Annotated in this window: 64 protein-coding genes and 2 tRNA genes (2 of these 66 running past the window's edge); 12 read left to right on the top strand and 54 right to left on the bottom strand. The window is 38.8% G+C overall.

Translation table 11 applies throughout. The features are described from left to right. Positions 1-415, top strand: the 3' portion of a protein-coding gene (locus DQ356_RS01090; RefSeq protein ID WP_166413030.1) for a copper homeostasis protein CutC. 254 nt of this gene lie to the left of the window's left edge; only the last 415 of its 669 coding nucleotides appear in the window; its start codon lies beyond the left edge, outside the window; the stop codon is at positions 413-415. On the opposite strand, the gene DQ356_RS01095 is transcribed toward DQ356_RS01090, so the two are convergent. The 3 genes from DQ356_RS01095 to eno form a co-directional block, all read right to left on the bottom strand. Next, complete coding sequence (locus DQ356_RS01095; RefSeq protein WP_114302614.1) at positions 416-1330, bottom strand: dimethylarginine dimethylaminohydrolase family protein; 915 nt, start codon at positions 1328-1330, stop codon at positions 416-418. 118 nt (positions 1331-1448) lie between these two features. Next, positions 1449-2735, bottom strand: coding sequence for a citrate synthase (locus DQ356_RS01100; protein WP_114302615.1), 1287 nt, complete (start codon positions 2733-2735; stop codon positions 1449-1451). A gap of 218 nt (positions 2736-2953) precedes the next feature. Then, positions 2954-4246, bottom strand: coding sequence for a phosphopyruvate hydratase (gene eno / locus DQ356_RS01105; protein ID WP_114302616.1), 1293 nt, complete (start codon positions 4244-4246; stop codon positions 2954-2956). A gap of 161 nt (positions 4247-4407) precedes the next feature. Here eno and DQ356_RS01110 point away from each other — a divergent pair, with 161 nt between their 5' ends. Then, positions 4408-4797 carry a metallophosphoesterase family protein gene (locus DQ356_RS01110; RefSeq protein ID WP_114302617.1) on the top strand — a complete coding sequence of 130 codons (390 nt, stop codon included), beginning with the start codon at positions 4408-4410 and terminating at the stop codon, positions 4795-4797. Positions 4798-4851: 54 nt separating this feature from the next. On the opposite strand, the gene DQ356_RS01115 is transcribed toward DQ356_RS01110, so the two are convergent. From DQ356_RS01115 to DQ356_RS01300, 38 genes are all read right to left on the bottom strand, one after another. Continuing rightward, on the bottom strand, positions 4852-5640 hold the full coding sequence (locus DQ356_RS01115; protein ID WP_114302618.1) for a DUF3575 domain-containing protein: 789 nt from the start codon (positions 5638-5640) through the stop codon (positions 4852-4854). Between the two features lie 160 nt (positions 5641-5800). After that, complete coding sequence (gene rplQ, locus DQ356_RS01120) at positions 5801-6370, bottom strand: 50S ribosomal protein L17 (protein WP_114302619.1); 570 nt, start codon at positions 6368-6370, stop codon at positions 5801-5803. 6 nt (positions 6371-6376) lie between these two features. After that, the gene (locus DQ356_RS01125) at positions 6377-7372 is read right to left on the bottom strand and encodes a DNA-directed RNA polymerase subunit alpha (protein WP_114302620.1); all 996 of its coding nucleotides are present in this window, start codon (positions 7370-7372) and stop codon (positions 6377-6379) included. Positions 7373-7404: 32 nt separating this feature from the next. Next, positions 7405-8013 carry a 30S ribosomal protein S4 gene (gene rpsD / locus DQ356_RS01130; RefSeq protein ID WP_114302621.1) on the bottom strand — a complete coding sequence of 203 codons (609 nt, stop codon included), beginning with the start codon at positions 8011-8013 and terminating at the stop codon, positions 7405-7407. A 25-nt stretch (positions 8014-8038) separates the two neighbouring features. Beyond that, entirely contained in the window at positions 8039-8428 is a 390-nt protein-coding gene (gene rpsK / locus DQ356_RS01135) for a 30S ribosomal protein S11 (RefSeq protein ID WP_114302622.1), read from the bottom strand. Positions 8429-8439: 11 nt separating this feature from the next. After that, the gene (gene rpsM, locus DQ356_RS01140) at positions 8440-8817 is read right to left on the bottom strand and encodes a 30S ribosomal protein S13 (RefSeq protein ID WP_114302623.1); all 378 of its coding nucleotides are present in this window, start codon (positions 8815-8817) and stop codon (positions 8440-8442) included. Positions 8818-8826: 9 nt separating this feature from the next. After that, a complete protein-coding gene (rpmJ, locus tag DQ356_RS01145) occupies positions 8827-8943 on the bottom strand; it encodes a 50S ribosomal protein L36 (RefSeq protein ID WP_007839480.1) in 117 nt (38 codons plus the stop codon). A 130-nt stretch (positions 8944-9073) separates the two neighbouring features. Then, complete coding sequence (gene infA, locus DQ356_RS01150) at positions 9074-9289, bottom strand: translation initiation factor IF-1 (protein ID WP_114302624.1); 216 nt, start codon at positions 9287-9289, stop codon at positions 9074-9076. Further along, complete coding sequence (secY, locus tag DQ356_RS01155) at positions 9289-10671, bottom strand: preprotein translocase subunit SecY (protein ID WP_114302625.1); 1383 nt, start codon at positions 10669-10671, stop codon at positions 9289-9291. The genes infA and secY overlap by 1 nt, the downstream gene beginning before the upstream one ends. An 8-nt stretch (positions 10672-10679) precedes the next feature. Then, on the bottom strand, positions 10680-11129 hold the full coding sequence (gene rplO / locus DQ356_RS01160; protein ID WP_114302626.1) for a 50S ribosomal protein L15: 450 nt from the start codon (positions 11127-11129) through the stop codon (positions 10680-10682). 14 nt (positions 11130-11143) lie between these two features. After that, positions 11144-11323, bottom strand: a complete 180-nt coding sequence (gene rpmD, locus DQ356_RS01165) for a 50S ribosomal protein L30 (RefSeq protein WP_114302627.1) — start codon at positions 11321-11323, stop codon at positions 11144-11146. Between the two features lie 14 nt (positions 11324-11337). Next, a complete protein-coding gene (rpsE, locus tag DQ356_RS01170) occupies positions 11338-11862 on the bottom strand; it encodes a 30S ribosomal protein S5 (RefSeq protein ID WP_114302628.1) in 525 nt (174 codons plus the stop codon). Between the two features lie 20 nt (positions 11863-11882). Further along, the gene (gene rplR / locus DQ356_RS01175) at positions 11883-12230 is read right to left on the bottom strand and encodes a 50S ribosomal protein L18 (protein ID WP_114302629.1); all 348 of its coding nucleotides are present in this window, start codon (positions 12228-12230) and stop codon (positions 11883-11885) included. A 14-nt stretch (positions 12231-12244) separates the two neighbouring features. Then, positions 12245-12790 carry a 50S ribosomal protein L6 gene (gene rplF / locus DQ356_RS01180; protein ID WP_114302630.1) on the bottom strand — a complete coding sequence of 182 codons (546 nt, stop codon included), beginning with the start codon at positions 12788-12790 and terminating at the stop codon, positions 12245-12247. Between the two features lie 18 nt (positions 12791-12808). Beyond that, positions 12809-13207 (bottom strand): 30S ribosomal protein S8, encoded by a 399-nt coding sequence (gene rpsH, locus DQ356_RS01185; protein ID WP_114302631.1) that lies wholly within the window; start codon positions 13205-13207, stop codon positions 12809-12811. A 137-nt stretch (positions 13208-13344) separates the two neighbouring features. Beyond that, positions 13345-13614: a 30S ribosomal protein S14 gene (rpsN, locus tag DQ356_RS01190; protein ID WP_114302632.1), complete on the bottom strand. Its 270-nt coding sequence runs from the start codon at positions 13612-13614 to the stop codon at positions 13345-13347. 2 nt (positions 13615-13616) lie between these two features. Continuing rightward, a complete protein-coding gene (rplE, locus tag DQ356_RS01195; protein WP_114302633.1) occupies positions 13617-14168 on the bottom strand; it encodes a 50S ribosomal protein L5 in 552 nt (183 codons plus the stop codon). A gap of 12 nt (positions 14169-14180) precedes the next feature. Next, positions 14181-14501: a 50S ribosomal protein L24 gene (rplX, locus tag DQ356_RS01200; protein ID WP_114302634.1), complete on the bottom strand. Its 321-nt coding sequence runs from the start codon at positions 14499-14501 to the stop codon at positions 14181-14183. A 20-nt stretch (positions 14502-14521) separates the two neighbouring features. After that, entirely contained in the window at positions 14522-14890 is a 369-nt protein-coding gene (rplN, locus tag DQ356_RS01205) for a 50S ribosomal protein L14 (RefSeq protein ID WP_114302635.1), read from the bottom strand. Then, complete coding sequence (gene rpsQ, locus DQ356_RS01210; protein ID WP_002661338.1) at positions 14890-15144, bottom strand: 30S ribosomal protein S17; 255 nt, start codon at positions 15142-15144, stop codon at positions 14890-14892. Before rpsQ ends, rplN begins: the two co-directional genes overlap by 1 nt. 12 nt (positions 15145-15156) lie before the next feature. Then, positions 15157-15345, bottom strand: a complete 189-nt coding sequence (gene rpmC, locus DQ356_RS01215; RefSeq protein WP_114302636.1) for a 50S ribosomal protein L29 — start codon at positions 15343-15345, stop codon at positions 15157-15159. Between the two features lie 11 nt (positions 15346-15356). Further along, positions 15357-15782 (bottom strand): 50S ribosomal protein L16, encoded by a 426-nt coding sequence (gene rplP / locus DQ356_RS01220; RefSeq protein WP_114302637.1) that lies wholly within the window; start codon positions 15780-15782, stop codon positions 15357-15359. A gap of 93 nt (positions 15783-15875) precedes the next feature. Further along, positions 15876-16613, bottom strand: coding sequence for a 30S ribosomal protein S3 (gene rpsC / locus DQ356_RS01225; RefSeq protein WP_114302638.1), 738 nt, complete (start codon positions 16611-16613; stop codon positions 15876-15878). A gap of 7 nt (positions 16614-16620) precedes the next feature. Beyond that, the gene (gene rplV / locus DQ356_RS01230) at positions 16621-17022 is read right to left on the bottom strand and encodes a 50S ribosomal protein L22 (protein ID WP_114302639.1); all 402 of its coding nucleotides are present in this window, start codon (positions 17020-17022) and stop codon (positions 16621-16623) included. 2 nt (positions 17023-17024) lie between these two features. Continuing rightward, positions 17025-17303, bottom strand: coding sequence for a 30S ribosomal protein S19 (rpsS, locus tag DQ356_RS01235; RefSeq protein WP_047442261.1), 279 nt, complete (start codon positions 17301-17303; stop codon positions 17025-17027). A gap of 2 nt (positions 17304-17305) precedes the next feature. Next, a complete protein-coding gene (rplB, locus tag DQ356_RS01240; RefSeq protein ID WP_114302640.1) occupies positions 17306-18127 on the bottom strand; it encodes a 50S ribosomal protein L2 in 822 nt (273 codons plus the stop codon). 32 nt (positions 18128-18159) lie between these two features. Next, positions 18160-18447, bottom strand: coding sequence for a 50S ribosomal protein L23 (gene rplW, locus DQ356_RS01245; protein WP_114302641.1), 288 nt, complete (start codon positions 18445-18447; stop codon positions 18160-18162). 3 nt (positions 18448-18450) lie between these two features. Further along, entirely contained in the window at positions 18451-19080 is a 630-nt protein-coding gene (gene rplD / locus DQ356_RS01250) for a 50S ribosomal protein L4 (protein WP_114302642.1), read from the bottom strand. Next, positions 19071-19694, bottom strand: coding sequence for a 50S ribosomal protein L3 (gene rplC, locus DQ356_RS01255; protein ID WP_114302643.1), 624 nt, complete (start codon positions 19692-19694; stop codon positions 19071-19073). The genes rplD and rplC overlap by 10 nt, the downstream gene beginning before the upstream one ends. A gap of 213 nt (positions 19695-19907) precedes the next feature. Further along, positions 19908-20537, bottom strand: coding sequence for a T9SS type A sorting domain-containing protein (locus DQ356_RS01260; RefSeq protein ID WP_114302644.1), 630 nt, complete (start codon positions 20535-20537; stop codon positions 19908-19910). Positions 20538-20975: 438 nt separating this feature from the next. After that, a complete protein-coding gene (locus tag DQ356_RS01265; protein ID WP_114302645.1) occupies positions 20976-22172 on the bottom strand; it encodes a PepSY-associated TM helix domain-containing protein in 1197 nt (398 codons plus the stop codon). 77 nt (positions 22173-22249) lie between these two features. After that, positions 22250-22861, bottom strand: a complete 612-nt coding sequence (locus DQ356_RS01270) for a hypothetical protein (RefSeq protein ID WP_114302646.1) — start codon at positions 22859-22861, stop codon at positions 22250-22252. Positions 22862-22873: 12 nt separating this feature from the next. Then, entirely contained in the window at positions 22874-25051 is a 2178-nt protein-coding gene (locus tag DQ356_RS01275; protein ID WP_114302647.1) for a TonB-dependent siderophore receptor, read from the bottom strand. A gap of 225 nt (positions 25052-25276) precedes the next feature. Continuing rightward, positions 25277-25582, bottom strand: coding sequence for a 30S ribosomal protein S10 (gene rpsJ / locus DQ356_RS01280; RefSeq protein ID WP_002661363.1), 306 nt, complete (start codon positions 25580-25582; stop codon positions 25277-25279). 19 nt (positions 25583-25601) lie between these two features. Continuing rightward, on the bottom strand, positions 25602-27719 hold the full coding sequence (gene fusA / locus DQ356_RS01285; RefSeq protein WP_114302648.1) for an elongation factor G: 2118 nt from the start codon (positions 27717-27719) through the stop codon (positions 25602-25604). Positions 27720-27725: 6 nt separating this feature from the next. After that, positions 27726-28202, bottom strand: a complete 477-nt coding sequence (gene rpsG / locus DQ356_RS01290; protein WP_114302649.1) for a 30S ribosomal protein S7 — start codon at positions 28200-28202, stop codon at positions 27726-27728. 25 nt (positions 28203-28227) lie between these two features. Further along, a complete protein-coding gene (gene rpsL / locus DQ356_RS01295; protein ID WP_095072689.1) occupies positions 28228-28632 on the bottom strand; it encodes a 30S ribosomal protein S12 in 405 nt (134 codons plus the stop codon). Positions 28633-28736: 104 nt separating this feature from the next. Next, positions 28737-30326, bottom strand: coding sequence for a hypothetical protein (locus DQ356_RS01300; RefSeq protein WP_114302650.1), 1590 nt, complete (start codon positions 30324-30326; stop codon positions 28737-28739). A 119-nt stretch (positions 30327-30445) separates the two neighbouring features. Here DQ356_RS01300 and DQ356_RS01305 point away from each other — a divergent pair, with 119 nt between their 5' ends. The 3 genes from DQ356_RS01305 to DQ356_RS01315 all read left to right on the top strand — a co-directional run bounded on the left by DQ356_RS01305 (position 30446) and on the right by DQ356_RS01315 (position 33320). Beyond that, entirely contained in the window at positions 30446-30922 is a 477-nt protein-coding gene (locus tag DQ356_RS01305) for a Dps family protein (protein ID WP_114302651.1), read from the top strand. 129 nt (positions 30923-31051) lie between these two features. Further along, entirely contained in the window at positions 31052-32563 is a 1512-nt protein-coding gene (rmuC, locus tag DQ356_RS01310; protein WP_114302652.1) for a DNA recombination protein RmuC, read from the top strand. Then, a complete protein-coding gene (locus tag DQ356_RS01315; protein WP_228420587.1) occupies positions 32535-33320 on the top strand; it encodes a TrmH family RNA methyltransferase in 786 nt (261 codons plus the stop codon). The genes rmuC and DQ356_RS01315 overlap by 29 nt, the downstream gene beginning before the upstream one ends. 81 nt (positions 33321-33401) lie before the next feature. On the opposite strand, the gene DQ356_RS01320 is transcribed toward DQ356_RS01315, so the two are convergent. Both DQ356_RS01320 and DQ356_RS01325 read right to left on the bottom strand, forming a co-directional pair. Next, positions 33402-33605 (bottom strand): hypothetical protein, encoded by a 204-nt coding sequence (locus DQ356_RS01320; protein ID WP_126723216.1) that lies wholly within the window; start codon positions 33603-33605, stop codon positions 33402-33404. Between the two features lie 93 nt (positions 33606-33698). Then, positions 33699-34025, bottom strand: a complete 327-nt coding sequence (locus DQ356_RS01325; protein WP_114302811.1) for a hypothetical protein — start codon at positions 34023-34025, stop codon at positions 33699-33701. 163 nt (positions 34026-34188) lie between these two features. Here DQ356_RS01325 and DQ356_RS01330 point away from each other — a divergent pair, with 163 nt between their 5' ends. Next, positions 34189-35349: a hypothetical protein gene (locus DQ356_RS01330; protein WP_114302654.1), complete on the top strand. Its 1161-nt coding sequence runs from the start codon at positions 34189-34191 to the stop codon at positions 35347-35349. Continuing rightward, a complete protein-coding gene (locus DQ356_RS01335; protein WP_228420589.1) occupies positions 35333-35911 on the top strand; it encodes a hypothetical protein in 579 nt (192 codons plus the stop codon). The genes DQ356_RS01330 and DQ356_RS01335 overlap by 17 nt, the downstream gene beginning before the upstream one ends. Here the strand turns inward: DQ356_RS01335 and DQ356_RS01340 are convergent. Genes DQ356_RS01340 through DQ356_RS01350 form a run of 3 tightly spaced genes read right to left on the bottom strand, consistent with a single transcriptional unit; the run spans position 35866 to position 37936 of the window. Continuing rightward, entirely contained in the window at positions 35866-36435 is a 570-nt protein-coding gene (locus DQ356_RS01340) for a 5-formyltetrahydrofolate cyclo-ligase (protein WP_114302655.1), read from the bottom strand. The genes DQ356_RS01335 and DQ356_RS01340 overlap by 46 nt on opposite strands. A gap of 1 nt (position 36436) precedes the next feature. Continuing rightward, positions 36437-36667, bottom strand: a complete 231-nt coding sequence (locus DQ356_RS01345; protein ID WP_114302656.1) for a ferredoxin — start codon at positions 36665-36667, stop codon at positions 36437-36439. A 24-nt stretch (positions 36668-36691) separates the two neighbouring features. Continuing rightward, complete coding sequence (locus DQ356_RS01350; RefSeq protein ID WP_114302657.1) at positions 36692-37936, bottom strand: peptidase U32 family protein; 1245 nt, start codon at positions 37934-37936, stop codon at positions 36692-36694. A gap of 248 nt (positions 37937-38184) precedes the next feature. On the opposite strand from DQ356_RS01350, the gene DQ356_RS01355 reads away from it, so the two are divergent. After that, positions 38185-39705, top strand: a complete 1521-nt coding sequence (locus tag DQ356_RS01355) for a trypsin-like peptidase domain-containing protein (RefSeq protein ID WP_114302658.1) — start codon at positions 38185-38187, stop codon at positions 39703-39705. Between the two features lie 32 nt (positions 39706-39737). Here DQ356_RS01355 and DQ356_RS01360 read toward each other — a convergent pair whose 3' ends face one another. From DQ356_RS01360 to DQ356_RS01370, 3 genes are all read right to left on the bottom strand, one after another. Beyond that, positions 39738-40202 (bottom strand): hypothetical protein, encoded by a 465-nt coding sequence (locus tag DQ356_RS01360; RefSeq protein WP_114302659.1) that lies wholly within the window; start codon positions 40200-40202, stop codon positions 39738-39740. 3 nt (positions 40203-40205) lie between these two features. Further along, positions 40206-40583, bottom strand: coding sequence for a RidA family protein (locus tag DQ356_RS01365; protein WP_114302660.1), 378 nt, complete (start codon positions 40581-40583; stop codon positions 40206-40208). Positions 40584-40648: 65 nt separating this feature from the next. Continuing rightward, a complete protein-coding gene (locus tag DQ356_RS01370) occupies positions 40649-43240 on the bottom strand; it encodes a putative LPS assembly protein LptD (protein ID WP_114302661.1) in 2592 nt (863 codons plus the stop codon). 57 nt (positions 43241-43297) lie between these two features. Between DQ356_RS01370 and DQ356_RS01375 the strand changes: the two genes are divergently transcribed. The 4 genes from DQ356_RS01375 (at position 43298) to DQ356_RS01390 (ending at position 45129) form a co-directional block, all read left to right on the top strand. Beyond that, positions 43298-44584: an N-acetylmuramoyl-L-alanine amidase family protein gene (locus DQ356_RS01375; RefSeq protein ID WP_114302662.1), complete on the top strand. Its 1287-nt coding sequence runs from the start codon at positions 43298-43300 to the stop codon at positions 44582-44584. Positions 44585-44639: 55 nt separating this feature from the next. Further along, positions 44640-44711, top strand: a tRNA-Glu gene (locus DQ356_RS01380). 81 nt (positions 44712-44792) lie between these two features. Next, positions 44793-45047 carry a 30S ribosomal protein S20 gene (gene rpsT / locus DQ356_RS01385; RefSeq protein ID WP_114302663.1) on the top strand — a complete coding sequence of 85 codons (255 nt, stop codon included), beginning with the start codon at positions 44793-44795 and terminating at the stop codon, positions 45045-45047. A 10-nt stretch (positions 45048-45057) separates the two neighbouring features. Further along, a tRNA-Glu gene (locus DQ356_RS01390) sits at positions 45058-45129 on the top strand. A 205-nt stretch (positions 45130-45334) separates the two neighbouring features. Here the strand turns inward: DQ356_RS01390 and DQ356_RS01395 are convergent. The 5 genes from DQ356_RS01395 to lpxK form a co-directional block, all read right to left on the bottom strand. Beyond that, positions 45335-45643, bottom strand: a complete 309-nt coding sequence (locus tag DQ356_RS01395; protein WP_114302664.1) for a DUF3467 domain-containing protein — start codon at positions 45641-45643, stop codon at positions 45335-45337. Between the two features lie 119 nt (positions 45644-45762). After that, the gene (gene rpoC / locus DQ356_RS01400) at positions 45763-50031 is read right to left on the bottom strand and encodes a DNA-directed RNA polymerase subunit beta' (protein WP_114302665.1); all 4269 of its coding nucleotides are present in this window, start codon (positions 50029-50031) and stop codon (positions 45763-45765) included. A 145-nt stretch (positions 50032-50176) separates the two neighbouring features. Then, positions 50177-54013, bottom strand: coding sequence for a DNA-directed RNA polymerase subunit beta (gene rpoB / locus DQ356_RS01405; RefSeq protein WP_114302666.1), 3837 nt, complete (start codon positions 54011-54013; stop codon positions 50177-50179). Positions 54014-54475: 462 nt separating this feature from the next. Next, positions 54476-55297, bottom strand: coding sequence for a purine-nucleoside phosphorylase (locus tag DQ356_RS01410; protein ID WP_114302667.1), 822 nt, complete (start codon positions 55295-55297; stop codon positions 54476-54478). Further along, positions 55281-55736, bottom strand: partial view of a tetraacyldisaccharide 4'-kinase gene (gene lpxK, locus DQ356_RS01415; protein WP_114302813.1) — the 3' portion only. 570 nt of this gene lie beyond the right edge of the window; the window shows 456 of its 1026 coding nt (coding positions 571-1026); its start codon lies off the right edge, out of view — the gene reads right to left on this strand; it ends in the stop codon at positions 55281-55283. The genes DQ356_RS01410 and lpxK overlap by 17 nt, the downstream gene beginning before the upstream one ends.

Genomic DNA, 55736 nt, shown 5'->3' on the forward strand with positions numbered 1-55736 from the left:
GTCTGGTGCCGACGGTTTTGTTTTTGGAATTCTGAATCGCGGAAACCAAATTGATTCGGAACGAAATCAGGAACTCATTTCCTTGACAAAACCTCTTCCGTGCACATTTTCGAACGCTGCCGATCATACTCCGGATTTGAAAGAAACTGTGGAACAATTGGTGCGATTAGGTTTTCACGGCGTGATTACTTCGGGCGGCAAAAAAGATGTACGTAAATCAAAAACCGAACTGAAAGATCTCATTGAACTTTATTCTCACCGCATCAACATTCTCATCAACGGAAATATTTCTTCAGAAATAATCGCTGAAATAAAAAATGAAACCGGAGCACGCTTTTTTCACTCCACAGCGATTCCTCCTTATGAAAGTTATGTAAATGAGGATGAAATTAAAAAAATGAAAATGCAGTTGTAATTATTCGCGAACCAGCGGCATGGTGGAACATCTGAGCAATCCTCCCATTTTGGAGACCTCGCGATACGGCACTTCCTCTACCGTCATTCCCCATTCATTTCGAAGGAATTCGTTCATTCTGGTAAAACTACTGTCGGAAACCACAACTTCCGGAGAGATGGAAAAAATATTCGGGTACATTTCGAACATCTCCTGATCTGTCACCTGAAAACAATTTTCTTCGCCGAAAATATCAAGAATCAGTTGATAATCGCTTTCATCAACAAAACCATCTTTGTAAATAATACATTTGTCTTTCCCGACCGGATTGAACGTACAATCCAGATGCAGAATACCCTGATAAGGAACAGTATCGTTTTTCTTCAGGTCGAAATCAATAATCCTTTTTTTAGGGAAATATTCTTTCAGGATATTGATGGCGTATTCGTTGGTACGCGCAGTTTTATAATTCCGGTAATCCTCGCTGAAGCAGGTTCCGATAAACAGAAAATCGTTCCATACAATCACGTCTCCGCCTTCTACATGGGCAGATTCCGGAAGATTAATGATATCGCGCCATTTTACTTCTTCGAAGATTTTTTTATAAGCGTCCTGCTCATCGGCTCTGTCGGCAATAACATTGGAAATGATCATTTTATCATCAATCACAAAGGCGACATCTCTGGCAAAAACCTGATTGTAATCTTCAATAATATCTGGCCGAAAAACATTGACTTCGTATTTTTTAAGCACTTTTTCAAAGGCGGTCATTTCGTTAATGATATCTTCTTCCCGGGGATAAATATTATTCTGAATAGAATGGAATGATTTTGCATCATAGCTTTCCTCCAAAGCAGGAATTCCGCCCATGGAACGGGGCTGTCCCAGTACAACTGATGATAATTTTCCTGTTTCGTTTTTGATATTAAGTTTCATAAAAATGCGCTGGTTACAAAGATACTGAAAGGTTTTTGATGGTGAAAACCGATTTTTTTTGAATTTGAGGATGAAATAAAAAGAACCTCTCAGATGTGAAAGGTTCTTTAAATAATTTTTATCTGTTTACGATATCTATATAATCGCGTTTCTGGGCACCTTGGTACACCTGTCTTGGCCTTCCGATCGGATCGCCTTTCAAGCGCATTTCCTTCCACTGAGAAATCCATCCTGGCAATCTTCCCAACGCAAACATTACGGTGAACATTTCTGTAGGAATTCCTAATGCTCTGTAGATAATTCCGGAGTAGAAGTCTACATTCGGATACAGTTTTCTGCTTACGAAATAATCGTCTTCCAACGCAACTCTTTCCAACTGCATTGCGATATCCAAAGCTTTATCATTGATTCCCATTGCATTCAGCAAGTCATCTGCTGCTTTTTTAATGATGGTCGCTCTCGGGTCAAAGCTTTTGTAAACTCTGTGGCCGAAGCCCATCAATCGGAAATTATCGTCTTTATTTTTCGCTTTTTCTACATATTTTGCAACATCGCCTCCGTCCTGTTCAATCATTTCCAGCATTTCGATCACAGCCTGATTGGCACCGCCGTGAAGCGGGCCCCAAAGTGCAGAAATTCCGGCCGATACTGAAGCGAACAATCCCGTGTGTGCAGAACCTACCATTCTCACGGTAGAAGTAGAACAATTCTGTTCATGATCAGCATGAAGTATTAATAATTTATCCAGCGCTTCGACTACAACAGGATTCATTACAAATTCCTCATTCGGGCGGCGGAAGCACATTCTGTAGAAATTCTCCACATAATTCAGGCTATTATCTCCGTGGTTGATCGGGAAGCCCATTCTTTTTCTGTACGTCCACGCACAAAGGTGAGAGAATTTGGCAATCAGCATTTCGGCAGCATGGTCTAAATCTTCTTTAGAATTTACATTGACTGCTTTTGGATTAAACGCCGTTAACGCTGAAGTCAGGGAGGATAAAACTCCCATAGGATGCGCCGAGCGAGGGAAAACATCGATAAGACGCTTCATTTCATCGGCTACAAAATTGTATTTTTTAATTCCAGTTTCGAAATTATCGAACTGCTCCTTGTTCGGCAACTCGCCGTGAAGCAGCAGATACATTACTTCTGTGAAATTTGATTTTTCTGCAATTTGCTCAATCGGATAGCCTCTGTAATACAGTTCACCCTGATCTCCATCAAGATAAGTGATTTCACTGACGGTTGCGCCTGTATTTTTATATCCTAAATCCAAAGTAATGAGGCCTGTCTGATCTCTCAGTTTTGAAATATCAATACCTCTGTCTCCGATGGTGCTTTCTACAACGGGGTATTCGAAAGATTGCCCGTCGTAATTCAATATAACTTTGTTCTGTGACATTTTGTTGAAAAATTTTTGTTAAAATTACGGAAAAACCGTTTAATAATAAAACTTCCGGACGCCATACTGATGTTTTTTTTCTATTTGCACTATTAATTTTCTTTAAAAAAATGAGCAAGAAAATAAAATACAGAATAGCTTTCTGATAATCAAACGCTTAAAATGAAAAACATCAGAATGCGGATTCTGATGTTTTAAAAAATAAATTTTGTTAATATTTATCTGCTCACTTTAAAAGTATCCATTCCGGGAAAAATGGCTGTATCACCTAAAGCTTCTTCAATTCTGAGCAGCTGATTGTACTTCGCCATTCTGTCTGAACGGGAAGCGGAACCTGTTTTGATCTGTCCGCAATTCATCGCGACGGCAAGGTCTGCAATGGTAGAATCTTCGGTCTCGCCGGATCTGTGGGACATTACAGAAGTGTAGCGGTTATGCTGTGCCATTTGTACCGCAGCCATGGTTTCAGAAAGTGAACCAATCTGATTTACTTTTACAAGAATGGAGTTCGCTACACCCTCTTTAATTCCTCTTGAAAGCCTTTCTACATTGGTAACAAATAAATCGTCGCCAACGAGTTGTACATTTTTTCCAATTTTATCGGTCAGCATTTTCCAGCCTTCCCAGTCGTCTTCGTGCATTCCGTCTTCGATGGAAATAATTGGATATTTTGAGGAAAGTTCCGCCAGATAAGAAACCTGTTCTTCCCTGCTTCTGTGTGCTCCTTTGTCTCCTTCAAATTTTCTGTAATCGTAAGATCCTTCTTTGTAAAATTCCGAAGCAGCACAGTCTAAGGCCAACATAATATCATCACCCGGTGTATAACCTGCTTTTTCGATAGCCTGCAACAGGGTATCCAACGCGTCTTCTGTCCCGTTGAAAGTTGGTGCAAAACCACCTTCATCCCCTACAGCGGTAGAAAGATTTCTGCTCTTTAAAATAGATTTCAGGCTGTGGAAAATTTCAGTTCCTTTTCTTAAAGCGTGAGAAAAAGACTCTGCTTTTACCGGCATAATCATAAATTCCTGAAAGGCGATAGGCGCATCGGAATGCGAACCTCCGTTGATAACATTCATCATGGGAACGGGCAAAGTATTAGCATTGACACCGCCGACATATTTGTAAAGCGGAAGCCTGAGTTCTGTTGCAGCAGCTTTGGCAGCAGCAAGTGAAACGCCCAAAATCGCGTTGGCTCCTAAGTTTCCTTTATTTCCCGTATTGTCCAGATCAATCATGATCTGATCAATAAGATTTTGTTCAAAAACCGGGAGACCAATAAGTTCCGGAGCGATGATTTCACGGACATTTTCTACTGCTTTTAAAACTCCCTTTCCCAGATAATCTGAACCGCCGTCGCGCAGTTCTACAGCTTCATGCTCACCTGTAGAAGCACCTGAAGGAACGGCAGCACGGCCCATTGCGCCGCTTTCGGTGAACACATCTACTTCTACTGTGGGATTTCCTCTGGAATCAAGAATCTGCCTTGCCTCAACGTACGAAATGTAACTCATGTTTAAATTGTTGTTTTTGGTTTGTAATAATTTTTAACTACTATCTAAGTTTCGCAAATTTAATGATTATTTGGCTGAAACTAAAGCTTATTGGCAGGTTTGCCCTGAAATTTTCATGATAATTTTCTTACTTTTGAAGAGTATAATCCAAAATGAATAGTATGAAAAAATCTGTTATCGTGTTCGCTGTATCTCTTGCCTTTATTGCAAGCTGTACGAAAGAATCCGGAAATTCCGGCGTGATTAAAAATAAATCTTCAGATTCCACCACCGCAGTTTTGCAGGAAGCTGCACCGGAAGTTCAGGAAGAAACCCACCGTTACGTGGCGGAAGACGGCACTAATGCGAACGTAACTTTCGGTACTGCAGAAGACGGAAATTACATCAGCATCTTGAGCAATAATAAAACGATTCGCGCAAATGAAAAAGAAAAACTGCCTTATGGTGCTGTTTATGAAACTCACGATATTGTAGTACGTTCGGAAGACAACCGAATCACCATCACTCAGGAAAATAATATTATTGAACTGAAGAAAGCAGGAACTCCTTAAATCCATCAAAAAAGCCACTCAAAAAAGGTGGCTTTTATTATTTATTTTGATTTCTTAAAATCGATAACCTACCGACAATCCGAATCGGAGTCCCGCCCATGGTCCGTCGAGTTTGGCAGTTGCACCATTTTCATTGGCTGTGGCATGAATTTTCACCAACGGAACATCCAGTTTATTTAATTCTTCCTGAAGATCAGCCTGCTCTTGTGGACTTAGTTTCAGACCTTTACTGGAAGCAACCAAATCTCCATTGGAAAACCCGTAATGGCCTCCGATAATTGAAAAGTCAATTACCCAGTTTTGTTTTGCTCCCAAAATCCATTGGTTACCAATCATCAAACCAAAACTATTGGCTGAAATATTTCCTGACATATCAACCGGTATTTTTTGTTCAAACGGAACTCCGCCAACTACAATCTCGGTAGTAAATTCATACTGGTAATTGCTCATATCAATTTTAGAAAAACGGTAATAAGGCGCAAGATAGAATCCTCTGCCAAAACCTCTTTTATTCAAGTAAATTCGGGGTTCCAAGGTAAATGAATTGTAAGACATATCAATATGTTTGATGTCTCCTAAATCTTCTCCTTTCAGAAAAGATTCAACATAAGGTACCTTTCCTTTTGGAATAAAAGTATACGTTGCGCTGACAGAAAATTTCTTATTGATAACTCTTTCATAAGTAAGATTAATGTTTCTGAAAGCATAGGCAGTAACATTCGTTTTGATGATGTTTTTGCCCATTTCCGGAGTAAGTTCGTCTAAAGAATCAACTTCTGAATTCTGAGAATACATCAGTGCACCGGACAACAGTGCGATAATCGCGATAAGTTTAAGTTTCATAGTCTTGTTTTTTTTAGCATTAATAAATTTTAACTTGAATTTTTTTTCATAACATTAGCAAAATTAATTCTTTTTATCTTATAAACAATACGCCTTTTGTATGATTTTATACAAAAAACGCCGCAAATATTTGCGGCGTTTATAATTATGTTAAATTGTCTTACTCCTTATTTTCAGGAGCATCAGCGTTTGGTTCTTCTGTTTCGGCTGTAGTTTGTGGCTCTTCAACTTCTGTTTTAGCTTCCATTGCAGCAGTTTCCGCTTCCGCGGCTGCAGCAGTTGGCATAGTAGCTACTGCTTCTTTTTTAGGCGCAGCAGATCTTCTGCTTCTTCTGGTTGCTTTTTTCTCCTCTTCATTCGGATTGTAGATTTCGTTGAAATCCACAAGTTCTATCATTGCCATATCAGCAGCATCGCCTGCTCTGAATCCGGTTTTGATGATTCTTGTATATCCACCGTTTCTTTCTGCAATCTTAGGAGCTACAGTTCTGAAAAGTTCAGCAACAGTTTCTTTACTTTGCAGGTAAGAGAAAACTGTTCTTCTATTGTGTGTTGTATCTTCTTTAGCTTTAGTTAAAAGAGGTTCAATATATACTCTCAGCGCTTTCGCTTTTGCAACAGTGGTATTGATTCTTTTATGCTCAATTAGAGAACAAGCCATATTAGAAAGCATTGCTTTTCTGTGGGGTGCAGTTCTTCCTAAGTGATTGATTTTTTTACCGTGTCTCATTGTTTATTATTTATCAGCGTCTAACTTATATTTGGCAACGTCATAACCGAAGTTAAGACCTTTTGAGTGTACTAATTCTTCTAATTCAGTCAGAGATTTTTTACCAAAATTCCTGAATTTCATGAGATCAGACTTGCTATAGGCCACCAGTTCGCCCAGAGTTTCTACCTCCGCAGCTTTCAGGCAGTTCAGAGCTCTTACGGAGAGATCCATATCTGCAAGTTTGGATTTGAGAAGTTGTCTGGTGTGGAGGGTTTCTTCATCATACTGGATGGATGCTTTCACGGCTTCTGTTTCCAGAGTAATTCTTTCGTCAGAGAACAGCATGAAATGATAGATCAGAATCTTGGAAGCTTCTGTTAAAGCATTCTGAGGAGTAATAGAGCCATCAGTTTCAATATCCAGTATTAATTTCTCGTAGTCTGTTTTTTGCTCAACACGATAGTTTTCAATCGCATACTTTACTTTCTTGATCGGAGTAAAGATGGAATCAATCGCAATAGTTCCGATAGGAGCATTGTTAGATTTATTCTGTTCTGAAGGAACATATCCTCTTCCCTGTTCAATATCTAAAGTTATTTCAAAAGTAACGTCTTTATTAAGATTACAGATTACCAGATCCGTATTTAAAACCTCGAAGCCATTCATAAATTTCCCCAGATCTCCGGCAGTGATAACTGTTTTTCCGGTGATCTTAGCAGTTACCTGCTCATTGGTTGGTTGCTCTACAGTGGCTTTCAGGCGAAGTTGTTTCAGATTAAGAATAATTTCTGTTACATCTTCTATAATACCTGGAATTGTCGAAAACTCGTGCTCTACACCCTCTATTTTAATAGAAGAAATAGCATATCCTTCAAGAGAAGAAAGTAATACTCTTCTCAAAGCATTACCGATAGTAAGTCCGAAACCTGGTTCCAGCGGCCTGAATTCGAACTGGCCTTTGAAATCATCAGAACTTAAAAGAATTACTTTATCGGGTTTTATGAATTGTAAAATTGCCATATTATTGGTTGAGCAAAGGTTGTTTAAAATTATTATTTGTTGTAAAGTTCTACGATAAGCTGTTCCTTGATGTCTTCAGGAATCTGAATTCTTTCAGGAGCAGAAAGGAAAGTTCCTTCTTTTTTCTCATCGTTGAACTGCAACCATTCGTAGTTGGATTTGGAAGCTAGGGCGTCCGCTACCACTTCGAGGGATTTTGATTTTTGTCTTACAGCCACTACATCACCAGCTTTCAGCAAATATGACGGGATGTTTACCAGCTCGCCGTTTACGGTAATATGTCTGTGAGAAACCAATTGGCGGGCACCTGCTCTGGTTTTTGCAAATCCTAATCTATATACTACGTTGTCCAATCTGGATTCACATAGTTGCAAAAGGATTTCACCAGTAACACCACTTGCTCTGGATGCTTTTTCAAAAAGATTGGCGAATTGTTTCTCCAGAATTCCGTAGGTATATTTCGCTTTTTGCTTTTCGTTCAGCTGTACTGCGTACTCTGATTTTTTAGCTCCTCTTCTTTTGTTGAGGCCGTGTTGTCCCGGTGGTTGGTTTTTTCTTTTCTCGAAGTTTTTGTCATCTCCGAAGATTGCAACACCAAATTTTCTTGCAATCTTAGTTTTTGGTCCAATATATCTTGCCATATTATTTAAAATTTAAACCTGTAGATTATACTCTTCTTCTTTTTGGTGGTCTACAACCGTTGTGAGGCATTGGAGTCACATCTACGATTTCACTTACTTCTATTCCGGAGTTGTGAATGGTTCTGATAGCAGATTCTCTACCTGCACCAGGTCCTTTTACAAAAACCTTTACTCTTCTCAAGCCTGCTTCATGCGCTACTGTAGCACAATTTTCGGCTGCCATTTGTGCAGCAAAAGGGGTATTCTTTTTAGAACCTCTGAATCCCATTTTACCAGCTGATGCCCAAGAGATTACTTCTCCGTTTTTATTCGTTAAAGAAATAATAATATTATTGAAAGATGCCTGGATATGTGCTTCTCCGATAGCTTCTACTTTTACTTTTCTTTTTTTAACTACTTTAGTTTGCTTTGCCATAATTCTAACGATTATTTACTTGCTTTTTTCTTGTTAGCAACAGTTTTTCTTCTTCCTTTACGGGTTCTAGAATTGTTTTTCGTTCTTTGGCCTCTTAAAGGTAATCCAAGTCTGTGACGTATTCCTCGTTGGCATCCTATGTCCATTAATCGCTTAATGTTCAATTGCACTTCAGAACGCAGTTCACCTTCAACTTTAATGTTGTCTGTGATGTAGTTTCTGATGGCAGCCAATTCATCGTCATTCCATTCGTTGACTTTCTTGTCTTCGCTAATACCGGCAGCTTTCAGAATTTCAGAAGATGTACTTCTTCCAATTCCGTAGATATAAGTTAAGCCGATAACGCCTCTTTTGTTTTTTGGTAAATCAATACCGGAAATTCTCGCCATAATTTAATTTTAGCCTTGTCTTTGTTTAAATTTGGGGTTTTTCTTGTTGATTACAAACAGAACGCCTTTTCTGCGAACGATTTTGCAATCAGCACTTCTTTTTTTAATAGATGCTCTAACTTTCATTTGTTTTTCTTATTGTCTTTTCAAAGGTCAAATGGAATCTCGCGATTTCATTTGATTGTGCTTTATGCTTAAGGCAATTGGCTTTTGGCTAATTGCCCTTGTTATAAAAAGTTACAAACGCCAGACACGGTTAGTATCTGAACGTGATTCTTCCCTTTGATAAATCATAGGGAGACATTTCAAGTTTAACTTTATCACCAGGGAGAAGCTTGATGTAATGCATTCTCATTTTACCAGAAATATGGGCAATAAGGACATGCCCATTTTCCAATTCTACACGAAACATGGCGTTGGAAAGTGATTCCACGATTACGCCATCCTGTTCAATATGTTTTTGTTTTGCCATTAACTTTGATTCGTTGTTCTGGACAGTTTAGACTGCATGAGACCGTCGTAATGATGATTCAACAGATAAGTGTTGATTTGCTGAACGGTATCTAATGTTACCCCCACCATAATCAACAACGAAGTTCCCCCGAAAAATAGGGCAAAATTCTGAGTTTCAACCAACCATCCATACACTAGTGCCGGAAGGACTGCAAAAATAGCTAAAAATATTGAACCGGGCAAAGTGATTTTTGATAAAATATCATCCAGATAATCAGCGGTTTCTTTACCGGGTCTGATTTTAGGAATCAATCCTCCATTTCTCTTCAGGTCATCCGCCATCTGATTTACAGGAATGGTAATGGCCGTATAGAAGAAGGTAAATATAATAATCAATAATCCAAATAATACATTGTACTGCCAGCTGAATACATTTTGGAATCCTGCAAAAAAAGTATTGCTGTCATCCACCTTGGTGAGAAGGCCTGGTACAAACATTAAAGCCTGTGCAAAGATGATTGGCATTACACCCGCTGCATTCACCTTTAGTGGAATCCACTGTCTGGCTCCCTGCATCAGATTTTTATTCACACCACCTCTTGCCTGCGCACGGCTTACATATTGAATCGGTATTTTTCTGACTGCGACAGAGAGAATAATAGCCAACAAGACTACAAACATCCAGAACAGAATTTCAATAAGAATCATGATAGCTCCTGCACCTCCAGCACCCGTTTGCGTTACATATTCCTGTACAAAAGCCTGTGGAAGTCCTGCCAAAATCCCCACCATAATGAGGATAGAGATCCCGTTTCCGATACCTTTGTCAGTAATTTTTTCACCCAGCCACATTGCGAATACAGAACCTGCTACCAAAATCACGATGCTGGGTAACCAGAACATGATTGAGTTGGGTTCTACATAATAAGCCTGTGAAAACTGTGCATACGGAAGGAACATGGTGGTAATGGAAGTAAGATAACTGGGTGCCTGTACAAGACAAACGGCAATGGTAAGCCACCTTGTAATCTGGTTCAGTGTATTTCTTCCGGATTCCCCGTCCTTCTGCAATTTCTGCAAATAAGGAATAGCCATCCCCATTAGCTGTACGATAATGGAAGCTGAAATGTAGGGCATAATTCCTAAAGCCATAATGGATGCATTAGCAAATGCACCTCCTGTAAAAGAGGAAAGCAAACCAAGAAGCCCAGCTCCTTGGTTGTTTCCACCTTGATTTTTGTAGTTCTCTAATAAATCTCCCACTTCCGAAAGGTTGATCGCAGGTAGGGAAATAAATGTTGCGAATCTATACACCAGGATCATCCCTAAGGTAAAGAGGATTTTTTCTCTAAGTTCCTTAAGACTCCAAATGTTTTTGAGTGTTTGTATAAATCCTTTCATTTCAATAATTATAGAGTGATTGCTTTACCTCCTGCTTTAGAAATAAGTTCTTCAGCAGATTTGGTGAATTTATCTGCAGAGATGGAAACACTTGATTTCAATTCTCCTCTGCCCATAATTTTCACAAGGTCATTTTTAGTTACCAAACCATTTTCCATCAATACTTCTTTTGTAATATCGCCTTTGATATCTTTAGTATCGATTAAATTTTGGATGGTATCCAGATTAATCCCTCTAAATTCTTTTCTATTCACATTATTAAAACCGAACTTTGGAAGTCTTCTTTGCAATGGCATTTGTCCTCCTTCAAAACCGATTTTCTGAGAATAACCGCTTCTGGATTTCTGGCCTTTGTGCCCTTTGGTTGAAGTACCTCCTTTTCCGCTTCCCTGTCCTCTTCCAATTCTTTTGGAATTGTGCGTAGAACCTGTTGCCGGCTGCATACTGTTTAACTTCATTTTGTTTAATTTAATTAGTTTTCCTGAACTTCTACTAAGTGTCTTACTGCTGCTACCATTCCTAAGATGGAAGGCGTAGTTTCGTGCTCTACTACCTGGTGTAGTTTTTTCAAACCTAAAGCTTCGAGAGTTCTCTTTTGCGCTTGAGTTCTACCAATAGCACTTCTTACCTGTTTTACTTTAATTGTTGCCATTTGTCTTAAAACTTTTAGTGTTTGAATACTTTATCTAATGATACACCTCTCATTCTTGCAATTTCTTCAGGAGTTCTAATATCCAATAACGCTTTGAAAGTAGCTTTCACCATGTTATGTGGGTTAGAAGATCCTTTGGATTTTGTAAGAATGTCTTTGATTCCTGCCGATTCTACTACAATACGCACAGTATTACCTGCGATTACCCCGGTACCGTGAGACGCTGGTCTCATGAATATATCTGCCCCGCCAAATCTTGCGGCGCTTTCGTGATAGATGGTTCCGTGCTTAGTAATAGGAATTTTAACTAAATTTTTCTTTGCATCTTCTACCGCTTTGGATATGGCGGTTGCAACTTCTTTAGATTTTCCCAGTCCGTAACCGATAACTCCTGCTTCGTCTCCTACAACTACTATTGCAGAAAATCCGAATGCACGGCCACCTTTAGTTACTTTTGTTACTCTGTTTACAGCTACGAGACGATCTTTAAGTTCTAATCCTCCCGGTTTTACTTTTTCGATATTATCTAGTCCTAACATTGTTATCCGAAATTTTATGATTAGAATTTTAGTCCGCCTTCTCTCGCCCCTTCAGCAAGAGCTTTCACTCTGCCGTGATATACGAAACCGTTTCTGTCGAACACTATATTTTCAATTCCTGCAGCCTTGGCTTTTTCAGCGATAGCTTTACCCACTTCTGCAGAGATTTCTACTTTGCTACCTGTTGCGTTAAGCGCTCTGGAAGAGGCTGAAGCAAGGGTTTTACCTTCTTTGTCGTCGATCAACTGAGCGTAAATTTCCTTATTACTTTTGTATACAGATAATCTTGGCAGTTCAGCAGAGCCAGAAATTTTTCCTCTAACTCTTCTTTTGATCCTGATTCTTTTTTGTACTTTATTTAGTGCCATTTTCTTAAAATTTATTAAGCAGATTTACCAGCTTTTCTTCTCACGATTTCTCCTACGAATCTCACCCCTTTTCCTTTGTATGGTTCAGGTTTTCTGAATGATCTGATTTTTGCAGACACCATTCCCAGAAGTTGTTTGTCGTGCGAAGACAAAGTAATAATTGGACTTTTACCTTTTTCAGTCAATGTATCTACTTTCACTTCGCTAGGAAGTTCCAGAACGATACCATGGGAGAATCCTAGGGCCAACTCCAGTTTTTGTCCGGAATGTGATGCTCTGTAACCTACCCCTACCAATTCTAGTTTCTTTTCGAAACCTTCGGATACACCCACAATCATGTTGTTGACTAGTGATCTGTATAATCCGTGTAGTGCTTTATGTTGCTTAGACTCAGATGGGCGGCTAAAAGTAAGTTCGCCATCGTTTTGTTCTAAAGTAATTCCGGCAGTCATTTCCTGTGAGAGTTCTCCTTTCGGGCCCTTCACGGTTACGATACCGTCTTTTTCGGTAACAGTAACTCCTGCAGGAATCGTTATAATTGCTTTACCAATTCTTGACATTTTCCTTATTTTAAAAAATTAATAAACATAGCAGATTACTTCACCGCCCACATTTTCATTTTTCGCCTGCTTCCCTGTCATCACGCCTTTGGATGTAGAGATAACAGCGATACCTAAACCGTTCAGAACTCTTGGAAGCTCTGTAGAACCTGCATAATATCTCAATCCCGGCCTGGAGGCTCTCTGGATGGACTTAATAGCTGGTTTCCCGGTTAGTTTGTCATACTTCAAAGCGATTTTTATATTCCCCTGAACAGCGTTGTCCTCAAACTTGTAGTTTGTGATATAACCCTGATCAAACAAAATTTTAGTAATCTCCTTTTTGATTTTCGATGCAGGAATGTCCACCACCTTGTGGCCTGCGCTTTGTGCGTTCCTTACTCTGGTTAGGAAATCTGAAATTGGATCTGTTACCATTTTTCTTTTTTGTTGTTATTGGTTAATGATCATCAGTTTTGAAAAGAACCAAGATCCAAGAACAAGACTTATCTTTCCTCTTTATTCTTTTTTCTTTTATCTGTAATCAACTTGATGATCTCGATTGTTCTAAATTGTTACCAACTTGCTTTTTTCACTCCCGGGATCAGGCCTGCATTGGCCATTTCTCTGAAAGTTACTCTGGAAAGACCGAATGTTCTCATGTAACCTCTTGGTCTTCCTGTTAGTTTACATCTGTTATGTAGCCTAACTGGTGAAGCGTTTTTTGGTAGTTTTTGTAATGCTTCGTAATCTCCGGCTTCTTTCAAAGCTTTTCTTTTCTCAGCATACTTAGCAACCATTGCTTCTCTTTTGCGCTCGCGCGCTTTCATTGATTCTTTAGCCATTCTTAGTTCTTTTTAAATGGTAAACCGTAATGTGTTAATAATGCTTTTGCTTCCTTATCAGTTTTAGCTGATGTTACAAAAGTAATGTCCATTCCCTGGATTTTTTTCACTTTATCGATCACGATTTCAGGGAAAATAATCTGCTCAGTAATACCGAGGTTATAGTTTCCTCTTCCGTCGAAACCGTCTGCTTTAATTCCTGAGAAATCTCTGATTCTTGGAAGTGCCGAGGAAGTCAATCTGTCTAAGAACTCGTACATTCTGTCGGCTCTTAGGGTAACTCTTGCACCTACAGGCATTCCTTTTCTGAGTTTGAAAGCAGCTTCGTCTTTCTTGGAAATAGTTCCTACTGCTTTTTGTCCGGTGATGGCTGTCAATTCTTCCACTGCATAATCTACGATTTTTTTATCGGCAGTAGCAGCTCCCAAACCTTGAGATACAACGATTTTTTCCAATCTGGGAACCTGCATTACAGATTTGTACCCAAATTCTTCCATCATTGCAGGAACAATTTTCTCTTTATATATTTTTTTAGGTCTTGCTATAAATTCCATTGTCATTTACAATTATAAAGTTTCACCGGTTGTTTTGGCAACTCTTACTTTTTTATCACCTTCTATTTTGGTTCCTGTTTTGGTTGCTTTTCCGTTTTTATCCATTAAAGCCACGTTAGAAACATGGATAGAAGCTTCTTTTTCTACAATTCCACCCTGAGGGTTAGATGCAGATGGTTTTACGTGTCTTTTCACGATGTTTACACCTGCTACAATTACTCTGGGGTCTTTTCCTTCTTTTCTGATGACTTCCAGAACTTCTCCTTTGCTACCTTTATTTTTTCCGGTGGTAACGATTACGTTATCGCCTCTTTTAATTTTAACTTTTGTCATTGTCTTAAAATTTTAAAAAATTAAAGTACTTCGGGAGCTAATGAAATCACTTTCATATATTCCTTGTCTCTCAGTTCACGTGCAACAGGGCCGAAAACACGGGTTCCTCTCATTTCTCCGGCAGCATTCAGAAGAACGCAAGCGTTATCGTCGAACTTGATGTAAGATCCATCTTTTCTGCGGATTGCTTTTTTTGTTCTTATTACTACGGCTTTAGAAACTTGCCCTTTCTTAGCATTTCCTTGCGGTGTAGAATCCTTGATCGTCACTACGATTTTATCACCAACGGAAGCATATCTTCTTCTGGTACCTCCCAGAACTCTGATTACCAAAACTTCTTTTGCTCCGGTATTATCAGCTACTTTTAATCTTGATTCTGTTTGTAACATTACTTAGCTTTTTCAATGATTCTTACTAATCTCCATCTTTTATTTTTGCTTAAAGGCCTTGTTTCCTGAATCAGGACCGTATCGCCTTCGTTGCACTCGTTGTTCTCGTCGTGTGCGGTATATTTTTTCGTCTTCAATACGAATTTACCGTACATCGGGTGTTTCATTCTCATCGTTTCGCTTACAACAATAGTTTTTTCCATTTTGTTGCTGGAAACCACTCCGATTCTTTCTTTTCTTAAATTTCTTTCCATTGTAAAAATGAATTATTGTTGTTTTGCGCTTAGTTCTGTTTCCAATCTTGCGATGGTTCTTCTCAAATCTCTGATTTGGATTGGGTTTTCTACAGGACTGATTCTGTGCGCTAATTTTGTTTTGAGGTATTCCGCTTTCAGTTCAGTAAGTTTGTTCTGTAAGTCACCTGCGTTCAATTTCTTGATATCAGCATTTTTCATAATTCAAAGATTTATTGAGGTTTTACAAAATCGTTAGCGACGATAAACTTAGTGACTACGGGTAATTTCTGTGCAGCAAGGCGGAGTGCTTCTTTGGCAACGTCATGAGGAACGCCTCCTACTTCGAACATAATTTTACCAGGCTTCACTACAGATACCCAATATTCCACGGCACCTTTACCTTTACCCATCCTTACTTCGGCTGGTTTTTTGGTAATCGGCTTATCCGGGAAAATTTTAATCCACAGTTGCCCTTCTCTTTTCATATATCTCGTAGCGGCAATACGCGCAGCTTCGATTTGTCTTGCGGTGATCCACGCTCCGTCAATGGCTTTAATTCCGAAAGTTCCATACGCGAGTTGTGCTCCTCTCTGCGCATTTCCCTTCATCTTCATCTTATGAACTTTACGGAATTTGGTTCTTCTTGGTTGTAACATTTTCTTAAATTTAGATGCTAGATTTCAGATTTTAGATTTCAGATTTTAAAAAAGTAACGGTAATTTAAAACTTAAAATTTACTATCTAAGATTTTAGTTGTTATTATTTCTTCTTGGTCTTCTATCGCCTCTGTCATCTCTTCTTTCTCTTCCTCCTCCATGTGATTTCTTCTGCTGCTGTCCTACTAGGGGTGTAAGTTCTCTTTTTCCGTACACTTCACCTTTCATGATCCAAACTTTCACACCAAGTTTTCCATATTGTGTCTGGGCTTCACCGATATGATAATCGATATCTGCTCTGAAGGTAGATAATGGAATTCTTCCTTCTTTGAAAGATTCGCTTCTTGCCATTTCAGCTCCATTCAATCGTCCTGAAATCATTACTTTGATGCCTTCTGCACCCATTCTCATCGTGGAAGCAATGGCCATTTTCACAGCTCTTCTATAGGAAATTCTATTTTCGATCTGTCTTGCAATGCTGTCTGCCACTAATACGGCATCCAGTTCAGGCCTTTTGATTTCGAAGATATTGATCTGAACATCCTTACCTGTAAGTTTTTTCAGCTCTTCTTTCAGTTTATCAACTTCCTGCCCGCCTTTCCCGATGATGAGTCCTGGTCTTGCTGTAGTGATGGTTACGGTTACTAGTTTCAGTGTTCTTTCAATATAAATTCTTGAAACTCCACCTTTAGATAATCTTGCCTCAAGGTATCTTCTGATCTTGTAGTCTTCTGCGATTCTGTCTCCATAATCGTTACCACCATACCAGTTAGAATCCCATCCTCTGATGATACCTAATCTGTTACCAATTGGATTTGTCTTCTGTCCCATACCTTGATTATTTATTATCTTTAGTTCCTAAGATTAAAGTGATGTGGTTGGATCTTTTTCTGATTCTGTAACCTCTTCCTTGCGGTGCCGGTCTCAGTCTCTTCAATTGTCTTGCACTATCAACCATAATTTCTTTTACGATTAAGTTGGCTTCTTCGATATCCGCACCTTCATTCTTCAATTGCCAGTTAGCCATCGCAGAAAGAAGTACTTTCTCTAATTTATTAGAAGCATCCTTTTTAGAATATTTAAGGATATACAATGCTTTATCTACTTCTACTCCTCTAATGATATCTGCTACTAATCTCATTTTTCTTGGCGAAGAAGGGCAGTCATTATGTAACGCTTTGGCTACATCCTGCTTTGCTAGTTTACGTGCTAATGCACTTTCTCTTTTTCTTGATCCCATGATTATCTGCTTCCTTTATTTTTGTTACCACCGTGACCTCTGAAAGATCTTGTCGGAGAAAATTCGCCTAATTTGTGTCCTACCATATTTTCAGTAACATAAACCGGGATAAAGGATTTCCCGTTGTGTACTGCGATGGTTTGCCCTACGAAGTCCGGAGAGATCATGGATGCTCTGGACCAAGTTTTAATTACTGTCTTTTTATTAGACTCTATATTTGCCTGAACCTTCTTATCTAAAGTATGATGAATGAAAGGTCCTTTTTTAAGTGATCTTGCCATAATTATTTTCTTTTAGATACGATGTAACGGTTCGATGCTTTATTTTTCTTTCTTGTTTTATATCCTTTGGCGGGTTTTCCGTTTCTGGATCTTGGGTGTCCTCCTGAAGAGCGCCCTTCACCACCACCCATTGGGTGATCGACAGGGTTCATAGCTACTGGCCTTGTTCTTGGTCTTCTTCCCAGCCATCTGCTTCTACCCGCTTTTCCGGATACCGTAAGCTGATGGTCTGAATTGGATACAGAACCTATCATAGCGATACATTCTGTAAGAATCATTCTGGATTCTCCTGAAGGCAGTCTTACAATGGCGTATTTACCATCTCTGGAAGTTAACTGAGCGGAAGATCCTGCGCTTCTTGCCATAATGGCACCTTGCCCAGGTCTCAATTCGATACATGAGATCACTGTTCCCAAAGGAACATTTTTCAATTTCATGGCGTTTCCAACGTTAGGCTCGGCGGATTCAGAAGAAATTACTTTCTGGTCTACTTTGATTCCATTAGGAGCGATGATGTATCTTTTTTCTCCGTCCGCATACTCAAGAAGTGCGATAAATGCCGTTCTGTTCGGATCGTATTCTACAGATTTTACGGTAGCTTCAACGTCAAACTTGTTTCTCTTGAAGTCGATAATTCTGTATTTCTTTTTGTGTCCACCTCCGGTGTAACGCATGGTCATTTTACCAGTTTGGTTACGTCCACCTGACTTACTAATACCAACGGTTAGAGATTTCTCTGGTTTGTTGGTAGTAATTTCCTCAAAGTTGTTTACAACTCTGAATCTCTGTCCCGGGGTGATAGGTTTTAATTTTCTAACAGACATTACTATTGTTTATATTATTTACTAAATTCTGATTATACTGAAAACACGTCGAGTACTTCTCCTTCTGCAAGGGTAATAACGGCTTTTTTCAGTTTGTTAGTTTTTCCCACCTGAAGTCCTTTTTTAGTATACTTCGAAGAAACCTTAGGAGCATAAATCATGGTTCTGACGTCTGCTACTTTTACACCGTAAGCTTCTTCTACCGCAGTTTTGATCTGGATTTTATTCGCCTTTGGGTTTACCAAGAAAGAATAAGCACTTCTGAGCTCAGTTAGGTAGTTTGCTTTTTCTGAAATTACTGGCTTAATAATAACTGACATGATTTATTTCTTTAAAATTTCTGTGAATTTTTCGATAGCATCTTCAATGAATACGATTTCACCAGCATGTACCAAATCATAAGAGCTGATCTCATTATAAGTCAACACTTTTGTTTTAGGTAAATTTCTGGAGGACAGGTATACATTTTTATTCGCTTCAGATAAAACATACAATGATTTTTTACCTTCGAAACCTAATGCATTATTCAGGTTGATAAATTCTTTCGTTTTCGGCGCATCAAAAGAGAATGATTCCAAAACTTTGATCGAATTATCTTTCATTTTCTGAGAAAGCACAGATTTTTTAGCCAATCTTTTAAGCGCTTTGTTCAGTTTGAATCTGTAATCTCTTGGTTTCGGGCCGAACACTCTACCTCCACCTTTGAATACTGGCGACTTAATATCCCCGTATCTTGCAGATCCTGAACCTTTTTGCTTCTTAAGTTTCTTTGTAGAACCAACAATTTCGTTTCTTTCTTTCGATTTATGAGTTCCCTGTCTTTGTGCAGCCAGATACTGTTTCACTTCTAAGTAAACCGCGTGCTGGTTTGGCTCGATTCCGAATACGGATTCATCAAGCGTTACTTTTCTCCCGGTTTCTTTTCCAGATATATTATATACTACTAGTTCCATCTTCTGATAATTACATAAGAATTTTTAGCTCCCGGAACAGCCCCTTTTACTACTAAAAGATTTTGTTCTTCATCTACTTTTAAAACTTCAAGGTTCTGAACAGTAACTTGCTTACCACCCATTCTTCCTGCCATTCTCATCCCTTTGAATACTCTTGAAGGGTCGGAACCTGCACCAATGGAGCCCGGAGCTCTCAGTCTGTTGTGCTGTCCGTGAGTTGCCTGCATTACTCCACCGAAGTTGTGTCTTTTCACTACTCCCTGGAATCCTTTACCTTTTGAAGTTCCTGTTACATCCACATATTCTCCTTCCGAGAACAGATTTACTTTCACTTCATCTCCTACTTTCAAATGATCGAACCCGTGGTGGAATTCTACCAATTTAGCTTTAGGAGCAGAACCAGCCTTTTTGAAATGGCCGGCTAACGCTTTACCAACGTTCTTTTCACTCTTGTCATCGAAACCCAACTGAAAGCCTACATAGCCGTCGTTTTCTACGGTTCTGACCTGTAAAACCGAGCATGGCCCTGCTTGAATAACGGTGCAGGGAATATTTTTCCCATTCTCGTCAAACAAAGAGGTCATACCGATTTTTTTTCCAATAATACCTGACATTATTTACTTTATAAATGTTGTTTCACTTTATTTCTTTCACGGTTTCGAAGCGATTTCTATATCTACATTAGGCACACTTCTCCCCTAAAAAGAGTGTGCAAATTTATGAATATTTTTTGAACTGACAAACAGCGACTTAAAAAAAATTAGGAATTCATAAAAAAACTTCAGCGATGTACTGAAGTTTTAAAAATAATGCAGAAATAAAAGCCTTTATTTCACGATCATTTTAAAGGTTTTTATTTTACCATTTGATTCTGCTGAAACTTCCAAAAAATAGTTGCCTTTCGTTAACTGATGCTCCAGATTAAAAATCTGTCGACTGTCTTTGGTTAATTTTTGCTGAAAAACCACCCTTCCGGAAGCGTCGTATATTTTTAGATAGCATTGCAGTTTCTGAAGCACACTTCCCGCCAAATGAAAATTCCTGCTATTGGGATTATTGTACAACACCAGATCTTTTGAGAGATCTGCTTCACTGGTATTCATGGTTTTTAAATTAAACTTAGCGACATATCCAAAAGGCTGATTTAACGACGGATTTGTCATAGTACTATAATAACCATTGCTTGTAGCAATATCTGTACTAGAATTGGTTGTTCCCCATAAATAGAGAGAACCGTCATTGTCTAAATAAGGATTTATTTCACTAGTTGTGGTGCTTATACCTCCATAATAAGAACAGAACTCTCTTTCACCATTTGTATTAAAACCTGCAAAAAACATATTGGAAAAAGAAGAAAGAGTATTATACGGAGTTGTTAAGAAAGCTCCTTCTGTTGAAATATTGTCCGTTCCGTACTGATTTCCTGTTATCACAATATGTTGTCCGTAATTTCCCATTCCCTTTCATAAGGGAAATTTTGCGCAGTGAAATACTGGGCAACTACTAAAAAAACGCCGATTCTTAACAGAGCTTTCATTCTAATAGATATTAATAAAGGTATATACTGTAGTTCCACTGGTAATTGTAAACCATTCAGCTTCGGAGTAACTTCCTAATTCATAAGTTACTGAGCTTCCCGTGCAATTTGTATTTACTCCCATTTTAAATTCCTCATAAAAATTGTGACTCGAATTTAATAAGGAAAATAAAATTTTTCATATTTTATAATATGTAAAGTGAATCGTAAAGCTAATGCTAAAATAAACAATGTGCAAACAAAACAATATATTTTTAGGTTAAGTTTGCATTATGCGCTAAGCTTTTGAGAACTTATTACCAGTAAATAAAAAAACTTCAAATGAATGAAGTTTTAAATTTAATTTCAAATCAATCTTCTATTTCGCCTTTCGGAATTTATTGAACCAGAAAATGAAACCTGTCACCGGAAGTGAAAAACCGATAAAGCAGACAATGAAATACAGAATGATGCTTTTCAAGCCTAATATTTCGCCCGTGTGCAGGGGTTTTACTAAAGTGGTAAACTGCTGATGCAAAGGTTTCTCCCAAAACAAATCCTTAGATTTTACCACTCCGGTTTTGTCCAGCGTAATCTGATCCGGAAGCATTGCGCCCAGCCAGTTGTTGGTATTAATCTTAGAAATCACAAACCTCGGATTGTCTTTATTGGGAAATTCTATGGTGGTTACGGCCTCATAAGGAAGAACCTGATCTGCATTCTGAAGAATGGTTTCCAGAGAAGCGGAAGGTTCTTCTTTCAGTTCAGCTTTCTCATTTTGCCGGTTCAGCATATCACTGAAAATAGCATCAAAAGCAGAATTGCTTTCCTGATTTTCCTGAGAAACTCCTGAAATAGAATCTCCGCCCAGAGAAACGATGAGTCCATTTTTCATCCAGGGATAGGTAACATACAAACCCGTCACTGCCATAAAAAAAAGCAAAATAAAGGCGTAAAAACCCATGGTATTGTGCAGATCATAATTGATGCGCTGAAATTTCCCTGAGAACTTCACCGTGAAAGCCTGTTTCCAATATTTCCACTTTTTGGGAATCCACAGCACCAAACCCGAAAGCAGCAAGACACAGAACATCAGTATTGCCACCCCGTTGATCTGCCTTCCCACTTCACCCATCATCAGATTCCGGTGAATATCGAGAACCACTTCAAAAAACTGATTCAAATTCGTGTCGCCCATCCCCAGTTCTTTTCCTGTATATGGATCATAGTACGTTGCCACATCCGAATTATCTTTCTGATAAGTGACTACATAACTTCGTTTCGGATCATTGGAAATGGTTAATCCTGTGAGATTTTTTCCTTCTCTTTCAAGATTTATCTGAATTTCGGCGGGGGTTTTCTTAGGCGTTTCTGTTGCTTTTACAAAAACTTTCTCTTTGTTCAGCAAATCGGTGAACTGATTTTTAAAAGCATACAAACACCCGGACAAGCATACTACCACGATGATTAGTCCGGAAAGCAGCCCGAACCAAAGATGCAGAACTCCCATGATATATTTAAACAGGGATTCCTTTTTTCTTCTTTTTCGCAGGAGTGTTTTTCTGAAACGGGACATTTTTTAAAAATAGCTATAAAATGGAAGCATTAAAACAAACGGGTTGTCTTAATGCTTCACAAAATTGAAATCAATATTTATTCTCTTCCTTTGAACTGCTGATCTTTCACCAATTCCAGAAACTTTTCATACTGCTCCGGATAAAGCGATGTTTTCATGGCTTCTTTCCTCTGCACATCAAACTTATTCCAGTATTCCCGGGCAAGATCTGTATTTCCGTGGTAAATATCATGAGCATCGTTGAAGGCTTTTTCGAAAGCATCATTGGAAGCATTCAGCATGGTAAATTGTTCGTTGGTCAGCTGTGCTTCTGTTCTTATTTTTTCCAAAAGTTCGTTGGTATATCTTGGTCTTTTTCTGGAGTTTTTCTCCACAAATTCATTGAATTTAACCAACTGGTCTGCTTTCAGAACACTACCCATTTCCAAGGATTGCTGCGCTCGAAGCTCTTCGTTTTTAATTCCTAAAGCAACGCGATCCATCTGTCCGCCCTGTGCTTTGGCTGCTTCATAATTCTGCTCCTGTTGTTTTTTGTATTTGGCCGTAATTTCGTCAAAGTTTTTTTCCTGTTCGGGAGTCAGCGTGACTTCTTTCTTGAATTCTGCGAAATCAATTCCCCTTTTTTTCTTTCCTGAACATGACATGATTGCCAATGCCACGATGACCATTAAAATTGCTTTGATATTCATTGTATAATGTTTTTAAAATTTATAATTAATTTGTGCTGCAAAATTTCTCGGTTGAATCTGATCAATATATCCGCCACGGAAATACGAATTATAGCCTACGGAATCGAAAATATTATTCAGGAAAACCCGCACTCCTAAACCATTGCTGAAAGTATATCCTGCCTGCGCATCTACGGTGGTATATTCCTGCATCATGAACGGTTGCACTCCCGGCTTTACTGCCAACTCGTGTCCGTTATTAAAGGTTTTTTTTGTAAAATCATCCACAGGCCTTTCACCAACGTAATACACTCCTGCTCCAAGATCAAAACCATTCAGGATTCCTTCACTAAATTTATAGTTGATCCAGGCATTTGCAGTATTTTTCGGTGTGTTCAACGGTGCTGAACCTTCCACAAAAGCAGGGCTGTCGTGGTATTGCGCATCAATATAAGCCCAACCTGCCATCACCTGAAGATTGGGAAGAATTCTTCCGATCAACTCCACTTCAGCTCCTCTCCTTCTCAGCTCACCCGCTAAACCGAAAAAGCCCGTTGCATTTCCCTGACTGTTCAAAACGGAATAAGAAAGATTGTCCGCCAGAATATCAAAGAGTGTAATATTAAATCTCAACTTTTGATCGAACCAATCGGATTTCACCCCCGTTTCCCATTGTGTGGAAGTAGAAGGGCCTACAGTTCCGCCATCCATCAACGGATTATTAGCAGATCGTAATGCTGTGGTAGTGGTATAAGATCCAAAAACGTTTACATTTTCCACCGGAGAAATCATCAGCCCCAAAGAAGGATTCCATGCTTCGCTTTTACCTTCCGAATTTCCATTAAGATGACTGTACCGAATTCCCAGATGTGCTTTTACATATTTGTTGAAAGTAATTACATCCTGAGCCATGAGCCCAAAAGTAGGAGCAAGCGTATTTACAAAAGGATTAGTTACGGCCAAATCAAAATGGATTCGGTCAATATGAGAAGGAACGACATTGCTAATATCCTGCAACACATTTATATCATCTACATATTTTGCTTGATACGAAACAGTAGAAACTTCAGTTTGTTTCCAATCGAAACCGAGTTGGAAAGTGTGTTTTAAAAATCCGGTTTGCACTTCCTGTCCGATAAAATCAAACTGTAAAACTTGATTTTTGTCTTCCCGATCAGATTTCGCCAATGTTCGTGCTCTTTCGGCATAACCTGTTGCTGCACTTCCTGCTCCAATAGAAGCTCCGATAAGCGTATTCTCATAACTTGAATTGATATACGCCGCCCGGATTTTAAATTTATCATTCAATCTTCTTACCGCAGTAGTAGAAAAATTATAGGTGGTAATTTCCGCGTTATCAGTAGCAAATCCGAGGAATTTGCCTTTCGGCATTTCATATAAGGCATTGGTATCTCCCGCGGCTAGATTCACGGTTCCTCTGTCGGGAGTGGTATTATTCTTCATATAATCCATTTCTACGACGATATCTGTATGCTGATCCGGACGGAAAGCAACAGAAGGGTTTACATAAATTCTGTCGGTAGAAACGTGCTTACGAAACGAATTATTGTTTTGATAAGCTGCGTTCAGACGTACTGCGAACTGCTTATTCTTATCCAAAACTTTTTGAAAGTCAAGAGTCGGACGATAAAAATCCCAGCTTCCGTAGCGGAAACCTACGGTGGTTTGATTAATAAACCGGGGTGTTTTAGTAACAATATTGATAACGCCGCCAGGAGAGCCCAATCCATCGCCGATTCCCTGCGTAACCGCTGCTGAACCTTTAATTACCTGAATACTTTCCACGCCCTGCATATCGGTCATCATGGAACCGGTTCTGAAATCGGAATCCATCATCACGCCGTTTTTGAGAACAGGAACGCCGCGATATCCACGGATTGACATGCTTTCCTTTACGCCGCCATAGCTGCCAAACTGCGTAACTCCGGGGATATTTTTCGCAACATCGGTTACCGTAAGTCCGCCAAGATCCTCGATCACTTTGTGGGAAACTATCGAAATACTCTGGATCTGATCTCTCGTTTTCAGTGGCAGTCTGGTAATGACTTCCAGACCTTCCGGCTGTTTGTTCTTTTCACCAAAGAGTTCTACTTCTTCTATCTGTTGAATTTTTGGGGAGTTGTGGGAAACCTGAGCGTCTACAAAACATGCGCCCAGAATAATAAAGGAAATGGATACCGTTCTTCTCATCGTTTATTTAATTAACGACAGCAAATTTACTATTTTTAATTATTCTAAATAGTCATTGTGTATGATTTAAATCATATTTTTTTCGGAAAAGTATGTAAGGCCCGATAAATATGGAAACAAAAACAAAAAATCCGCCCCCTTTTCGGGAACGGATTTCATTATCATAGCAAATGTAAGCTTTTGGCTAAAAGCAATTAGCGATAGGCTAAAAGCAAGCCGCCAAAATCACACTTTAATTTCTACGTCAACTCCGGAAGGGAGTTCAAGTTTCATCAGCGCATCCACAGTTTTGGAAGAAGAAGAATAGATGTCCATCAGCCTTTTGTGAGCTGAAAGTTGGAACTGTTCTCTTGCTTTCTTATTAACGTGAGGAGATCTCAACACCGTGAAGATTCTCTTGTTGGTAGGCAAAGGGATGGGCCCGTTTACTACTGCACCTGTAGCTTTTACTGTTTTTACGATTTTCTCTGCAGATTTATCCACCAAGTTGTAATCGTAAGACTTCAATTTTATTCTGATTCTTTGTGACATTTTAATCTAATTTTTAAAATTAACCTCTTGCTTTAGCGATTACCTCTTCAGCAACACTCTGCGGAGCAGGTTCGTATTTTTCAAATTCCATAGAAGAAGTTGCTCTTCCGGAAGACAGTGTTCTAAGAGAAGTTACATAACCGAACATTTCAGATAGCGGAACAAATGCCTTAATGACTTTTGCATTGTTTCTATCATCCATTCCGTTTACGGTACCTCTTCTTCTGTTCAGGTCGCCTACGATGTCTCCCATATATTCTTCAGGAGTTACCACTTCCAGTTTCATAATAGGTTCCATGATAACAGCCTTGGCTGCTTTTCCTGATTCTCTGAATCCCATTTTGGCAGCAAGTTCGAAGGAAAGCTGATCGGAGTCTACCGCATGGAAAGATCCGTCTTTCAGAACAATCTTCATTGAGTCCACTTCAAATCCTGCTAAAGGACCGTTTTTCATAGATTCTTTGAATCCTTTTTCTACAGAAGGAATAAATTCTTTTGGAATATTACCACCTTTGATTTCATTTACAAAAGTAAGGCCTGGTTTGTCATCATCTGCGGGACCGATAGTAAATACAATATCTGCAAATTTACCTCTACCACCGGATTGTTTTTTGTAAACTTCTCTGTGGTTAGCCGTTTGTGTAAGAGCTTCTTTGTATTCCACCTGAGGTTGTCCCTGGTTTACTTCTACTTTGAACTCTCTTCTCATACGGTCAACAATAATGTCGAGGTGAAGCTCACCCATACCGGAGATAATGGTTTGTCCGGAAGCTTCGTCGGTTTTTACCTGGAAAGTAGGATCTTCTTCAGCTAACTTTGCCAAAGCGTTACCCATTTTATCCTGGTCTGCCTTAGTTTTAGGTTCTACAGCAATACCAATTACCGGATCCGGGAAAATCATTGATTCAAGAACAATCGGATTTTTCTCGTCACACAGGGTATCTCCGGTTTTAATATCCTTGAATCCTACCGCTGCACCAATATCTCCAGCCTCTATATATTCAATAGGTTCCTGCTTATTTGCATGCATTTGGAAGATACGGGAAATTCTTTCACGGTTGTTCGATCTAGTATTCAAAACATAAGAACCTGCATCTAAACGCCCAGAGTAAGCTCTGAAGAAAGCTAGACGTCCCACGAATGGATCGGTTGCAATCTTAAATGCTAATGCTGCAAACGGTTCAGAAACTGAAGGTTTTCTTGAGATTGGCTCGTCAGTTTTAGGATCTGTTCCATCAATCGCTTCTTTATCTACTGGAGATGGAAGGTATCTACAAACAGCATCCAACATAAACTGAACTCCTTTATTTTTAAAAGAAGAACCACAAGTCATTGGAATGATACTCATATCCAAAGTTGCTGCTCTTAAAGCTGTATGAATTTCTTCTTCTGTAATGGAATTTTCATCCTCCATATATTTCTCTAGAAGGTTTTCATCATAGGCTGCGATTTCTTCAATTAATTGTCCTCTATACTGTTTTACTTCGTCAGCCATTTCTGCTGGTATATCAACAATATCGAATGTGGATCCATAATTATCATCATGCCAAACAATGGCGCGGTTTTTTACCAGATCCACCACTCCTTTGAAGTCGGCTTCCTCGCCAATCGGCAATACGATAGGAACTGCATTGGAACCCAACATTTCTTTTACCTGCTTACAAACATTCAGGAAATCTGCTCCCTGTCTGTCCATTTTGTTTACAAATCCCATTCTTGGAACTTTGTAATTATCCGCAAGTCTCCAGTTGGTTTCAGATTGAGGTTCAACACCATCTACTGCCGAGAAAAGGAATACAAGACCGTCAAGAACTCTTAAAGATCTGTTTACCTCTACAGTAAAGTCAACGTGACCCGGTGTATCGATAATATTAAAATGATAATCCTTCGCGTCCGGAAGAGGTTTTCCTTGTTCTGTAGGGAACTTCCAATCTACAGTTACTGCTGCAGAAGTAATGGTAATTCCTCTTTCAGCTTCCTGCTCCATCCAGTCTGTTGTAGCACCACCTTCATGAGTTTCCCCCATTTTGTGGTTTTTACCGGAATAAAATAAAATTCTTTCTGTTGTGGTAGTTTTACCGGCATCAATGTGTGCCGCAATACCAATATTTCTTGTAAGCTTAAGATCTCTTGCCATTTCAGATTAGAATTTAAAGTGCGAGAATGCTTTGTTAGCTTCTGCCATTTTATGAGTATCCGATTTTTTCTTGTAAGCAGCTCCTTCTTCTCTTGAAGCAGCGATAATTTCAGAAGCTAATTTCAAAGCCATGGACTTATCATTTCTTGCTTTTGAATATTTGATGAGCCATTTCATTGCCATAGAGATTTTTCTATCAGCACGAATAGGCATTGGGATCTGGAAGTTAGCACCACCGATTCTGCGTGAACGTACTTCTACGTGTGGCATTACGTTGGTAAGGGCATCTTTCCAGATTTCTAAGGAAGTTTTTTCGGTTTCTCCTTTCTTAGATTCTACAATATCCAATGCATCGTAGAAAATTTTGAATGCGATAGATTTTTTACCATCTAGCATCAGGTTATTTACAAATCTTGTTACCAGTTGATCATTAAACTTTGGATCCGGTAACAACGGTCTTTTTTTCGCTTTCGTTTTTCTCATTGTCTTGTTCCTTTACATTTAATGATTACTTTTTCTTACCTGTTGGTGCAGCTTGTCCTGGCTTAGGCCTTTTGGCTCCGTACTTGGATCTTCTCTGCGTTCTTCCATTTACACCAGCGGTGTCTAAGGCTCCTCTTACAATATGATAACGTACTCCCGGTAGGTCTTTCACCCTTCCTCCACGTACCAATACTATCGAGTGCTCCTGAAGATTGTGTCCTTCGCCCGGGATGTAGGCATTGACTTCTTTACCGTTAGAAAGCCTAACTCTTGCAACTTTTCTAAGTGCAGAATTTGGTTTCTTCGGCGTGGTAGTATATACTCTCGTACACACACCTCGTCTTTGTGGACAGGATTCAAGGGCAGCCGATTTGCTCTTCTTGGCAAGCGTGGCTCTTCCTTTTCTAACTAATTGTTGAATAGTAGGCATTTAATTGCTTTTTATTTTAGGGTGCAAAAGTAAGAAATATTTTCAAACTGACAAACGAACAATACTAATTATTTCTAAATAGCTCAGGGGTTTATGTCCAAATATTAGTTCTTTATCAGGAAATTTTGATTGACTTCCGGCGACAGGTTAAACTTTCGAAGGCTTTTCTGTAGCTTTCCCACTTCATTTTTATTCAAAGCGTAGAAGACAACTGTATCCCGGGCTGCACTCCGATTTTGGGAAATCGTCCATGTAGCAACAGGAATCCAGTTCTCCGGAACTCCGTCAGGAAACCAATCGGGATAAACCACGGCAATTTTATATCCACTATTCCTGATATGATTTTTCAAAAAATGATGCATCGCTTCCTCTTTTTTCTTCTTAGGAACGTTTTTTAACTCCACAACTTTTGAGGCAATTTCTGTAGATCCAAGTCCCACAATATCTAAAAGCTGCACATTTCCATAATACGCAATGGCTCCAATATCATTCGCTACAATTTTTTCTCCTTGGTAATACTTATTTAAAAAACGTGACATTTCCACCTGCTGTTCTAGGATGTTTTTAGGGGCGAACTGCAGTGTTCTATGAAAATAATAAAACCGGTAAGCCGAAATTAAAATCATTCCGAAGAAACTACAAAAGAGGATCACATTTCTGAAATTGCTGAAAAGCTGCCTTTTTTGTAACTGAGAAGTTACAGGAACCACTAAAAGCAATAAGGAGATCATCAAATAACTTTCGTATCTGTATTCTATCATTGCAAAACACGCCTGAAAAAGGGCTGTAAGAAAAATTACAATTTCAGGGGTTCGAAGGGTAATCGTTTTTTTAAGCGAGAAAGGAGGTTTAAAAATTAAAAAACCAACAATGATCAAGGGGAAAAATAAATATTTGTAAAAACTAAAATTCAGGAAAATTCCCTTCTTCAAAATCATCCACAAACTGGCAATTAAACCGCCTTCGGCAGGATAACTCCCTTTCACCATCACTGAATTGGGGAAAAATAATCCGCCATTCTCAACAGCCACCCATCCAAATAATAAAATGGGTAGAAAACCGGCCGCTACCACCGCAAAACCTTGACTCCATTTTCTTCTCAAAACCAAAACAAAAGCCAATGTAACGGTGAAAAACATACTCTCAAACCTTACCATCCCCAAAAGGAAAACCAGCAACAAAAGGTTACCAAAATATCGTCCGGAAAATTCACGCTCCTCGTTTTTCCGTATCCCATACAGCGCACATACCGTGAGAAACATATGGATAACGTGTTCCATTCCAAATATCACCATAGCATACAACAGCGTGAAAGGCAGAAACAGAAAAAGAACCCATTTCATTTCTCGAGTTCCATAAAATTCTTTGAAATAACGCCAAATCATATAGACGGTAGCGTAACCAAAAAGTAAATTAATGAGCATCGGGTAATAATCCCAGTTACCAAAAACCTTAAAACAAAAAGCCAATAAAAGTGTATAAAGAATGGATGATGAAGAACTGTCAAATCCGGTGGTGTTGACCGACCAAACGCCGTATTCAGCAAAATTCTTTGAAATAGCCAGATGGATATACGCATCATCTATAGGATATACATATCCGTGGCCTTCCGGGAGTTGAGACCAACCTAATACATAATAAAACGCAACTGTTATAGTAAAAGCGAGGAAAAAGAATAATAAATATTTCTTCATAAAGTTCACAAATATAAATGCTTTTCTAAAACTAATGGATATAATCCTTAATGGAACCGCTCCTCTGACAATTTGGCAAGAGGTACAGATTTTGCATTAAATGGTTCAAATCAAATCTTATGAAAAACACCGCTATTATTGGACTGAAAGAGTCCAAAACAAAAGAAATTGCAGAAAAACTGAATGTACTGTTAGCAAATTATTCCTTGTTTTACCAAAATACCAGAGGCGTACATTGGAACATTAAAGGAGACCAATTTTTTACGCTTCACCCGAAATTTGAAGAATTATATAACGATTTAGTTCTTAAAATTGATGAAATTGCAGAACGCATTCTGACCCTTGGAGCAACCCCGAATCACAATTATTCCGATTATCTGACGGTTTCCTCAATTCCCGAAAGCAAAGAAGTAAGTGATGCCACAAAAGCTGTAGAGAATATTTTAGCTTCATTTAAAATCGTGATCGATCTTCAACGGGAACTTCTTGATATATCCGAGGAAATCGGCGACGAAGGAACCAACTCTCAAATGAGTGACTACATTACCCAACAGGAAAAAGAAGTCTGGATGTACAATTCTTATCTAGGGAAATAATTCCCTATCCCATATCGCTCTCTATCAAGGGCGATTTTTTTTGCTTAAAAATCAGGTTTTCATTATCTGAATACTCTCATATTTAAAATTCCTTTCTTCAAAATAGAATCTTCTTTGTATTTTTGAAACATGGAAATCACCTCATTACTCATCGGCCTTCTTCTTGGCATTATAGCCGGAACTGCGATTGTGTACTTCGCCTTAAAATCGGGAAATGTTCCCCGGAAAAAATATGACGAGGTTCATCAAAATTTTATTCGAAGCGAAGCGGATTTGCAAAACTTTCAGCTTAAAAAAGATGAATTGGAAAAAATGATTCTACAGGAAAAGGAACGAAACAACCAGCAATCCGAAATACTGAAGGAAGTGCAACACAATCTAGCCCGCATCAATGCTGTGAATGAAAATCAGAATGAGCAAATCATACGGCAGACCGAAATAAATAAGAAACAAGCAAGCGAAATCGAAAATTTGCTGAATGAGAAACTGCGCCTCAGCGAACTGAAATCAGAGCTTTCTGCACAAAATGAAAATCTGAAAAAGCTTCTGGAAAATCAGAAAGATGAAATTATAAAACTTCAGGAAGCTGCAAAAAACGAATTTAAAAATATTGCCAACGAACTCTTCGAGGAAAAATCCAAAAAATTCACTGATGCAAATAAGGAAAATCTGGATACCCTTCTGAAACCGTTGGGAGAAAACCTCGAAAGTTTCAAAAAACGCGTCAATGAAGTTTATGAAAATGAAACGCGCGAAAGGTTTTCTCTCAATACTACCATCAAACTCATGATGGAACAAACCAACAAAATAAGTATGGAAGCCAATAATCTGGCGACCGCATTAAAAGGTCAGACGAAAACTCAGGGCGACTGGGGAGAGATGATATTGGAAAGAATTCTGGAAGATTCCGGGCTTTCCAAAGATCGGGAATATTTTGCCCAAATGAATATTAAAACCGAAAACGGAGAAAATCAGAGGCCGGATTTTGTTCTGAAACTTCCGGGAAATCAAATGGTAGTTATTGATTCTAAAGTTTCATTAAACGCTTATGAGCGAATGATAAGTGCGGAAAATGAAGAAACTCGTCAGCAGAATCTCGCATTACACATCGCTGCCGTAAAAAAACATATTGACGCACTTGCCCTGAAACGTTACGATAATTTAAAAGAATCTTTGGACTTCACCATTATGTTTATCCCGATAGAGCCTGCATTTCTCACAGCAGTACAAAATGATTCACAACTTTGGAATTATGCTTACCAGAAACACGTTATCATGCTGAGTCCGACCAATCTTATTGCTTACTTGAAATTGATTTCCGATGTGTGGAAAAGAGCAGATCAAAATAAAAATGCAGAAGAAATCGCAAGACAAGCCGGAGCATTGTACGATAAATTTGATGGTTTTGTTGCAGATCTTCTGAAAATCGGGAAGAAAATGGACGATGCCAAAGGCGATTATGAAAACGCGATGAAAAAACTTTCTTCAGGCCGGGGAAATCTTGTAGGAAGTGCGCAAAGACTCAAACAACTGGGTGCTTCTACAAAAAAATATCTTCCAGAAGCTCTGCTTGAGCGTGCTGGCGAAGATTTCCATACTGAATTTCCGGATCATGATGAAAATGAGAAAAACGATGATTGAAAGCCTTCAGAATGAAAAAATAAAATACCTGAACCGCCTCATTACAGACAACAGATTCAGAAAAAAAAATGGTGTTTTTGTAGTGGAAGGAAAGCAGGAAAACTCGCGGGCTTTGCAGTTTGGTTTTGAACCTTTGGAATTCTTTATTGCTGAAACCATTTATGATGGAGAAGAAATTTCAGGTAAAATTCATTCTATATCAGAGAAAATTTACGAAAAGATCGCTTATCGCGGAACTTCTGAAGGGATTATAGGTATTTATAAAATAAAAGAGAAAACTTTAAAAGATTTTATTTCAGACGAAACTTCTTCTATAATTATACTGGAAAGTGTAGAAAAACCAGGCAATTTAGGAGCAATTATGCGGAGTTGCGAAGCATTCGGAATTGATGCAATAATAGTAACCGATGCGAAAGTGGATTTCTATAATCCCAACGTGATCCGATCAAGTGTCGGTTGCATTTTCGGAATGAATTTCATCCAGACCAGCAATGAAGAACTTTATAGTTATCTTAAAGAAAACGATTACCAAATCTTCACTACAATGATGGATTCACATTCGCAACCGATATATCAAAGGAATTTTAATTCTAAATCTGCCGTTTTGTTTGGTACGGAGCATTCGGGTCTTTCAGAATTTTGGGTTGGGAAAGGCGAAAACATGTTAATTCCGATGTCCGGAACTATTGATTCTTTAAACCTCAGTAACGCCGTTGCGATTACCTGTTATGAAATCATGAAACAAAAAACCAAATAGTTTAGTTTACGTTCGATTTTGGGCATAAAAAAAGAGGCGGATTTCTAAGAAACCAGCCTCTTGTTTTTTACTACGTAAAAATTAGTTTACTTCAACAGTAGCAGAATCAGTTACGATAGTAGCAGAATCAGTTACGATAACTGCAGAATCGTCAACGATTACAGCAGAAGAATCCATAACTTCTACATCCATAGAATCAGCAGAAGTAGTGTCTACAGTTTCAGTTTTTTTACAAGCTACAAGAGCTAAAGCAGCGATACCTGCTACAAATAATGACTTTTTCATAATATTCAATTTGTTTTAATTGTTTTTTTGCGAGTGCAAAAGTAGTTAATATTTATTTTTTTGTTCACTTTTATTTTAAGATTTTTAAAATCTTTATTTTTTTGCTGCTTCAGCTGCTTCTTTTGTTGCATCGGCAGCAGCGTTGGCAGCACCTTTTGCAGCTTCAGCAGCATTTTCTGAAGCTTCTTTTGCAGCATTGGCAGCAGCGACGGAAGTAGCAGCAGCGGCATCGGCGGCTGCATCTACTGAAGCAGTAGCAGCGGAATCCACAACAGATGCGGCAGAGTCTGTAATTATTGCTGCGGAATCAATCATTGAAATTGCTGCGGAATCTTCTGAAGAAGTAGCAACAGTTTCAGATTTTTTGCAAGACACCATGGCTATAACAAGAGCACCAGCGATTAATATTGATTTATTCATTGTATTTATTATTTTGTTGGTTTGATATCGTTCAGCATTTTGAACATGACAAAGGTATCGCAACATTGTAATTTGTTTTAGAAAATTAATTGTAATACATTTGTAAAAGTGATTTACAAACTACCATTACTGATAATCAACTCAATATACATATATCTTACAATTGGCAGATCTGGAGATTTTACATTTTGAGCAACTGAAAACTGAGGTACAAGCTCAATATTTAAAGAGTCACACTCCTTCGCATGATGATATTTCAAAATGGAAGGGGATTGACATTATTTATTTTCAGGAAGATTTAAGAAAATTTGCTAAAGGAAATATTAGCGAAAAGTCGTTTTATACTTATTTTAAAAACAAACCTGTTACTAAGGTTCCTCGCATTGATATGCTTAATTTACTGAGTATTTATGCAGGTTACGCTTCTTGGTACGACTTTAAAAAGAACCATCTTTTTGCGGATGAAATTCTAAAAGAAACTGAGGAACAAACTGAATTTAATCCAGAGGAAGCTGACGAAACGGAAAGAATTTCAATTGATACAGCTATAGCTGAAAAACCGTATATAAAAGAAGCAATAAAGAGTGATATACAAATAAGCACTCCTGATAATCAAAATGTTAGCGACAAAAGCATTTTTTTGGAAACCTATGATACTTCTGAACAAAAACCATTGAAAAAATCGTTAAAGAACTTTATTTTAGGAATTACCACAGGAGTGGCAGCCATCATCGCCGTGATCTTCCTTTGGCAAAGCAAAATTTTCGACACGACTTACTCTTATTGCTTTTATGATGCTGACAGAAACGCTCCGATCCAGAATATGCTGGAGATAAAAGTATTTAAAGAGAATGAATCTCCTCTTTATTACAGAATAAAACCCGGAGAATGTTTTCACTACACTACCAAAGATGAATCGCTCCGAATGCTGATTTCTTCTCCACTACACGAAAATGTGGAAGTGAACAGAAGCCTTGAGAATGCACCACAGGAGGAAAATATAGAACTGAAACCGGACGACTATAAAATGGCCGTAGATTATTTTTCAAAAAAATCTATTCTGGGGAATCCTGAAGAATCTTCATTATTAATCAAGCAGAAACGGAGAGAACTGGAAAACAGAATCAGTGATCAAGCCGTTATTTATCAGGTGTTTGACAGTGATATTTATGGAATAGAAACTTTAGACAAACAAAAATATATTTCTTTGGTTACAACCCCCACTACTTCCCTCAAAAACCTTTCTGTCATTGAAATGAAGACAGATAAAGGGAAAATAGTCTCCATAAAATTTAAAATTACAGAAGATGATGAAAATCCATAAAATATTGTCGCTGCTTTTCTTCGTTGTATTGCTTACAGGATGTAAAAAAGAGGATCAAAATCTGTCTCTGGAACAGGTGAAATACAACTCGAACAAGACAAGTTATCCTACCAACAAAATGGACAGTGCGCAAGCCATCAATAAAATCACGAAGCAAAAAGTGCGGGAAGTGTTGGAACTTTCCATTTTATACAACTCCGGGAATAAAGATACTGATATTGATGATGCTTTGTATAAGCAGATTTTGGGATATTTTCATAAACCGGATTCTACAACAGTGAGAAATCTTCTTACCGAACTCGACAGTTTGCAGGTAAGCAATGTGAATATCAATTCATTTGAAGTAAAAGAACGGTATTTCCGGAATGACACCTTGAATTTTGCGAAGTTTAATGTTGAATATTTTGACAAAAATAAACGGTCGATAGGCAACTATGAGCGAGAAGCGCAATATATTTTGATTCCTGCGGAAATTCAGTTTAAAAAAGAATTCAAGTTTTTCTTTCTTAATTTTTATCAAAAACCTCTGAACGACAGTATTGTTTCAGGCGTCACCAGATGATCTAGGCGAGTATCCCAGTCGGAAACATCTTCAATAATTTCCTGCGGCTGGAAGAATGACAAGCCGACCTTAAGACAGGTTTCGGAAATTCCGAAAAAAAAGCGATCGTAGTATCCTTTTCCGTATCCTACCCTGTTGCCGGTATTGTCACAATATAACAAAGGGGTGATAATGTAATCAAAATCTTTAATCCCCGAATCTACATTACTTGAAGGTTCCGAAATTCCCCACGAGTTGGTTTCCATCTTTGTTTCCCTGTTATATTCCACTGCTATCAGCTGGTTATCAATCATTTTAGGAACGAAAACTTGCGCACCATTAGTCCAGAAATGCGCAATGAACGCATCTGTTTCTATTTCATTCAATTTTGAAATCGTCATAAAAACATGAATCTTCTGGCCTGTCAAAACCGGAAACTCAGACTGGAAATTGTCAAATATTTGTTCTGATAACGTACGGATTTCCATTTCCGACATTTTTTTTCTTTCTTGAAGATATTTTTTTCGCAACTCCTTTTTCGTCATTTTAAACTTCCTTTACTGAAATAATTTTAACCGGACACGCTTTCGCAGCTTTCTCACAAGGCTCCATTGCTGTAGATACCGGTGTTTTCAACGTATAAAATCCTCTCTTTTCCGCTGATCGAAGCAAAACTGATTTTCCGTCTTTTTTTGACATACGAAAATAATCCGGAGCAAATTCCGCACAATAATTACATCCAATACATTTATCGCGCTGTAGCGTTATAATGATCATATTAAATCCTTAAAAAGCTCACAATCAAGCAGGAACAATTTTATATAATTTATCTGATGGCCTTACTCTGAATGCTGTTTTAAAAGTAATAACGTCGGATTTCGATGCTTTGCTGGCTTCTGGTTTTTCATCAACTCTCATTTCATCAATCGTCATTTCCTGCGAACCTGTTGTAGGCCCTTGAATCAGAATTTTATCGCCGACGTTCAAATCATAAGCTTCTATTAAGAATTCTGCAATATTTGCTTTCGGATAAAAATGTCTTCCTTTTCCAATATAAATTTTCTTTTGAGTAGCATTAGAACCGGAGTTCGGTGACCACTCTCCCAATTCCTGCCCAAGATAGTATCCACTCCAAAAACCTCTGTTATAAACTGCTTCCAGTCGCTTCATCCATCCTTCTACTTTCTCTTGGCTGAAAGTTCCGTCATTGATAGCATCTATAGCTTCCCGATAACATTGGGTAACAGTTGCCACATATTCCGGAGCTCTTCCGCGTCCTTCAATTTTCAAAACTTTCACACCAGCGTCTGAGATTTCATCCAAAAATCCTATAGTACAAAGATCTTTTGGCGACATCATATATTCATTATCCAGTTCAATTTCAAAACCGGATTCCTGATCAATGACGGTGTATTTTTTTCTGCAATTTTGTTTGCAAGCCCCTCTGTTAGCGGAAGAATTATGAGAATGCAAACTCAGATAGCATTTCCCTGAAACCGCCATACACAATGCGCCGTGACCGAAGATCTCTATTTCCACAAGATTTCCAGACGGCCCTTTTATCTGTTCTTTCTCAATCTGATCACAAATTTTTCTGATCTGGCTAATGCTCAGCTCGCGGCTCATCACCATCGTATCGGCAAACATGGCATAGAATTTCACCGTTTCGATATTGGTAATATTAATCTGGGTAGAAATATGAATTTCCATCCCGATTTGTCTGGCATAAGCAATAACGGCCTGATCCATCGCTATCACAGCGGTTAAGTCTGCCGATTTGGCTTTATCCAATAGTGTTTTAATAATCGAAAGATCGTGATCGTAAATAATGGTATTCAATGTAAGATAGCTTCTGACACCTTTCTCTTTGCATCGTCTGGAGATTTCTGGAAGATCATCTATAGTGAAATTCATAGTAGCTCTGGCGCGCATATTGAGCTGTTCTACACCAAAATATACTGAATCTGCACCATTATCAATTGCTGCCTGAAGAGATGTAAAATCTCCGGCCGGAGACATCAATTCTATTTTTCCTGTATTTGTCATTCTAAATGAAAAAATTTGTGCAAAGATAAGATATTTAACTGAGGTCAAAATCCTTAGACATTTAGCAAGAGTGCGACAATTTGACAGTATCTTCGACAGATTCTATATATTCTCTTCATAATATAACAAAAAAACTGTTAATTTCTTTCGATATTGTTAAAGTTAAGTTAAAAATGAAACGAATCGGTTTTGAAGCGTACTTATTTAGCATTAAATTTGTTTCAGATACAAGTAAAAAAGAACTATAGATGAAAAATACAATGAAAAAATTACTACCTTATGTAGTGGTAGGTGTGCTTTCAGGTGCAACTACCTTCGGAGCTATTAAATATGTAAGCACTGAAACCGGAAATGGAGATTTCTCTTATTTCACAAAAACTGGCGATAATGCCTCATTTGCCTCCATGAATTCCGTCGCAATGAGTGATGATTTCGTGAAAGCTTCCAAAATGACTGTTCCTGCGGTAGTAACGATAAAAAATTATCAAAATAGAAACGCAGGAAGAAGTTCAGAACAGGATATTTTCGAGTGGTTTTTTGGTGATCCACGAAGAAGCCAAAGACAGCAACAACAACGCCCCGATAATATACCCTCAGGAATGGGTTCCGGTGTCATCATTTCTCCGGATGGATATATTATTTCTAACAATCACGTCGTAGCTGGAGCTAATAAATTGGAAGTAGTTCTCAACAATAAAAAAAGTTATATCGCCACTTTGGTAGGAACCGATCCTAATACGGATATTTCTTTACTAAAAATAGAAGAAAAAGGATTGCCTTATTTGAATTTTGCCAATTCGGATAATGTTCAGGTTGGACAATGGGCTATCGCAGTTGGAAACCCGTTAGGTTTGAACTCCACAGTAACTGCAGGAATTATTTCTGCTACCGGAAGAGGAATTGGGATCTTGGGAAGTCAGGGTGATGCTACGAATCCTATTGAAAGTTTCATACAAACAGATGCTGCCATTAACAGAGGAAATTCCGGAGGAGCTTTAGTAAATCTGAACGGAGATCTGATTGGAATTAATTCAGCTATCGCTTCCACAAGCGGATATTATCAAGGATACGGATTTGCAGTTCCATCCAATCTTGCAAGAAAAATAGTGGAAGACATTAAGAAATTCGGTTTGGTACAGAGAGGATTTTTAGGGGTCAGTTCTCTTGATCTTTCCAATGATCAACATATTGCGGCTTATAACAGAGAAAATAAAACAAATTTAAAAGCCGGACCCGGTATTTATGTAACAGCTGTCAGCGATAATAGTGGTGCTCAGGATGCAGGAATTCGAGTAGGCGATATCATTACGAAAGTCGACAACACCAATATTTCGAGTTTTGGAGATCTTTCCTTTGCTATCGGAAGCAAAAGGCCGGGCGATCTGGTAACAGTGACTTATCTCCGAAACGGAAAAGAAAATAATGCCAGAGTTACACTGAAAGATTTAAAAGGAAATACCACTGCCAGAACCCGCGCAGACCTGACAGTTACCGAAAAAATAGGCGCAGAATTTGAACCTTTGAGCGACCGTTTCAAAACCGATTACGGATTAACCAGCGGTGTGGTAACGAAAAACGTAGTCAGCGGTGGAGAAATGGCGAGAATAGGTGTTGTGGATAATTATATCGTAATTGAAGTCAACGGAAAACCGGTTAACTCACAGAAGGAAATTGAAAATATCCTTAAAAATCATAAAGGAAATGTACAGATCAAATTTGTGGATGAGTTTGGAAGAATCTACACCAAAGGGTTCGCAATGCCAAATTAAACTTTAAAAAATCATTCAAAAAAACGCTTCAGTTATTCTGAAGCGTTTTTTGTTTTTGAAATACTGTTTTTCTTCTTGCTTTTGTTTCGTTCATACAAAACCTCAACTATTTTACCTCCAAACCAAGCAAACGGGAAAAAGGTAAGAAAAATACTGATCTTGTAAAAAGTAGGATGATAAGGGAAAATGATAACATCCAGCATCGCAATAAAAAGCAGAATAAAACCGATTAATATCGCATACGCCACCTTTGCATATTTAACAATTATTGCAGTAATCACGCCGCCTACGACGGAGCCTATACCCGTGAAAATAAGCAGAAAACCAAAAAAGCTGCCGTCATCTTCTACACTTCTGAGAAATGTTCCCCAGTTTTCAAATGGCAGATATTCATCAAAGGTAATCCACCTCGGATTCATACGGATTCCAAGGGTTATGATGAGCAATGCTGCTGCAAGTCCTAAAATAACTGCAAATGTATTGCGAAGGAAGTTCATTAATTACTGATGGGCGATCATTGAAATTTCAACATCTACATTTTTCGGAAGGCAGGACACCTGAACAGTTTCCCGGGCCGGATAACTTCCTTCCTCCAGATACGATGCATAAATCCCGTTCATCACCGCAAAATCATCCATATTTTTAAGAAAAATAGTGGCTTTCACTACATTTTTAAAACTCATTCCGGCTTCTTCCAAGATAGCTTTTAAGTTTTTCATCACCTGATGTGTGGAATCTTCTATACCTTCCATCAGTTTTCCTGTTTCTGGATCAGCAGGAATTTGTCCTGAAACATAAAGAATACCCTTCGCCAAATTTGCCTGAGAATAAGGCCCGATAGCAGCAGGTGCGTGTGGTGTAGAAATTATTTTTTTCATAATCTTAATTCTATTGAATTTGCAAAGATAAAACTAATAATGAATACAGACTTGTTCGTTTCAAATTAAAAAGGCGCATTAGGCTGTGTAAAACTTCGGTCTTCGTATTTCAGTGCATCGCTCAGGATGTTGGCTTTGATGCCAATAAAAAAATCATACACTTTGTATTGCCCGAAAGGAACCCAATTAAAATTGATGGTGAAACTGCGCTGATCTCTGGAAATCCCGATGCGCGTATAGGCCAGCTCTTTGGTCATAATATCATAATGGGTGCTGCCGTTAATATTCCAATACGGAGTTAGTGCAATACTGCCGTCTAAACCAACGGAAGCCACTTTGTTCCCGAACTGTGTTTGGGTTCTCGTATAAGCATAATTGGCATTGATGTTCAGTGTCCATGGCTGATGAAATCTCGCGTAATAATCATCATCAAAATAATAATTCTCATTCCGAATTTCACCTTTCATTTTATATTTTTCCGAAAGTTCTTCTTTTTCGCCAAAAATAGCTTCACTCAACGGATAAGACAACTGCAGATTGAAACCCTGAACACTAAAATGTCCGAAATTTTCAGTACGAAAGTTTCTGTTCTCGTCCGGAAGGAAAAGGATCTGATAAGGATCAATCGTAAGGCTGGAATTGAGGCTCAATTTATTGTCAAAAAAAGAGGATTGTCCATTGAGGGTAATCAGAGACCAGCGGTGGTTGGGTGCTGCGAAATTATAATTTCCACTGATGTTGAGCGATTCAAAAATTTTAATTTTCTTCACTCCGGTAGAATCATTTTTAGAAGCCACTTTTATCTCGAGATTATTCCCGATATTAAAATTAACTGCACCTACCATTCCGGAAGTTGGCGAACCAATGATTCCTCCCTCAAAAATGGAATACGGCGTCAGCGCACCTACAGCATCATAATAATTATTAAAATAACCGAAAGAAGGCTTCCCGAAATCCGGCGAATAGGTAAATCCAACACTCGGCGTGACCATATGCCTGATCCCTTGAATTTTAGATCCCGCTTTGAAAATTTTGGTTCCGTACAAGGTAGTCTGAAGGCTGGTATTCGTAGAAAATGTAGAATATCCCGCAATATTATTGTATGTGATATTATCCACACGGTTGGTGATAGGATTATAGCGTTTGGTGATTGTTTTGGTAGTAAGTGCGTTGTCAATATTTGCGCCCAGCGAGAAAGTGAAATATTTGGCTATTGTAGTATTAGTACCCAAAGCTATATTATTTTTCAAACCTGTCTGCATTTTTTTCCACATCGCATCGGTGAATATTTCACCTTCATTGGTGGTCACAAAGTTATTAACATTAAATCCGGTATTCACGGTAATATTTTCCAATAATCCTTGCCTGACTCCGGTTTTGGGTTTGAAAAGGTAAAACTGATTCACCGCAACATTCAGCTCCGGAAGCCTCATATCACCTTGCCCGGTTGCGAAGTTCTGTGCATACCTTGCGGAGCCTGTAATGGTAATAGGAAGCGTCAGGAACCTTTTTGTAACGCTGATGCTGGAGTTCTGCTGACTGTTAAGGACATTCTGATTGAAAATATAATTATTATTGATGGTATTATTATAAAACTGGGAACTTACCAGATTCACAGAAGCACTGAAATTCAGTAGCGGGTTCGCCTTCGTATCCTGACTGTGTGTCCATGAAAGGCTGTAGGTATTGGTTTTACTATAATCATCCAGCCCCTGAATTCCTCTGATTGTAGAGCCAATATCGGCAGCAAAGTTTCCGGAATAACGGTATTTCTTGATATAATTCATCTGAGGGCGCAGATTCCAACTTCCTTTCGTATAGAAATCCGCCATAATTTTTAGGTCAAAATGTTCACCAATAGGTTGATAATATCCAAAATTATTAAAGAAAAAACCCACATCTTGGCGTTCACCAAAACTTGGAATCAGAATTCCCGCAGAACGTTTATCGGAAAAAGGAAGAATGGCAAATGGCAAGATAAGCGGTGTGGGAACTTGTTCCACATACATTTGAATCGGGCCTGTAACCACTTGTGAAGACTGTCTTCCTTTGATAAGTTTAATATTCGGAGCCAAAAGATGGTAATCTGCCAACGAGTCTTTTTTCGCCAGAAAATATTCATCTGTAGTATAAAGTCCTCTTCTCATGAAGAAAACAGAATCATTATATTTTTTGGTTTTCTGGGCCACAATTACTCCTTCGCTTTCTTCGGTTCGTGCGTTATAAGCAATAGCTTGGCGGGTTTTAAAATTATATTGAAAATCTCTGTATTCGTAAGGCTTTCCCCCTTGTGTTGCCACTGCAGTGCCAATGATTCTTCCGGTAGAATCCACTTCCCCGCGGGCGTAAATTTCATTCCGGCTCCAGTCGATACGAATATAATCTGCATCAATCTGCATATCTTGATACCGAACCTGGGCATTTTTATTCAGATAGGTCATTTTCATATTATTATGAAAATCTGTCCTTTCGCTGTCCGCTTTGGTACGTACAATATCATCCAACTGTTCCTGTTGAATACGTAGTGTATCTGCAGTGCGAACGGTATCATTAACCACCTTATTTTCAGACAAATTTTGAGCGTTAAGCTGTGCTAAAAAATTGTTAAAAATTAGGATAATTAAAATATGTAATATACTTTTGAAGCCGGTTTTGATTTTCTGTTATTTTTCTGTTTCAGATGCCAAAATTAAAATAATTTTTAAGATTTGAAGATGATAACGAGATTTTGTTCTAAAAAATATTTTTTCCTTTTTTGCCTCTTTATATTTCCTTTTATAACAGCACAGAAAAAATTCACGATCGTCTTGGATGCGGGACACGGCGGTAATGATCACGGTGCTGCAAGAAAGTATGACGGCTTAGGATATATTGCAGAAAAAGACATCACCCTTTCGGTAGTATTAAAAATCGGAAGAATGCTGGAAAGAGATAAAGACTTCAAAGTAATTTACACCCGTAAAACAGATGTATACCCTTCATTAACAGAGAGAACCAATCTAGCCAACAGAAGTAAAGCGGATCTTTTCATTTCCGTACATGTAAACGCCAGTCATAAAACTGCGCCTTACGGAACCGAAACTTTCGTACAAGGCCCGGACCAAAACAAAACCAATTTGGAAGTCGCTAAAGCAGAAAATGATGTGATTTTTCTGGATGCGCAGGACAGAGCTACATTTGCCTCTTATGATCCCACTTCTCCTGAATCTCTGATTGCATTGAAACTTCAGCAAAGCAAATACCTGGAAAGCAGCCTTGTTTTTGGCGGAATGGTAGAAGATAATTTCGTGAATAAGGACAAGCGGTTTTCCCGGGGAGTGAAACAACAAAATCTGCACGTTCTCCGGATGAATGCTATGCCTTCTGTATTAATAGAGCTTGGATTTGTGAGTAATTATGATGAAGCACAATACTTGGCTTCTGATAAAGGCCAAAATGAATCCGCTGAAAGTATCTACAATGCAATCCTTAGTTATAAAAAAGCGAGAGACAAAAAAAGCGGCAGTGAAATCGCTGCTAAAGAAACGGTAAAACCAAAAGAACAACCCCTGAAAAATGACTTCAGGATTTTGCTCATGAGTACTCCTATAAAGTATAATTATGGAGATCCTATTTTCAAAGGGCTTAATTATATTCTTCCAATTAAAGAAAATAATATTTACAAGTACTATTACAGCGTTTCCAATTTCGCCTCCATTCGGGATGCCAATCTGAAAACAGCCCGTGATGCAGGTTTCAAAAACGCCTATGCGGTAGGGTTTGTCCCGGATCAGGCGCTAAGCAATGGACATTATACCCTCGAACTGTATGTTGGGAAAGACAAGCTTTCCAGCGATTCTTACATCTTAAAATCCCTGAAAGACACCAAACGTGAGAAAGTAAGCGGATTATTTTACTATACTTACGGAAATGTAAAAACCTTGGAAGAAATAGTTCAAATACAGAAAGCCTTGGAAGAAAAAGGCATCAAGAACTCTGTAATTCAGAAAGTATCCAAATAAGCAAATATATTTTCGGGCTCGACAAATTATCATTAATTTTGCATTCCGAATTTTTGGCCTATTCGTCTAGTGGTTAGGACTCAAGATTTTCATTCTTGCAACAGGGGTTCGATTCCCCTATAGGCTACAAATTTTAGTAAAAATTAGAAAATAAATTTGCAGGATTAAAAATTAGTTATATCTTTGCACGCACAATTGAGAAGCAATTATGGCAAATCATAAATCAGCATTAAAGAGAATCAGACAGAACGCAGCCAAAAGACTGCGCAACAGGTATTACAATAAAACTGCAAGGACAGCTTTAAAGCAATTAAGAAATGAAGAAGATAAAAAATTGGCAACCGAACAACTGCCAAAAGTAATCTCTTTATTAGACAGGCTTGCTAAAAAGAACATTATCCACAAAAATAAGGCAGCCAACCTGAAAAGCAAACTTACAAAACGCGTTAATAAATTAGCTTAATTTATAAAGCGGCCCGTTCGTCTATCGGTTAGGACTCAAGATTTTCATTCTTGCAAGAGGGGTTCGATTCCCCTACGGGCTACTAAATCTATCAACCTTTGATCTTCGGATTGAAGGTTTTTTTTATTGACTCAAGTCCCAACCTTCAAATTTTCTTCAATGAATTTCTAGAAATCTTTCTATATCCAAACCATCCAGATATAAAGGTTTAATGAATGAATGAATTGTAAATAGAAATCCCAGCCATAAATGACCGGGATTTATCATGAATAGAGAACGCTTAAATATTAAGCATTCACATTATTATTCTGTCCAAGAACAAAAGGCTCTACTTCTTTTATTTCGCCGAATTGTTGCTCATAGTTGGCGATATTCTGCTGAAGGGCAGCCATCACTCTTTTGGCATGTAACGGAGCTAGAATCACTCTGGATCTCACGTTTGCCTGCTGTACGCCTGGCATAAGTTGGATAAAATCCAAAACAAATTCGGACGGTGAGTGGTTTACCAGCGCAAGGTTGCAATATACCCCTGCTGCCACCATTTCGTTTAGATTAATGTTGATGTTGTTTGGATCTTGGTTTTGATTGTTGTCCATTTTTTAATTATTTTAAATTATAGATTTCGATTTTTCTAAAGATAATAGACTAACAGATAATAGAAATTAGCGTAAATGCACGGTATAAAATCTATTATCTGTCTGTCTATACTCCACTATTAATTAATATCTTCAAATTCCTTCTTGGAACCAACGATCACGTTCTGATACTCTTTCAAACCTGTACCGGCAGGAATTTTATGTCCTACGATTACATTTTCTTTCAGTCCGCTCAGTTCATCTACTTTTCCGGAAACTGCTGCTTCGTTCAACACTTTTGTAGTTTCCTGGAACGATGCCGCTGACATGAAAGATTTGGTTTGAAGGGCAGCTCTTGTGATCCCTTGCAATACAGGAACCGCAGTAGCCGGAAGAGCTTCTCTCACTTCTACCAACTGCAGATCTTCCCGCTTCAACTTAGAATTTTCGTCTCTCAATTCTCTTGCTGTAATCATCTGACCTGGTTTAAATTCTTTCGAATCACCCGCGTCTACAACTACTTTCATTCCGAAAATACGGTTGTTTTCTACAAGGAAATCATATTTATGCTCCAGTGATGCTTCCAGGAATTGGGTATCTCCTCCATCCACGATTTCTACTTTGGTCATCATCTGTCTTACAATGATTTCAAAATGTTTATCGTCGATTTTCACACCTTGCAAACGGTACACTTCCTGAATTTCATTTACCAGATATTCCTGAACGGCTGTTGGGCCTTTAATTTTCAGGATATCTTCCGGCGTGATAGAGCCGTCAGAAAGTGGTGAACCTGCGCGGACAAAGTCGTTTTCCTGTACAAGAATCTGGTTGGAAAGTTTCACCAAATAGATCTTTCTTTCTCCAGTTTTTGCTTCTACAATCAATTCTCGGTTACCTCTCTTGATTTTTCCGTAAGAAACTACACCGTCAATTTCCGTAACTACAGCTGGATTTGAAGGATTTCTCGCTTCGAATAATTCGGTAACTCTCGGAAGACCTCCGGTAATATCTCCAGCTTTTGCTGATTTTCTCGGGATTTTAATCATTACCTTACCTGCCTTGATCTTCTCTCCGTCGTTTACCATCAAGTGGGCTCCGACAGGCAAGTTGTAAGATTTAAACTCTTCACCTTTCGAATCTACTACTCTTAATGTAGGTACCGCTTTTTTATTTCTTGATTCTGAAATTACTTTCTCCTCAAAACCGGTTTGTTCGTCAATTTCCAATTGGAAAGAAACACCCTGAATGATGTCTTCGTATTCTACTTTACCTGCAGATTCTGCGATGATAACCGCGTTATACGGATCCCATTTTGCGATAAGATCTCCTCTTTTAACTTTATCACCGGGCTTTACAGAAAGTGAAGCACCATAAGGAAGGTTGGCCACCATCAATGGTGTCCTGTTTTCGTTATCAGCTACCAAACGGAATTCCGTGGAGCGGGAGACGACCACTTCGTGCTTCTCACCGAATTCATTTTCTGAAGTTACGGTTCTTACTTCGTCCATTTCCACGATACCGTCTCGACGTGCAACAATGGAAGGATTTTCCGAAACGTTACCTGCAGTACCACCTTGGTGGAAGGTTCTCAGTGTCAACTGCGTTCCCGGTTCACCAATGGACTGAGCGGCAATTACCCCAACAGCTTCACCCATGTGAATAGGTTTCCCAGTGGCAAGGTTTCTACCGTAACATTTCGCACAGATTCCTTTTTTTGCTTCACAAGTTAGCGGAGAACGAACCTCAACGGTTTCAATTCCAGCCTGTTCAAGATCTTTAGCAAAGGTTTCGTTGATAATTGTATCTGCATTGACAATCAAATCATCCGTTTCTGGATGATACACGTCATGAAGAGAAACTCTCCCTAAAATTCTCTCGGAAAGTTTTTCTACAATCTCATCATTTTTCTTGAGTGCAGCTACCTCAGTTCCTCTTAGTGTTCCACAATCTTCCTCTGTAATGATAACATCCTGAGCGACATCCACCAGCCTTCTGGTCAAATAACCAGCATCGGCAGTTTTAAGAGCGGTATCCGCAAGACCTTTACGGGCACCGTGAGTAGAAATAAAGTATTCCAAAATTGACAAACCTTCTTTAAAGTTGGCCACAATCGGGTTTTCAATAATTTCAGCACCTGTAGATCCGGCTTTTTGTGGCTTTGCCATCAAACCTCTCATCCCTGATAACTGACGGATTTGTTCTTTAGAACCTCTCGCACCGGAATCCAGCATCATGTACACAGAATTGAATCCGCCTTGGTCGGTTTTCATTCTGCTCATGATCATTTCTGTCAATCCTGCGTTGGTGTTCGTCCAAACATCAATTACTTGGTTGTATCTTTCGGTGTCTGTAATGAGACCCATGTTATAGTTTGCCTTAATTTCGTCTACATTTTCAACTGCAGAGGCAATCATGGTTTTCTTTTCAGCCGGAATTACTATATCTCCCAGAGAGAAAGAAAGTCCTCCTTTGAAAGCGTTGGAATATCCCAAATCTTTCATATCATCTAGAAACTGCACCGTAGTCGGAAAATCGGTATCGGCAAGAATTCTGCCGATAACATTTCTCAACGATTTCTTGGTAAGGAGTTCATTGAAGAAACCAACTTCTTTCGGAACAATCTGGTTAAAAAGGATTCTACCTACCGTCGTTTCGATAAGTTTTGTCACCAATTCGCCTCCTTCTTTGATAGGCAAACGGCATCTTACTTTAGCATTTAATGAAACTTTTCCTTCAGCATAAGCAATTTCTGCTTCTTCTGGAGAATAGAATGCCAACCCTTCACCTTTTATCTTGTGATTTTCATCGGATGAAGAAGCTTCTTTGGTCATGAAATAAAGACCCAAAACCATGTCCTGAGAAGGTACCGTAATCGGAGAACCGTTGGCCGGGTTCAGAATGTTCTGCGAACCCAACATCAATAACTGTGCTTCCAGAATTGCTTCCGGGCCAAGTGGTAAGTGAACCGCCATTTGGTCACCATCAAAGTCGGCGTTGAAAGCCGTGGTAACCAATGGGTGAAGCTGAATTGCTTTCCCTTCGATCATCTTCGGTTGGAACGCTTGGATACCCAAACGGTGAAGTGTAGGCGCCCTGTTCAGAAGAACAGGATGTCCTTTCATCACGTTCTCAAGAATGTCATAAACAACAGGTTCTTTTCTGTCGATAATTCTCTTGGCTGATTTTACGGTTTTTACAATTCCTCTTTCGATCAATTTTCTGATGATAAACGGTTTGTAGAGTTCCGCAGCCATATCTTTAGGAATTCCGCACTCATGAAGTTTCAGGTTTGGTCCTACAACAATCACGGAACGTGCTGAATAGTCCACCCTTTTACCCAATAAGTTCTGACGGAAACGGCCTTGCTTACCTTTCAATGAATCTGAAAGTGATTTCAATGGCCTGTTGGATTCTGATTTTACAGCAGAAGATTTTCTCGTATTATCGAAGAGCGAATCTACCGCTTCCTGAAGCATCCGCTTTTCGTTTCTCAAAATAACTTCCGGAGCTTTGATTTCCAAAAGTCTCTTCAAGCGGTTGTTACGGATGATTACTCTTCTATAAAGGTCATTCAAATCGGAAGTTGCAAAACGCCCTCCATCCAATGGAACCAATGGTCTCAGTTCAGGCGGAATGATCGGAAGAACCCTCATAATCATCCATTCCGGACGGTTGATCATTCTGGTATTAGCACCTCTTAAAGCTTCAACTACGTTCAGTCTTTTAAGGGCTTCTGTTCTTCTTTGTTTAGAACCTTCATTGTGTGCTTTGTGTCTCAGATCGAAAGACAATGCATCCAGATCGATTCTTTTTAATAATTCCTCAACGGCTTCAGCACCCATTTTTGCAATAAATTTGTTTGGGTCAGCATCATCAAGATATTGATTTTCAACAGGAAGTGTTTCCAGAACGTCCAGATATTCTTCTTCTGTTAGAAACTCCATTTCATCGAAATCGGAACCGTCAGCTTTTTTAGCCATACCCTGCTGAATAACGACATATCTTTCATAATAGATAATCATATCCAGTTTTTTGGATGGCAAGCCTAAAAGATAACCGATTTTATTCGGTAAAGAACGGAAATACCATATGTGTGCAATAGGAACTACCAAGCCGATGTGGCCTATTCTTTCTCTACGTACTTTTTTCTCGGTTACTTCTACACCACAACGGTCGCACACGATACCTCTGTAACGGATACGCTTATATTTTCCGCAGGCACATTCGTAATCCTTCACAGGACCGAATATTTTCTCGCAGAACAACCCGTCTCTCTCGGGCTTGTGCGTTCTGTAGTTGATGGTTTCCGGCTTCAGAACCTCTCCTCTGGATTCCTGAAGTATAGATTCCGGTGAAGCCAAACCGATGGTGATTTTGTTAAATCTGCTTGATTTATTTTTATTTGACATATTATTCAAATGTATTTTAATATTAAAAAGTAATTTATGGTTTGTATTAAAAATTCCTTCGATAAGCTCAGGATGACATCTCTAATACTAATCGTTTTAAAATGAATGCTGTAAGGCTGAGCCTGCTGAAGCGATTCACCTTAAATTACTCTTCTAGTCTCACATCCAGACCAAGACCCTGCAGTTCGTGCAACAATACGTTGAAAGATTCAGGAATTCCAGGTTCTGGCATTGCTTCACCTTTGGCGATGGCTTCATAAGTTTTCGCTCTACCAATCACGTCATCAGACTTCACGGTTAAGATTTCTCTCAGGATGTTGGATGCACCAAATGCTTCCAGAGCCCAAACTTCCATCTCCCCGAAACGCTGTCCACCGAATTGCGCTTTACCACCGAGTGGTTGCTGCGTAATCAATGAATAAGGACCGATGGAACGTGCGTGCATCTTGTCATCCACCATGTGGCCTAATTTCAACATATAAATCACACCTACAGTTGCCGGTTGTGTGAATCTTTCACCGGTTCCACCGTCGTACAGATAGGTACTTCCGTATCTTGGCAAACCTGCTTCATCCGTATATTTCGTGATGTCATCCAATGATGCACCGTCGAAAATCGGAGTAGCAAACTTAAGACCCAGTTTTTGACCGGCCCATCCAAGAACAGTTTCATAAATCTGTCCGATGTTCATACGGGAAGGTACGCCTAGTGGATTCAAAATGATATCTACTGGTGTTCCGTCTTCCAGGAACGGCATATCTTCTTCACGAACAATACGTGAAACAATACCTTTGTTACCGTGACGCCCTGCCATTTTATCACCAACGTTCAGTTTACGTTTTTTAGCGACATAAACTTTGGCAAGTTTCATGATTCCTGCAGGAAGTTCATCCCCGATGGAAACAGCAAATTTCTCTCTGTTTTTCACACCGGCAATGTCATTATACTTGATTTTATAGTTATGAATCAATTGTTTGATAAGATTATTCTTGTCATTATCAACCGTCCAGTCGGAACCGCTAACATTCACATAATCTTCAACACTTTGTAACAATTTGGTAGAAAATTTAACTCCTTTTCCAATGATTTCTTCACTCAAATCGTTATTCACGCCTTGTGAAGTTTTCCCATTAACCAAAGTTCCAAGTTTTTCGATCAGCGTATTTCTTAAATCATCGAATTTTGCTTTGTAGTCGTTTTCGATTTCTTCCAATTTAAGTTTTTCTTCCGCTCTTTTCTTTTTATCCTTGATATTTCTAGAGAACAGCTTTTTGTTGATCACCACTCCTCTTAATGAAGAATCTGCTTTCAGGGAAGCATCTTTCACATCGCCGGCTTTATCACCAAAGATCGCTCTCAGTAATTTTTCTTCCGGTGTAGGATCAGATTCACCTTTAGGCGTAATTTTACCGATCATAATGTCGCCAGGCTTCACGTCGGCTCCAATTCTAATCATACCGTTTTCATCAAGGTCTTTGGTAGCCTCTTCAGAGATATTCGGGATATCTGCTGTGAGTTCTTCCATTCCTAATTTGGTATCACGAACTTCAAGAGAATATTCATCTACGTGAATCGACGTAAACCAGTCCTCACGAACCACTTTTTCGTTAATTACGATGGCATCCTCAAAGTTATATCCTTTCCAAGGCATGAATGCTACGGTAAGGTTTCTACCCAACGCCAACTCTCCATCTTCAGTTGCATAACCGTCGCAAAGTACCTGCCCTTCATGAACTTTATTGCCTACTCTTACGTTTGGCCTCAAAGTGATGGTTGTACCTTGGTTGGTTTTTCTGAATTTGGTTAGATTATAAGTTTTAGTTGCTGATTCGAAGCTTACAATGTCTTCATCTTCACTTCTGTCATATTTAATAACAATTTTATCAGCATCTACATATTCTACAATTCCGGATCCTTCTGCATTAATCAGAATTCTGGAATCTTTTGCTACTTGTTTTTCAAGACCTGTTCCTACAATCGGCGCATCCGGCATCAATAATGGCACTGCCTGACGCATCATGTTGGATCCCATCAAGGCACGGTTCGCATCGTCATGTTCCAAAAACGGAATCAAGGATGCAGAAATACCGGAAATCTGATTTGGAGCAATATCGATAAGGTCTACCTGCTGAGGTTCAACTACAGGATAATCACCATCCAAACGGGCAATAATTCTGTCTGTTACGAACACTCCGTCTTCGTTCAGGTCAACGTTAGCTTGTGCGATAACCTTATCCTCTTCATCTTCTGCATTCAGATATATCGGTTTCGCCTTCAGATCTACTTTTCCGTTCTCTACTTTTCTGTAGGGTGTTTCAATAAACCCTAAGTTGTTGATTTTCGCATAGATACCTAACGAGGAAATCAAACCGATGTTCGGTCCTTCCGGAGTTTCAATCGGACAGATTCTTCCGTAGTGCGTATGGTGAACATCTCGAACCTCGAAACCTGCTCTTTCTCTTGAAAGGCCACCAGGCCCTAAAGCCGACAATCTTCTCTTATGTGTGATTTCCGACAAGGGGTTCGTTTGGTCCATAAACTGAGAAAGCTGATTGGTACCAAAGAAAGAGTTGATTACGGAGGTTAATGTCTTCGCATTCACCAAATCAACTGGCGTAAAGATCTCGTTATCACGCACATTCATTCTCTCGCGAATTGTTCTTGCAATTCTGGAAAGACCTACGCCGAATTGTCCTGCCAACTGCTCACCAACTGTTTTAATCCTTCTGTTAGAAAGATGGTCAATATCGTCCACCTCCGCTTTAGAGTTGGCCAACTCAATAAGGTGGCGAACAATAGCGATGATGTCGTCCTTGGTTAGAACTTCTGTGGTTTCAGGGATATTTAATCCTAATTTTTTGTTCAGACGGTAACGCCCAACCTCACCTAATGAATATCTTTGTTCAGAAAAGAATAATTTCTCAATAATTCCTCTTGCCGTTTCCTCATCTGGCGGATCTGCATTTCTCAGCTGACGGTAGATATATTCCACAGCCTCTTTTTCAGAGTTTGTAGGATCTTTTTGTAATGTATTCTGGATAATAGAAAATTCATTTGAGTTTTCTTTATGAATCAAGATTGACTTCACGCCAGCTTCCAAAATGATATCAATATGTTCTTTCTCAAGAACCGTTTCTCTTTCAAGGATAATTTCATTTCTTTCGATAGAAACAACTTCTCCTGTATCTTCGTCTACGAAATCTTCAAACCAAGTGTTCAAAACTCGCGCAGCCAAAGTTCTGCCTTCTACTTTTTTAAGAGCAGCTTTAGAAACTTTCACTTCTTCTGCAAGATCGAAAATCTGAAGAATATCCTTATCAGATTCAAAACCGATGGCTCTCAGTAAAGTAGTAAGAGGTAATTTTTTCTTACGGTCAATATACGCATACATTACGTTGTTGATATCCGTAGTAAATTCCATCCAGGAACCTTTGAAAGGGATAATTCTTGAATAATAAAGTTTGGTACCGTTGGCGTGGTAAGTCTGTCCGAAGAATACCCCCGGCGACCTGTGCAACTGTGTTACGATAACACGCTCTGCTCCGTTGATAATGAACGAACCTGAAGGCGTCATATACGGAACCGGGCCTAAATAAACATCCTGAATCACGGTTTGGAAATCCTCGTGCTCAGGGTCTGTACAATACAGCTTTAGTCTCGCTTTCAATGGAACGGAGTAGGTTAATCCTCTTTCCACACACTCATCGATTGAGTAACGAGGGGAATCTACCAGATAATCCAAAAACTCTAATACAAATTGATTTCTGGAATCGGTAATCGGAAAATTTTCCTGAAAGGTTTTGTAAAGCCCTTCATTCACTCTATCTTCCGGAAGGGTATCCAGCTGAAAGAAATCTGTGAAAGAGGCCAACTGCACATCCAGAAAATCCGGTGCTACAATACGTCCTTTGGCAGAGGAAAAGTTGATCCTTTCCTTAGCCGAAAGTTCTGCAGTGTTTTTTGTTGCTTTAGATTTACTCATAAAGTAATAAAAAAATTGTTGGGGTTAAAAAATATTTTGTTCACACAAAAAATATCAGAAAAGACGGGAGAAAAAGAGGAAACAGAAAAGACTGAACTGAAGTTATCCGTTTGCAGAAAAATAGTCTTTGATCTTGTTTCTTTATTCTAAAATCTCATTCTTACTGCAACGCCGGTATATCTTTTCACGGGGTAATGCAAAATATTTTTTATTTCCTGATGAAAAAATCCGAAACTCTAAAAGTATCAAAAAGCAAAAATCTCCTTCCCAATAAGGAAAGAGTGAATCTGAAAATATGTTTTTAAAACTTTTGGAACAATGGATAACTTCAAAAGGAGTGCAAATGTACGATTTAATTCTTTATTCCACAAGTTATTATAAATCCAACACCAACTTTATTCAATCAGATAAAAAAACTCATCGTTAGCGATTAAGGTTTATAATTTTTATTTAAAGTGATTTTTAATCTTCGTAATAGTTTCTCACCAAGCCTTTCACAATTTTAATGACGTTCGGCATGGCTTTATCGGCTGCTGCCAACACTTCTTCATGGGAAACGGTAAAAGCAATTTCAGGGCCCCCCAGATCGGTGATTATTGAAATCCCGAAACAGTTCATTCCCTGATGTTTCGCAACGATCACTTCCGGGACGGTACTCATTCCTACAGCGTCACCACCCATGGCGCGTACCATTCCGTATTCTGCTGGTGTTTCAAAAGTAGGACCTTGCAGAGCGAGATAAACCCCGGAATGCATTTTAATATTCTCTTCTGATGCTACTGATTGTGCGGTTTCAATCATTTTTTTATTGTACGGCTCGCTCATATCCACAAACCTTGGCCCCAATTCATCTATATTTTTCCCGCGAAGTGGATGCTCAGGCATCATGTTGATATGATCCCGAATCACCATAATGTCGCCAACATTAAAATAAGGATTCACGCCACCAGAAGCATTGGAAAGTATCAAATTTTTAATTCCTAACGAATGAAAAACCCGAAAAGGGAAAGTAACGGTTTGCATATCATGTCCTTCATAATAATGAAATCGGCCGCTCATCATCAGTACTTTTCTCCCTTCCAGCATTCCGTAAATGAGCTTGCCTCCATGTCCTACGACGGTTGTTTGTGGAAAATGTGGAATTTCATGATACTCCAAAATATGTTCCGCCTCTACTTCATGTTTCAAAGCTCCTAAACCAGAACCCAAAACAATCGCAAATTCAGGAGTTTCACGAATAATATTTTTGATGAAAGTAGCGGTTTCTTTAATTTTTTCTAACATAATTCATAATAATTTGGTTGAATTCCTGATGTTGGTCGATATTGACATTTATAGGCCAATAGAAAACCAAATCTCTAAGGTAATCAAAAGTTTTTAAACGCACATAGTCCTTTTCAGTCGTAAGAATGATTCGGTATTCACCCATTTTTTTATACTCGTTGAGAATATTTTTTACATCATTATCTGAAAAATGGTGATGATCTTTAAATTTAAGATGCTTCACGCGGTCAGAAAACCGTGAGAGATGTTGCAAAAGCGGTTTTGGATTGGCAATTCCTGTGATGAGGAGAATATCATAGTACGCCAAATTATTATCCGGCAACTTTTTATCAACGGAATAAATATGTTCATCATAAGAAATAGAAGAGAAAAACACACGCTGATTCTCTCGTGGCCTGATTCTGGAAATAAAATACTGTTTCTTTTCATCCGTCAAATC

This window comes from Chryseobacterium lacus (assembly GCF_003336205.1).
GTDB lineage: Bacteria > Bacteroidota > Bacteroidia > Flavobacteriales > Weeksellaceae > Chryseobacterium_A > Chryseobacterium_A lacus.

Coding starts and splice junctions, on each gene's coding strand:
- DQ356_RS01095 (WP_114302614.1), bottom strand. CDS start 1,330: ATGAAACTTAATATCAAAAACGAAACAGGAAAATTATCATCAGTTGTA.
- DQ356_RS01100 (WP_114302615.1), bottom strand. CDS start 2,735: ATGTCACAGAACAAAGTTATATTGAATTACGACGGGCAATCTTTCGAA.
- eno (WP_114302616.1), bottom strand. CDS start 4,246: ATGAGTTACATTTCGTACGTTGAGGCAAGGCAGATTCTTGATTCCAGA.
- DQ356_RS01110 (WP_114302617.1), top strand. CDS start 4,408: ATGAAAAAATCTGTTATCGTGTTCGCTGTATCTCTTGCCTTTATTGCA.
- DQ356_RS01115 (WP_114302618.1), bottom strand. CDS start 5,640: ATGAAACTTAAACTTATCGCGATTATCGCACTGTTGTCCGGTGCACTG.
- rplQ (WP_114302619.1), bottom strand. CDS start 6,370: ATGAGACACGGTAAAAAAATCAATCACTTAGGAAGAACTGCACCCCAC.
- DQ356_RS01125 (WP_114302620.1), bottom strand. CDS start 7,372: ATGGCAATTTTACAATTCATAAAACCCGATAAAGTAATTCTTTTAAGT.
- rpsD (WP_114302621.1), bottom strand. CDS start 8,013: ATGGCAAGATATATTGGACCAAAAACTAAGATTGCAAGAAAATTTGGT.
- rpsK (WP_114302622.1), bottom strand. CDS start 8,428: ATGGCAAAGCAAACTAAAGTAGTTAAAAAAAGAAAAGTAAAAGTAGAA.
- rpsM (WP_114302623.1), bottom strand. CDS start 8,817: ATGGCGAGAATTTCCGGTATTGATTTACCAAAAAACAAAAGAGGCGTT.
- rpmJ (WP_007839480.1), bottom strand. CDS start 8,943: ATGAAAGTTAGAGCATCTATTAAAAAAAGAAGTGCTGATTGCAAAATC.
- infA (WP_114302624.1), bottom strand. CDS start 9,289: ATGGCAAAACAAAAACATATTGAACAGGATGGCGTAATCGTGGAATCA.
- secY (WP_114302625.1), bottom strand. CDS start 10,671: ATGAAAGGATTTATACAAACACTCAAAAACATTTGGAGTCTTAAGGAA.
- rplO (WP_114302626.1), bottom strand. CDS start 11,129: ATGAAGTTAAACAGTATGCAGCCGGCAACAGGTTCTACGCACAATTCC.
- rpmD (WP_114302627.1), bottom strand. CDS start 11,323: ATGGCAACAATTAAAGTAAAACAGGTAAGAAGTGCTATTGGTAGAACT.
- rpsE (WP_114302628.1), bottom strand. CDS start 11,862: ATGTTAGGACTAGATAATATCGAAAAAGTAAAACCGGGAGGATTAGAA.
- rplR (WP_114302629.1), bottom strand. CDS start 12,230: ATGGCACTAAATAAAGTACAAAAAAGAATCAGGATCAAAAGAAGAGTT.
- rplF (WP_114302630.1), bottom strand. CDS start 12,790: ATGTCAAGAATTGGTAAAGCAATTATAACGATTCCTGCAGGAGTTACT.
- rpsH (WP_114302631.1), bottom strand. CDS start 13,207: ATGGTAACAGATCCAATTTCAGATTTCCTAACCAGAGTAAGGAACGCA.
- rpsN (WP_114302632.1), bottom strand. CDS start 13,614: ATGGCTAAAGAATCAATGAAAGCGCGCGAGCGCAAAAGAGAAGCAATG.
- rplE (WP_114302633.1), bottom strand. CDS start 14,168: ATGGAATTTATAGCAAGACCTAAAAAAATATATAAAGAGAAAATTGTT.
- rplX (WP_114302634.1), bottom strand. CDS start 14,501: ATGACAAAAGTTAAAATTAAAAGAGGCGATAACGTAATCGTTACCACC.
- rplN (WP_114302635.1), bottom strand. CDS start 14,890: ATGTTACAAACAGAATCAAGATTAAAAGTAGCTGATAATACCGGAGCA.
- rpsQ (WP_002661338.1), bottom strand. CDS start 15,144: ATGGAAAGAAATTTAAGAAAAGAAAGAATCGGAGTGGTTTCCAGCAAC.
- rpmC (WP_114302636.1), bottom strand. CDS start 15,345: ATGAAAAATGCTGATATCAAGAAATTGAACGCAGGTGACTTACAGAAC.
- rplP (WP_114302637.1), bottom strand. CDS start 15,782: ATGTTACAACCAAGAAGAACCAAATTCCGTAAAGTTCATAAGATGAAG.
- rpsC (WP_114302638.1), bottom strand. CDS start 16,613: ATGGGACAGAAGACAAATCCAATTGGTAACAGATTAGGTATCATCAGA.
- rplV (WP_114302639.1), bottom strand. CDS start 17,022: ATGGGATCAAGAAAAAGAGAAAGTGCATTAGCACGTAAACTAGCAAAG.
- rpsS (WP_047442261.1), bottom strand. CDS start 17,303: ATGGCAAGATCACTTAAAAAAGGACCTTTCATTCATCATACTTTAGAT.
- rplB (WP_114302640.1), bottom strand. CDS start 18,127: ATGTCTGTTAGAAAATTAAAACCTATCACCCCGGGACAGAGATTCAGA.
- rplW (WP_114302641.1), bottom strand. CDS start 18,447: ATGTCAGTTATTATTAAGCCAGTAATTTCAGAAAAAGCAAACTACCTA.
- rplD (WP_114302642.1), bottom strand. CDS start 19,080: ATGGAACTAGTAGTATATAATATATCTGGAAAAGAAACCGGGAGAAAA.
- rplC (WP_114302643.1), bottom strand. CDS start 19,694: ATGTCAGGTATTATTGGAAAAAAAATCGGTATGACCTCTTTGTTTGAC.
- DQ356_RS01260 (WP_114302644.1), bottom strand. CDS start 20,537: ATGGGAAATTACGGACAACATATTGTGATAACAGGAAATCAGTACGGA.
- DQ356_RS01265 (WP_114302645.1), bottom strand. CDS start 22,172: ATGTCCCGTTTCAGAAAAACACTCCTGCGAAAAAGAAGAAAAAAGGAA.
- DQ356_RS01270 (WP_114302646.1), bottom strand. CDS start 22,861: ATGAATATCAAAGCAATTTTAATGGTCATCGTGGCATTGGCAATCATG.
- DQ356_RS01275 (WP_114302647.1), bottom strand. CDS start 25,051: ATGAGAAGAACGGTATCCATTTCCTTTATTATTCTGGGCGCATGTTTT.
- rpsJ (WP_002661363.1), bottom strand. CDS start 25,582: ATGTCACAAAGAATCAGAATAAAATTGAAGTCTTACGATTACAACTTG.
- fusA (WP_114302648.1), bottom strand. CDS start 27,719: ATGGCAAGAGATCTTAAGCTTACAAGAAATATTGGTATTGCGGCACAC.
- rpsG (WP_114302649.1), bottom strand. CDS start 28,202: ATGAGAAAAACGAAAGCGAAAAAAAGACCGTTGTTACCGGATCCAAAG.
- rpsL (WP_095072689.1), bottom strand. CDS start 28,632: ATGCCTACTATTCAACAATTAGTTAGAAAAGGAAGAGCCACGCTTGCC.
- DQ356_RS01300 (WP_114302650.1), bottom strand. CDS start 30,326: ATGAAGAAATATTTATTATTCTTTTTCCTCGCTTTTACTATAACAGTT.
- DQ356_RS01305 (WP_114302651.1), top strand. CDS start 30,446: ATGAAAAACACCGCTATTATTGGACTGAAAGAGTCCAAAACAAAAGAA.
- rmuC (WP_114302652.1), top strand. CDS start 31,052: ATGGAAATCACCTCATTACTCATCGGCCTTCTTCTTGGCATTATAGCC.
- DQ356_RS01315 (WP_228420587.1), top strand. CDS start 32,535: ATGATGAAAATGAGAAAAACGATGATTGAAAGCCTTCAGAATGAAAAA.
- DQ356_RS01320 (WP_126723216.1), bottom strand. CDS start 33,605: ATGAAAAAGTCATTATTTGTAGCAGGTATCGCTGCTTTAGCTCTTGTA.
- DQ356_RS01325 (WP_114302811.1), bottom strand. CDS start 34,025: ATGAATAAATCAATATTAATCGCTGGTGCTCTTGTTATAGCCATGGTG.
- DQ356_RS01335 (WP_228420589.1), top strand. CDS start 35,333: ATGATGAAAATCCATAAAATATTGTCGCTGCTTTTCTTCGTTGTATTG.
- DQ356_RS01340 (WP_114302655.1), bottom strand. CDS start 36,435: ATGACGAAAAAGGAGTTGCGAAAAAAATATCTTCAAGAAAGAAAAAAA.
- DQ356_RS01345 (WP_114302656.1), bottom strand. CDS start 36,667: ATGATCATTATAACGCTACAGCGCGATAAATGTATTGGATGTAATTAT.
- DQ356_RS01350 (WP_114302657.1), bottom strand. CDS start 37,936: ATGACAAATACAGGAAAAATAGAATTGATGTCTCCGGCCGGAGATTTT.
- DQ356_RS01355 (WP_114302658.1), top strand. CDS start 38,185: ATGAAAAATACAATGAAAAAATTACTACCTTATGTAGTGGTAGGTGTG.
- DQ356_RS01360 (WP_114302659.1), bottom strand. CDS start 40,202: ATGAACTTCCTTCGCAATACATTTGCAGTTATTTTAGGACTTGCAGCA.
- DQ356_RS01365 (WP_114302660.1), bottom strand. CDS start 40,583: ATGAAAAAAATAATTTCTACACCACACGCACCTGCTGCTATCGGGCCT.
- DQ356_RS01375 (WP_114302662.1), top strand. CDS start 43,298: ATGATAACGAGATTTTGTTCTAAAAAATATTTTTTCCTTTTTTGCCTC.
- rpsT (WP_114302663.1), top strand. CDS start 44,793: ATGGCAAATCATAAATCAGCATTAAAGAGAATCAGACAGAACGCAGCC.
- DQ356_RS01395 (WP_114302664.1), bottom strand. CDS start 45,643: ATGGACAACAATCAAAACCAAGATCCAAACAACATCAACATTAATCTA.
- rpoC (WP_114302665.1), bottom strand. CDS start 50,031: ATGTCAAATAAAAATAAATCAAGCAGATTTAACAAAATCACCATCGGT.
- rpoB (WP_114302666.1), bottom strand. CDS start 54,013: ATGAGTAAATCTAAAGCAACAAAAAACACTGCAGAACTTTCGGCTAAG.
- DQ356_RS01410 (WP_114302667.1), bottom strand. CDS start 55,297: ATGTTAGAAAAAATTAAAGAAACCGCTACTTTCATCAAAAATATTATT.